The organism is Priestia sp. YIM B13486, from assembly GCF_042787865.1.
GTDB classification, from domain to species: domain Bacteria; phylum Bacillota; class Bacilli; order Bacillales; family Bacillaceae_H; genus Priestia; species Priestia megaterium.
Genome location: NZ_JBHZOZ010000014.1, coordinates 57,224 through 109,561 on the forward strand (window position 1 = coordinate 57,224; position 52,338 = coordinate 109,561).

Genomic DNA, 52,338 nt, shown 5'->3' on the forward strand with positions numbered 1-52,338 from the left:
ACGAATATGATTTAAACGAATGGTTCTTCTTTTCATATGGTCCTTAAGGCGTCCTGGGGTTGCTGAAATAATATGCGGTCTGTTTTTAAGGGCTTTGATCTGACGATTAATATCCTGACCTCCATAAATGGGCAGCGTTTTAACTCCTTTTACCTGCCCAATTCGGTTTAACTCCTCTGCTACTTGAATAGCTAGTTCGCGTGTCGGTGCTAAGACTATTCCCTGAATCCCTTCTTCACTAAGCTCAACCCGCTCTATGAGGGGAATGCCAAAAGCTGTTGTCTTTCCAGTACCGGTTTGAGCTTGTCCAATTAGATCTTTACCCGTCATAGCTATCGGAATGGATTCAGCCTGAATCGGCGTAGCCTCTTCAAAACCCAAGTTATGAACTGCCTTTTCAATGGCCTTGCTTAAATTAAAATCAGAAAATTTTTTCATTTTTTTCGTGCTCCTTCTCTTACTTAAATTCAGAAATGAGAAAAGTACTCTTTAACGAGAGATATTATTTATTCATTTCTGCGTATTGGAAATCAGAGTTATTATTCACGAACATCTTATTTTAGCGTATCTATACAAGGCGAATTTATGCCTTATTTTATCCGCGCTTCCGTGTATTTATAAATTTTTATAGGATCTATAAAGTGTGGTTTAATTTAGAAAGATATGGTTCTCACTATTTCTTTTTTAAAAGGTATACTATTTAGGAGGAGGGATGATATAGTTATGTATTATAACCATAGGAAGAAAAATCAAGAGCCCTTACCTAAAGAACAAATAGAGATTTGGGAATGTGAATCAGAAGAATGTAATGGTTGGATGAGAAAAAATTTCTCTTATCAAAAACACCAAAAGTGTCCTTTATGTGGCCATAAAATGAGAACAGGAGAACGGCTTTTAGATGCGTCTCCTAATCCCCATCAAAAATAATTCATGTCCGTCTGTTGTATAAATCTATAAAAAACTTACGGCACTTCTTTAACTGAAAGTAAACTTCTTACCAAACAAACATGCCATATTTGCTTTATATTTCTAGTGTATGGTTAACTAGTTCATACCTTGTACCCTTCGTATGACCCAGAAACCAGACTTAAAACGCTGGTTTTTCTATTATAACGGGATTTTAAAATCAGATATAATATGTCTTTTGCTAGCTAGTGAAACCAAAAGTAAAAAAAAGACTCCTAGGTGGAGTCTTTTTTACTCATTTTAATTATGCTACTTTATGAACGTTAGCAGCTTGTGCTCCACGTTGACCTTGTTCGATGTCAAACGTTACTTTTTGACCTTCTTCTAATGATTTAAAGCCTTCACCTTGAATAGAGCTGAAATGTACGAATACATCGTCTCCGCCTTCAATTTCGATAAAACCGAAGCCTTTGTCTGCATTAAACCATTTTACTGTACCTTGTTCCATAATAGTGCCTCCTGGTGTGGAATACTCCACACTTGTATTACTACCCTTGTCCAACCATACTATCTTAAGATGAAAATTTCTATGGAAGAGATTTCTCTTCTCTCAATCCTACACCGAACAAAAATAATTAACCTAAGCGTAACACACAGAACCGAAGATAGCAAATACACAAAAATAGATAAAATTTTAAAATGGAAATATAGGTATCATAATAAGAACTAATTTAAGGTTTACTAGCAGTACATAAATTTAATGGACTTTCACCATTTTTGCACCTCTATAGATTACTTACAAAATAATAAGCGCATTAAGAAACCTGCTGTTTTTGTGTATATGAAATTTTTCATAAAATTGATATCTTGGGCATAATACAGGATAGACACTTGGTAGAGGGGGGATTGTGTGAGACTGAAGGATGGAAACTTTTATACAGATAGTAGAACCAATAAGGTATATAGATTAAATGAAGATAACAAAGGAAGTTGGTACCTGAGTACTCATGATGATGAAGATAATAATCAAATGTCAAGAACTTCAGGACGTAACATGATGAAAATGTTAAAGAGTTTTTATAACAAAGTGAACGACAGTTGAAAATTTACGGCTCTGGAAAACAGCATAAAAAATATAAAGCTAGCTTAACACAGCTAGCTTTATTTCTAATTTATAGAGCTAGTTATCACAATGTTTTTTAGGGATTAAGCAACGATACTAACAAAAAATTTTTAGCCTTGCCATTGGAAATCACCCATTATTTAATTTCGATTGCAGAAGCCTTGTTGTCCCCATCCGACGCCATGATACCATTTCTATATTGTTTTTTGAAAAATCATCTATAATTGATATTGTTTTAATCTCATATTGAGATATATAATAAAAGCAAGAAAAAGAAAACGCTTTCTGTATTTAAATACATGGTTACTTCTCAAACTATAAGGAGGATTTAAAATGAGCCAAGTGGAAAGAAATTCTAAAGTGCAGAAATTAGTTGAGTATCAAAAATTCAATGAAGAAGAAGTTTCGAAGATGACAGATCCGCAGGTTGAATATTATCACTGGCTCTATTTTGATGATTCCGCTTATGATTATATGTAACTCAATTATAAAATAAGAAAAAAGCACAAAAACGTTTGGTTCCAACGGGTTTGTGCTTTTTTCGTTTCTTTAATTATAGGATTACTCATTTTTAACACCATTTCCTGTGACAACAAAGTGAGGGGTGTCTTCCTTCCAGTTGAAAAGTCTCCAGAACTCACTGTATTCATCGTCTTCTGACGTATCTGGAAATACCTCCAATAAATAACCTTGAGATAAAAAGATCTTTAGCCCTCCTACTTCGTCCGAGTCAACTCTTTCTACAATCGTGTGTTCGTTTATATCTTTTATAAAAGATTCAATTCGTTCATCAAATCGATTATTTCCTTGGATATTCCATTCAAAATGCTCATTTTCATTCTCCAACCCTGTTCTTGGAGAATAGAAATCCTGCGATCCTACTATAATTTTATAACCTTTGGCAATACGCCAAGAACATTGAATATGTAAAGCATATTCAGCTACTTCTTCTTTTTTCCCCCTTCTGGTTACTAAAATTTTTTCTCCAAATCCTAGCCAAAACAAATTTGAGGCTCTCCCCGCGTATCTTAAATTCAAGCCCACCAATTTGTCTAATTTTGATTTAGTTGCTTCTCTCATGCTTTTCTCCTTTTATTTGCAGTTAAAGCTTTCTTGGTAAGTAGCTAAGTAAATAAATAGAATGTATTAATTGTTTATGGCATTAAGGTTATAGTGACCTATTTCTTTTTTATTTTTAATAACTACTAAAACACCTTTCAAAGCATTTTCTTTAAGTATTTTTATTTTTTCTTTATTTGGAGCCACTGGCAGCCCTCCGGATTTAGTAGTGAATCCTAAGTCATAACTTACATTTATTTTACCAGTTCTATTTCTGTTAAAACCCCCATATCCTGATCCCCTTCCTAATCCATCAAGACCTTTCTCGTCATCAAAAATATTAACTCCTACAGCATTCTTAGAGGCTTTTATTAGCTCTTTATCGGGTAAAATTTTAAAATCTAAATCGTCTTTATCAAAATTAATAAGGTTTTTATCACTATAGTGGTTAATTTTCATATCGTAGTAAAGAGCAAGAGGGACAATTTCTTTCTCTTTTCCGTTCTCTTCTATTATTGTAGATCCTACCAAACCTTTGTCATTAACTACTTTTACTTTGACATTAGTAATTTTAAAAGGTTTTTTCTGATTATCTTGTTGATATTCTTTTGACACTTTTTTATTTGTTTCTACATCTGAGCTTCCTTGGTTTGAACAGGCTCCGCCTATTAACAACGAAACAGCCATAATAGTTAAACCAATTAATTTTTTCATTATTCTCCCCTGTCTTAAACGACCCAAGCCTTGTGGTTGTGATAAATTTGTGAAGCTTAAACCTTTGTATAACGCAATTGTATCGCTCTCAATTGTTATTATGTTTTATTTATATTGGATACTTTTTTTAGTATGTAATTGTACAGGCTTTAAGTCGTATTAATACTCTTCAAGCAAATGAGTTAAGTTTATCAAAATGGAAATAGAAAAAAGTATGAGCATGGAGGTTTAGACTAACCTTCTGCTAAAGGATCCTTGTTATCAAATATTTTCTTAGTCAGTTTATAAAAACGAAACTAGGAAACATATTGTATCAATAAGTGTTTTTAGTTTATTTTGTAATTCCGATGAGACCATCATCAATACCTATTATTTTTTCTTTACTAAATGTATTAAGTAATGCATTTGTGCAATTAAAAACGAAAGAAATACAATGATGGTGAATCCAAAGACATTAATGGCCTCCTCTGCTGCATTATCGCCAGTCATTAAAAGAGAAGCTAATACGAAATATAGTATAATCCCTATAAAAAGGTTCAAAAAGAAAATACCTATATATTTAGACAATAAGAAATCTCCTTTCTTTAAATAATTTCGTATACAAAACTATTTCCGATAGGTTTTTCTATTTATTTCCTATTAGTCTACCAAATACGTGTGTAAAAGTGTAGGGTTTTTAGAAGACAAATGTTATAAGAGTTATACAAAGCATTTCTAGTTTACAAATAAATAGCTAATTAAAGTATGTTATTATGGATAAATCAGTAAGTAATGTTGAGTACTACTTTGAAGGAGTTATTAATGAGACAGTTAAAAGGAAATTATTTTTGGGTTCTAACTATACTAATATTATCCAGTACAGTCTTCAATCTGATTTGGAGAGATAAAAGTTGGCCAGGGTATTACACTTTATCCATATTTTTAGTTTTGATTGTACTAAATATTATTTTGAACAGATATGGAAAGAATGAAAGTACAAAAAAGTAATGCACCACATCATAGGTTTGCTGCATTACTTTTTTAATAACCGTTCGCTAATACCTTGCTGTTAAATTTCAGGTAGTGAAACCTGTAGAAATAAAAGGCTACTATGATCTTATTGATTAGAAAGGAGAATTCAAAATTAAATCAATGATTCAAGGGAAAATTAAAGAAATACTTATTATTCTTCTAACCTTATTACTCATAATCTCTGTTTTAGTAAATTGCTCTGCTTATTTTAATACCAAAGAAATACAAAGCTTTAGTTCACAATGTTACGACCAAGGCGGAGAAGTCATACTTAAAATACATAATCCAATTACCAATTCTTATTCTTTTACATGTAAATAATGTCTACTCTACTGTTTTCTAGACGAACGCTAGGAAACGATTTCAGCAATAGTAAATAAGTGCAGCTTGATGCTTCAACTGTGCTTGTTTAACGTTTAATGTATGGTCACTATTTTCAACTGTTTCATCATTTATCCGTGACTGTTTCCTGAGGATAGTTCCGATAGATGTTTTTTCTTTTATAGTATATATAAGTTATAAGACTACTCATTATTGTACTCCTCTAGATCTTTCCATTTTGCAAACTTGTTTCTAAAATACCTAGATATTTCTTCGTCCTTGCTCAGAAGTAAAATTAAAGATGAGTCCCAAAAAACTAATTCTATAGTTGCTTTAGGGTGCTGAATTATTGGTTCTTCAATCCAAAAATCCGGATTACCATCAGCATAAGGCTCTTCTTTAAGCACATCTAAATTTATAATTTCTTTCTTATCAAAGGCAGAGAAAACTCCCCATATAAAATAGATATCCTCTTTATTAGCAAGCTCCGTGAGCTTTTCACCTGTAATCCAGTACGTATTGCCGTTTATTCCATTGTTGTAAATTCTGTAGTCAGTAAAGTAATTAAGGTACTTTTCTGAAAAAGATCCATCTAAATCACTTAACAACCAATTGTACTTCTCATGGAGATTATTAAAAGAACTTACTATTTCCTTTAAATCATAAAAGCTCTCTAAGATAGTATTCATGCATGTTTCCTCCATATGTTTTACCATTTTCCTAAGTGATTTTTTTGTACACTATATACAAGAATAGTTAACATAACGCTCATTCAAATTCACTAGGACACCAAATAGCTATGTCACCGCCCGGAGTTGCAACTAAAAGCCAATCAACTCCTCCAAAAGGGTCTCCTAATTGCCAGCATTCGTAGTTAGGATCGTAGCCATTTACAAATAAAACTCTCCCCGATTCTAGAGAAATGATAAGATGAGGCGATACAGTGTCTAGCTGAATGTTTACTACTTTTTGTCTCCTAATATCCCAAATATGCTTAAAATGTTGCTCTTCTGTATTAAAGGGCACTTCATCCTCTGATGATGGGTATGTATCACAGGCTTCAGGATATACAGTCCAATTTGTTTCGATGTTTAAAACAAAATCACCATCATCTTTTCTATTATAATTAGTAAAATACAATAGAGTTGTAGAACTATTAATCCCAAATTTCAGGCCGTCTATTTGACTGCCAATAAGTAGGTGTTTCAGTACTCGTTCTGCAAATTTTTGGTCCTCTATTTTCACTGTGCTGGCTCCTTTAAAAGCATTTTTGATTTATGCCATATAAAAAGTGAGCTAAAAAACTCACTTTTACCTTTCTAGTTAACACTTGGTGCATTCATATTAAACATAGGGTAAATAAAAAAGCTCTGTATGAAAAAACCGTCTGTTTATTTCTGTTTTTTCCCTTCTCTTACTTCGCTGATTGTCTTTATAAATTCACCCTCAGTTACTCCTAGATAGGAGTCGGAGCGACGAACGTACACAATCCTGAGGTTTCTGTAAGGTTCAGGTATTGAAAAGAGTTGTACTAACCCTTCCCGCTCATATCTTTCCGCTAATGACCGGGCTATAAGTGTCACACCAAGACCAGAAACTACTGTCCCCATAATCGTCTCAAGTGTAGCAAATTCCATGATTTTTGGTGATACTATTTGTTCGTCTTTTAACCACTGCTGTAGTCTTTCTCTATATTGGCAGCCTTCATTAAATAAAATGAATGGTAAGTGCAGTAACTCTTTGGCAGACTGAATCTGCTTCTTCCTTTTTTCATTTGCACTGCATACAAGTACAATTTCTTCATCAAAAGCTGGAATTTGATCAAGCGTTGACACATTTACTGGTTCTGCTACAAATGCCCCGTCTAACTGAAACTTAAGAACTTTCTCTATTAATTGTGTACTTACTCCTGATACTAGAGAAATATCCACATTTTTGTGCTTATTATGATAGGAAGAAATGATTTCAGGAAACCCTACTACCGTTTCAACTAATCCAATACATAATGATCCAACAAGGTTACGCTCATCTTGAAATGCTTTCTGTATTTCATCCATCAGCCGCATCATTTGTTCTCCATATGTTAAAAGTTTTCGACCTTCTACATTTAATGTCATTCCTCGTCTGTGACGATGAAACAATGGGTGTCCAATTTTTCGTTCAAGAGACCGAATACGTGCTGTTACATTGGGTTGGACATAGCCTAGCTTATCAGCGGCAAGGCTTACACTGCCGTATTCTGCTACAGCCATAAATATGCGTATATCTTCTACTTCCATAAACATCCTCCTTTCCACTTACATTCATTTAGGTATTAATAATAGTGATATCTATAATCATTTATCATTATTTTACAAGATATCAAGCTCTAGATAAAATAATGACATCCGAGTGCTACTGCAACTATTTAGTAGCAATTACGTAAAGTTCTTAAAATGAGGCGACTGAAAGGAGGAGATCTAATTGTTTTATTTACTATTGTTTCTTGCCATCATCTTGGAGGTAATCGCAGTATTTTTTCTTAATCTTACAAATGGATTCACAAACTTTGTTCCTACTGTTCTCGCCATACTATTTTATTGTTCTTCAATTGCTGCTTATATGCTACTTAACGCCAAAGGTGAAGTAGGAGTAGCAAGTGCTTTGTATGCAGGAGGAGCAACCGTACTTGTTGTTGTCACAGGTATTATCTTTTTTGATGAAACTATTTCTTTATCTAAAATTTTAGGAGTTTCTCTTATTATAATCGGTGCAGTTTCTCTTAACATTAAAGAGAGCTCTAAAGAAAGAAGGACAGCGTAATGGGATACGTATTTTTAACGATGGGCTTAGTTTTAGGCATTGCAGGCCAAATGTGTGTAAAACTATCTAAAGGCTTTAGACAAACTGTTCCCACGATAGGCGCATTTCTACTCTTCATTGCTTGTATTTATTTTATTTCTCTAACGACGCACTATTTTGAAATGGGAATTGTTTTTGCTATATGGGCAGGGCTGACGATTGTTAGTACAACGCTGTTAGGTATTTATATATTTAAGGAATCAAAAAACAAAAGAAAGATTATCTCGGTTACTCTTATTATTACAGGTGTTATTATACTGAAAGCTTTCTAATAAAAATAAGATAAGATAAATAAGGCCCTTACTTAACTTACAAGTAAGGGCACCATAGAAGGAGTTAAAAACAAGGAGGTATTGGTCATCGACCGTCCATTGCTATAGTTGGTTATTGGTAAATAGTAACAGTGTAATGGGTCATTGGATTATTGGTTTTATCACTTGCCATCACAATAGTACTTTGAGTACACTAAACATTCTCCTTCTATGCCTTGAAGGGAGTCTCACCTCTTCAAGGGTTAAAAATATTTATCTCCATCAAACTCTAACTCTATTTGATAGTTTTTAGCGTTAATTAAATTTGATAATCTATTTGCTTTCTTTTCAACCTCTAGCCCTCTTAGACGATATTCTTCAGGATCAAATGTAGCCACTTTAATAATGGATATCCCTTCTCCATAGTAAGGATATTCTTCTTTAGTTGATGAACCAAACTCCTTATATTTTCTTGCTTTAGCACGTAATTGAGTGGCATATTCAATCGCTTCTACAATTGTTAGTTTGTGTTCATTATAAGTAATATTATTTTGAATATTGGCTTGATACATTAATTTATCAAGTAGACGCAAATCCTTTCGAATGTCCTCTAAATCCTGTTCAACATCAGATAGTGATCGAGCCTGAGGAGGAATCTTCTCCCCTTTTTCGATCTCTACAAATGCAACTCGGTCCATCTCTTCTTCTAATTCATGTATTCGTTTTGATAATACACTTTTCAATTTCACAGCCTCTGCTAGAGAAATCTTAGACATAGATCAAAGCTCCTTTATTCATAAACTTAATTTTTACTATTTTATTGTTCTAATACCTTTTCATAATAAGGAGGTGTTGTGCCACTTCCGCCATCCCCTGAGACACAGCTGCGATCTACTTTATAAGACATTACATAGCGTCCTTTTTGTTTACCTTTAGTCCAGTTTTCTTCAAACGTCACTAGATAAAACTCTTTATTTGATTTTTTAGCACGAGTTTTTCTTTCGATTTGATACCCTCCAAAAGTTCCTTTCCATGTTCCAACTTTAGCAGGAAATAAATCAATATCTGTTCCTTCACCACTTGTCGCAAACTCTATGGCATCTTCTTTCGTAAATGGCGGAAGGCTAGGTGATAGCGCTTCTAATATACTCCAACTGAGAAGTAAAAGAATAAGAGGTATAATTAGCAATACTTTTGTACTTTTTTCCCTGTCAATTCTTCTTTTTACCCACCAATCTATACATGCATATAACATAGCAGCTGCCATCCCGTAATAAGCCAAATATGTATCTTGAAAAAACAAACCGTTAATTAAGCCTAATATGCCGTGGAAGAAGACAAATAGCCACCTCATGTTGGAAAGCCATTTCTTTCGAATAGCGTCCAGTATAACTGAGACAAAAATTCCGTATACAGCAATAACGGCCCCTACATAAAAAAGATATACAAGGAACCACCCTGCCATGTCATTTCCAGTATGATACGATAGTTCTTCTCCGTCAGTTAGCTGTTGAATCAGACCTGTTATTGTCAAAAGGTAAGCTAAAATAAAGCTTGTAGAAAGAGTTGTTATCGTCTTTCTCAAAATCACATAATCTTTTTCACTTTCCATAAAGGGTACCTTTTTCTACTTATTTCTATATATTTTATATTAAACCATATTTCTTCATATAAAGGTGACTTACAAACAAAAAATTGTGATTGATACTAATTGTTTTAGTGGCTTTGTTATAGTAAGTCGTTAATCACAGAAGTACATATATTAAACTGATTTGTGTTAGACTGTTACAAGCTTAATACTTTGAAAAAGAAAGGCTGAAAAAAACATGACACAAACGAATACAGCATTTCGTGATGCGCTTATCAAATCACTGCGAGGTGAAAGAGGCCATCTTCCGACGATTAACGCAATAACTGATATTAATATGGAGCTTGCTTCACATAAACAAGAGGAATTACCTTATTCTATTTATCAATTAGTGAAGCATATGAGCTATTGGCAAGACTTTTTACTTGCCCTTGCTAAAGGAGAAAACCCTGAAAGACCGAAAAGTGTAAGTGAAAGCTGGCCTGAACACCCTGCTCCGGTTGATGAGGAAGAATGGAGAAAGACAATCCAGCATTTTTGTAATGGAATTGACGAAGCATGTCACTTAGCTGATACATTAGCAATTAAAGAACCTCTGGATGCTTGGCCAAGTGAAACCCCAGGGGGATTACTGCGTAATATTGCTTCTCACAACAGCTATCATCTAGGTGAAATTGTCATTATGAGAAGGTTAAACGGCGCATGGCCACCGCCAACAGGAGGCTTTCCTACTTAATAAAAACCGATTGAGCCCCAATGATTGGCAGAAACAAAGCCCTAACAATCGTCAATTAGACACTTTTAGGGCTTTATTTTAGTTATGTGCTATTACCTTTTGTTTTATCTATAAATCAATTGATTACTAAATTCGATTTTCAGTACTCCAAAAATATTTGTCTTCGTGCAATTAGTTACCTATAAGAATAATGTGTCGGACGAAACAAGTCTTCTTCTGCATTTCTGACAATTGAAAAGTGTCCAACATTGCAATGACCATGTAGACTTTCACCACAATGATGCTTTATAATTTGTTCCGTACTTAAACCTGTTGCGGTTCGCTGTTGAATGCCCACCCCATTGACCATAGCTGCTTTGACTGCACTATTTATAGAATGTTGTGTCTAAATTTACGATAAGCTCAGTGAGCAACTTAACGAATGTTCTTTACCCCTTGGTCTTTTAACTAGTTCTCCTCCACAGTTAGGACAAATATACATCTCGCTTTCACTACATTTATCACAAAATGTACATTCATGTGTACAGATATAAGCAACAGAGCTATTATGGAGTTTCTTATTGCACTTTTCGCATGTATTTCTCATTTCTAAAGCCATTAAATCCCTCCTTTTGATATAATCAAATTGTATTCTATAAATTTCTATTTTTACATATGTTTCTTATTGTATTACTAAGTAATAACTTTAATATTGACGGAAAACCTATTATTTTAATTTATAATTTAAAGCGGGGTATGTTTTATGGATGAAATTGATAAAAATATATTACTACATCTACAAGAGAATGCTCGTTTGTCCGTTACACAGTTGGGAAAGTTGGTTGGTTTATCTACCCCTGCTGTTAATGAAAGAATAAAAAAACTTGAAGAAAAAAATATAATAGATGGATATAGAGCAATAATTAATCCTGAAAATTTTAACAAACCTGTAACTGCTTTTATTTTATACAGCAATACAAACTGCAGACAATTTGTAGAATATTGCAAAGAACACCCTGAAGTTATCGAATGTCATCGTCTGGCAGGTCAATACAACTACTTAGTAAAAGTTTTAACTAATTCCGTTCAATCTCTTGAAACATTCATTGATGAATCTATGGCTTTTGGGCAGCCATCTACATTGATTAAACTTTCCTCACCAGTTGTTTATAAAGCAATAAAGTAGGTTAATAATCTACTCTTTTTTATTACTGAATCTATTCAAGGTAATTCTATTATAAGAAGAACATGTTCTGCTAGCTGGTCACCTTTTTAACTGACCAGCTAGCAGAATTAGAAGTGCATAGCATTTACAATTGCAGTTACCATACTGTCTGTTCTCGGCAGGTATTTTTCTATACGTTCATATGTTACAATAGAGAAAGAACATAAATTAAAATTATATGGTCTCTTTGTACCCTAGGTTTCCTTATAATGGAAAGAGGTACTTTTATGAATATACTTGAAATAAAAAAAACGCTTTATACTCTTATTCAATATGAGGATAGTGCTATTACTCATACCATTCCTCAAGTACTGGAACTGTCGTATTGTAAAACATCTAAGATTTTTCAAATCACTACACTTACGGATCAAAAAACCTTAAATTATAACGATTATGATATAGATAACGCTTCTGAAGCTTTATACAAGATCTTAAACTGAAGAAAGCGATTCAATGATTCTTCTATCTTTTATTTAACAAACGTGCGATTGCACAATATGTTATTTTAAACAAAAGAAACTCCTGATATATGTTCAGGAGTTTCTTTTGTTTTTCTAATGTATACAAGATACAAATCTAATTTTAAAAAACCATCTAAAAATATTTAAAACAGCACGAAATCGTAAAGACGATGCCACTATTTCTTTAATTAGAAACTTTCTCTGAAAGTAGTACCATCTAAAGATTCATATCATATGTATCTTTAAAAACGTAGAAATTGCTTTAGTTATTTTCATTTTACAGATTATTTACTAAAAGTAATTCCTAAAAAATGAAGTGCATTTTTTACAGTAGCCATTGTCGGGGTAGAATCTAAATTAATGCCTAGCTGTACGGCAGAGCGAGATAATTCGGGTCTTAACCCTGTTAAGATACATTGCACTCCAAGTAGTGACATAACGCTATTAATTTTAAAAAGATGCTCCGTTACAATTGAATTCAATGTATAAATACCGGAAAAATCTATAATTAAACAATTTATATTTTGTGTCTGCACTTTTACTGGAACAGCCATTAAAAGTTGGTTTGCTCTTTCCTCATCTATGGATCCTACTAAGGGAAGTACAGCGATTCCCTCTAAAAGAGGAACGAGGGTTGTAGACAGTTCATTTATTTGCTTTATTATTTCTTTTTGTCTTGTTTCACTCTCTTTTTTTACCGTAATATCTCTCACATAGGTTTGGATTACTTTTTTATCTCCCAGCAGCAAGGGATGACAATATAATTCAACATTAACAGTTGTCCCGTCCAATCTAAATATGGTTTCCTCAATAAGCTCTGCTGGACGTTCATAAGCAGATTGGATTCTTTTCCTTATTGCTGCTTTAGATGTTTCTTGAAATATATCTAAAGGACTGGCACCTATGATATCTTCCCTTTTTCCTCTAAAAAAATGTTCAGCTGCGTGGTTAACATATATAATCTTATGATTTGAATGAATAATGAGTGGATCTAACGCATATTCAATGACTTCCTGATAATCAATACCCGAAATGTTTTCATTCATAATTTTCACTCCTTAATATGAAGGTTAGACTACTATTTCAAATTTATCAAGGGTTCAATTGCTTGTTTAAGATCTTAAAAAATGATAATAAAGTTTTTTTTGAAGTTATAAATAAGAAATAATAAGAAAATAGAAGATTAAAAGGTCGTCTGTCCTTTACAGAACAAAAATAAAAACAGCCCTTAGAAATGAATTCAAGGGCCCTCTCTGCATTTATTTAAACCATACTTTCTCAGGAGTTAAATCATGGAGTAAGGCTGTATCAGGAACTGTAGGATTAGGATGATTTTTTTTCATTTCAAACGAGAATTCTTTTTGATGACGAAATATATTAATTCTTCTTTTAGATCATTTACAGAGTTTTATCTTTTCCTCTTTTGCCCTTTACCCTATTCTCATTTGAATGAATCGTTTGATCTCTATTTCTTTTTCTTCTACTAAGAAAATAGATAATAAAACCTACTAAAACTAATAAAGTAATTAGAAGGATACTTGTAGGAAAGTATAACGTCCCTATGTGGATACCAAAAAATTGAATCATTACCCTTTCACCTCCATATGAGAGTAGTAAACGACTCAAGTAATATACTTTTCGTTCAGTATCTTTCCGATTTATAAAACATTCGTACAGAAAAATAAATATTATATATAAAGCAACATGCTAGTATGATTTACTAATACTTCTCGATCACTTAGTTTCTTCGAAAGCTATTGCAAAGGAGAACCATTACACATCTTTTTTTGCAATAATGATTATACGTTCTTGTTTCATTTCACCGACACACTGTTTAGCTTCTTCTTGGGTTAAACCTAACGAGGCCATTTTAGAATGAAGTTCATCTTCACGAGAAAATAACTTATTAACTGCAGATTCAAAAACTCCTTGTTCAGAAGCTCGATATTCTTTTGTATTTGTTGTATTTGTTAAATATTCCGAGCGCTCTTTATTATAGGTCAATAAATAAATTTCGTTTTTACGAAACCCGTTAGCAAAAAACTCTTCAATAAACTTATTTGCCTGACCACTATTTTCTGCTACTTTAATTTCCTTCACTATTTTCTCCTCCTCTATCCCTATAGAATATGTCGTTCTACTAATAGGTGTATCCTTCAGCAGCCAATTAAAACCAATTTATTCGGATATGGGATAAAAGACTATAAAATATCATCTAAATATTGTATAAAATGGGGTAAACTATCTACTTCTAAGAGAATAAAATATAGACTTCTTTTCCTTTGTAGAAATATCAAAAGAGAACTTTTTATGTAACCTTAAAAAAATTCCCCCTCTATTGTCAGAGGGAGAATTTTAGTTAACCTTTCGCTAAATCTAACGCTTTATCTGCCTTTTTTAAATCGTGATTTACTTGTTCTTCTACATCATAGGCGTGATACATTTCATTATCAATCATATATTGAGCAATCTTTTCATGAAGCTCGATGGCTTTATCTAATTGCTTTTTTAATACCTTTCGAACTTCGGGCGTCGCCGTTTCTGTAAGCGCTACCGCATATGTTCGTACACCATTCTTAGCTGATAATAATAAATCAGTCGCAATAGCAAGATCATCTAACGTTTTAGTAAGAGTACTTTTAGTGGCCATTTTTCTACCCCTCCTATTTATTGAGCTTTCTTTAAGATTTTTTTCAATTCTTTAATCGCTTCAGTAGATGTTTGAACATCTTCTTCAAGAATCTTTTTTAATTCCTCATCCTCTACCAATTCCAACATCGCTGTTCCTTTTGTTACACATGATGTTTTAAGCGTTAAGATTTCATGAACTTCTAGCGTTTCGTGCATAGCTAGTCCCTTTGCCATGTTTGCATCCTCCTTGTCATTTTTTTGACTTGTGAATTATATTCCCAAATCATTTCCATTTAAACAAGTATTCGTTATTTTTTAAAAATTCCAGAAAAAGAAACAGGAATACTAAAACTAACAAAAATAATCACCTGTTTTTGCAATTGACCTTCTATTGTATTGCAGAATAAATCCCTTTAGGTGCAATATGTAACCCTTAAATGAACCTTAAATTGTAAGTCTTTCTTTCTAGAACTTTTTAATCGTTTAAAATCGGGTACTATATTTTGTGAAAAGGTGTGATTTTATTAATTTTTTACATATTACCATCAAGGCTGTTGTTCTCTCTTTCGTTGGTGTTATATTCAGGGTAATTTACGGTCAAATAATTGGAGAAAAAGATGTTCAAATAGAAAGTCTTATCGGTCTTTTTATTGGTTTTTTTATTGGGATTTTCTTAATTTCCTGCTTTACTGATTATCAAAAGGCACAAAAATCATAAATAAAATAACCAAGTTCATTTGCGCAGCCATTTCAATTAAAAAGTGCGTTAACCCAGCTTGGATTAACGCACTTGATGGTTACACTTGAATCAACATAACTCACTTTTCTATAAAATCTAAACATGCTTTTAAATATTAAAGCGAGGATCCGTTTGGAAGGAAAGAGTACGGTTAATTGATGAATTCAGGGTGATTATCACACTCGATTACCTTCTAGGCCGATGATTTTTCTGATGACTTATTGCCCGGTGCAAACCAACCTAATAGAGCAATACCAACTAATACTCCATAGAAAATTAGAGTCCAGATGGTGCTATGAGGAAAATGGGGATCTAAGACACCAATATCTTTATGTGCAAAAGTAATAACAGCAAGTTTCACCCCTACCCAGGCAACAATGGCGTATGCTGTCGTTTCTAGGGCAGGTCGCTTTTCAAGGAGTTTTACAAACCAGGTCGCTGCAAACTTGATTAAAATAAGACCTGCAATTCCTCCAAGAACTACAACTGCAAACTGCCCTCCGTCCATACCACCGATTTCTCCAAACTGTGAATCCGGAAGTCCAAGTGCTATAGCAACCGCAGCTAAAATAGAATCAATGGCAAAAGCTAGGTCGGCTAACGCAATTTTGCCCACCGTCGGCCAGAACCCCTTTCCAGCAGATTCCTTCTCATCATCATTATGAATATTCTCATTATGCTTCCCAAACCGTGCCTGAATAATATGCTTCAATCCCAAATAAAGAAGATAAACTGCTCCTACCGCTTGTATCCACCAGACGTTGGCGATAAATGAAATAGCAAAAAGAGCTGCAAATCGAAAAATGAATGCCATAAGAATTCCGTAATTAATCGCTCTTTTTTTCTGATCCTCGGGTAAATGCTTGGCTATAACTGCCAGTACAAGAGCGTTGTCAGCTGATAATAATCCTTCTAATCCAATTAGAATCAATAATGCCCATACATATTCGAGCCAAATAGATTCCATCCGCTTCTCCCCTTTCCAAAATGTAAGCTGCTATGCTAAAGGTTTTGTTTACAATAGAATAACCATATATGCTAAAGGCAACCCTAAAAGATAGGATTTTCATTATTTTAACACTAACCTTCTATCAAATACTTCTTTAAATACAAATAAAAACCAAATTATTAAAATTTTACGTTTTTTTATCATATAACTTCGCTTTTTCACATGATTAATGAAAAGAACGGCTAAAAAATATTCATCAATATTTTTTAGCCGTTCTTTATTTCTTCTTTGTACCGTGCAATAAAAAAGGTCAATTAGGACTAATCCCTACCCAAAAAAGATCTACTAGAGCCTGAGCCGTTTTTTCAGGGCCTCCTAATTCAGTTATTAATTCTTTTTTATTCCGAATCATTGTGACCATAGAAAATGTATGCGCAAGCAAGCGAGGGCTTGTTACGACGATTTCTCCGCTGTTTGCAGCTTGCTTGAATACGTTCTCTAATGCCTCATGTATCGCTTTCTCTGCTTCACGAATTTCATGAATATGACCTTCTGTAAGCGAAGAAGTCGCTTCTTGCAATAATGTTTCAAAATCAATATGCGGTCTTTTTAAATGATCCAAGGTTACCTCATACAACCTGTGTTTCAGTCCTTTGGAGTTTTGTAATAATTTCTCTGTCTGTTTTGTGATACGTTGGAACATACTTGATACCGAAACGGTAAACAAAGTTGCCTTATTTTTAAAATAGTAGTAAACGCTGGCCTTGGTCACATCGCTTGCTTCAGCCACTTGCTCCATTGAAACTTTTTCGTATCCATATGCCATAAAGAGATGGGCAGCTGTTTTTAAAATTTGCTCTCTTGTTATATTATTTTCAGTTGTTATTTTAGGTCTGCCAGGCTTTTTTTTCGGTGTCTGGTTCGTATTCATAAGGGCCCTCCTTCTAGTTCAAGAAATTGGCACATTTAAACTAGTTGATTAATTAACCTTCTGGTATATATAATTATTGAAGGTTCTATATATATTGTAATAGAAACAAACAGATTTGGAAATGAGGGAGAATTAATGAAAGAATCACCTTTAGCAACATTCAGTCGATTGATGACTGGAAAAGTGAGTCGTTGGGTTGTTATTGCCGTATGGATTCTGGTAACTGCAGTTCTAACAATTGCTTGGCCTGCCGTTAATAAAACGGAAGTGAACAATGCACCAAACTTAAGTGAGAATTCACCTTCCGTAGAAGCTGAAAATCTCATAAAGAAAGAATTCCCTAACTCATCAGGGGTTCCTGCCTTACTTACATGGCACAAAGAATCAGGTTTGAACAACGATGATCTAAAGTCTATTCAGCAAATGGCGGCAGCTTTAGAAAAAAAACCATTAGAAGAACAAACGTCTACACCGCCTTTGCATAAATTACCGTTAGCAGCTTTACAAAAAATGATATCAAAAGATGGTACCACGCTTGTACAGCCTATTTTCTTTAAAGAAAATGCTGAGACGAATGTACTAGAAAAAAATCTAGATACGATAAAAAAACAAGTAAAAGAAAACGTTTCATACGATTCTTTTGCGACGGATATAGATGAAAAAGATAAATTAAGCACGCGCGTTACCGGTCCTGTAGGAATTCAAGTAGATGCAACGAGCTTATTTGAAGGAGCAGACGTTTCGTTACTAATCGCGACAGTTTTATTAGTCTTAATTTTACTTCTTGTCATTTATCGTTCCCCAATTTTAGCGATTATTCCTTTAATCGGTGTGGGTTTTGCCTATGGGGTTCTGAGTCCGATTCTCGGTATTTTGGCAGATAAAGAATGGATTACGGTTGACTCGCAGTCCATATCCATTATGACGGTCTTGTTATTTGGAGCAGGAACAGACTATTGTTTATTTTTAATTTCTCATTATCGTGATGAGCTTCGTAAAGTAAAAGATAAGAGACAAGCCCTTATCAATGCCTTTAAAGGTGCTTCAGGTGCTATAGCTATGAGTGGATTTACAGTTGTCATCTCTCTTCTGGCCTTGATTGTAGCAAAATACGGTGCTTACCACCGTTTTGCAATCCCTTTTAGCTTATCTATTCTAATTATGGGATTAGCAAGTTTAACACTTATTCCCGCCCTGCTTTCGGTTATGGGAAGAGGTTCTTTTTATCCTTTCGTCCCTCGTACTCCTGAAATGGAAGAAGAATTGGCGAAAAAGAAAGGAAAACCGGTGCGTGACCGAAAAGCGAAAAACCGTTTCGGGAATTGGATTGGTAATGTGGTTACGACGAAACCATGGACAATCATTGTAGCTTGTCTAGTCTTTTTTGGAGCTTTATCCATTTACTCTAGTCAAATCAAGTACACATATGATTTATTGTCTTCTTTCCCTGAAGATATGCCTTCTCGTGAAGGATTTACGATTATTTCTGATGCTTACTCTCCTGGTGAACTAGCACCAGCACAAGTAGTCATTGATACGGAAGGAAAATCGGTTGACCTTGAAAAAGCATTAAAGAAAAATGACCTTATTAGTACTGTTTCTGCACCTCAAAGTGGTACAAATAATGAGGATCTAAAAGTATATGACGTTACGTTTAATGTGAATCCATATAGTATAGAAGCAATGAAAGCTATTCCAGACTTGAGAGATGCAGCTGAAAAGGCGCTGTCACAGTCCGGAGTTTCTGCAGTCAAATCCAAAGTATGGATCGGCGGTCAAACAGCAACACAGTATGACACAATGACCACGAGTGATAAAGACGACAGTATCATTGTCCCATTAATTATTATTTTTATATCGCTCCTGCTATTAGCTTACTTGCGTTCCATTGTAGCCATGCTTTACTTGGTTGGAACGGTTATCTTATCCTACAGTGCAGCCTTAGGATTAGGCTGGCTCATTATTCACAACATCATGGGGGCAGATGCTATCCAAGGAGCGATCCCTTTATACGCATTTGTATTTTTAGTGGCGCTTGGTGAGGATTATAATATCTTTATGATCTCAAGCATCTGGCAGAAAAAGAAGCATATGCCATTAAAGCAAGCAATTAAAGAAGGCGTAAGCGAAACAAGCGGTGTTATTACATCAGCTGGAATCATCTTAGCTGCTACCTTCGCGGTTCTAGCAACACTGCCTATTCAAGTTCTGGTTCAGTTTGGAATTATCACGGCTTTAGGTGTTCTGTTAGATACATTTATTGTGCGACCGTTCCTTGTACCTGCGATTACTACGGTTTTAGGAAGATTTGCTTTTTGGCCAGGTAAAGTTGAAATGGTACCAGAAAAAGAGCAGTAAATATTAAAACCAAGAAAAAAGCAAAGAGAATATTCTCTTTGCTTTTTCAGCAAATCCAGGTCATAACATAGGGTGATACTTCTTACTATTATTAGTGAGAAATACAAAGGTAAGAAGAACAATTCCTAAGCAGAAACATGTGGCTTTCTACACTTCTTTTAATACCAAGTTCATTTAAATTGTTAACCTTTACTTGCAATTCATAAAAGCAGCTATTCAGGATAAAGTATTACTTCAGACACGTATACTACTGGAGGTCGTAATTCGTTAATCAGTGAGATTGTTCAAAAACTAAATAATGGTGCTACTTATGAAGATATTGCTTCTTCCATTAAAATTAGTGAAGATATATTGAGAAATGATTTAAAAAACTTCGGATTTCACTATGATAATAAAGAAAAAAAGGTGTTATTTACAGGCTATGAATCTGAATATGAGAATACCCTTCGTATTTGTTACACTGATATCAAGAAGCTTTCCACTTAACATTTTTGCGTTAAAATAATGAAGCTTTTGTTATGTAGGATCTCCCCCATCTTAAAAGCGTGGACTGCATTCAGTCCACGCTTTAACTATCTTCATTTCAGTTCTCTTTTTAATACTTTACCGAGCTGATTTTTAGGAAGTTGATCAATAAAATAAACTTCGGGAATTTTGTAGCTTGCTAGACGATCTCTACAATATTTTAAGATATCTTCTTTTGTTAAAGAAGAATGAGGATCTTTTACCACATACGCTCTAGGTTTTTCTCCATAAACTGGGTCTTCTACTCCTACTACAGCAGCTTCTATAACCGTATCTATTTGCTCAATTATTTCTTCTACCTGATCAGGATAGATATTATCACCGCCATATACGATAACATCTTTAAAGCGTCCCATAATATATAAAAAGCCGTCTTGATCTACCTTTCCAGCGTCCCCCATATAGAACCAGCCATCTCTAAGGACTTTGTCAGTCGCCTCTTGATTATGCCAATAGCCTTTAAAACAATAGGGGCTTTTTATGATAATTTCTCCAACTTCTCCTGTTTTCACTTCTTGTCCTGACTCGGGATCAATAATTTTTACTTCTACACCAGAAAGAGGCTTACCTGCTGATTCAATTTTTTCATTTCCCATATTTGGTGTCCATACACTGACTGTCCATGCTTCTGTACTTCCATAACCTTGTATCATGCTGATGTCTAATTTTTCATATTCCTTAATAAGATAAGCAGGAACTTTTGCCCCTCCAGCAATAGCAACCTTTAGTGAAGATTTCTTTGCCCCTTCATTTTTCACCGCTTCGAGCATTTGCATGTACATAGAGGGAAACGCTAACATCATAGTGATCTTATGAGTTTCAATCGTTTCCCAAATGATTTCCGGTGTAGGATCTGACAACAAAAATAACCCCATCCCGTTGGAAACAGATTTCAAAATATTATTAATAGAACTCATATGATAAAAAGGATGCGAGGCAAGAAAACGACCATCCTTTTCATAATCGATTCGTTGACTAGATGGTTGTATATAAGAATACACATGACCATGCTCAATCATACAGCCTTTTGCATTGCCAGTTGTTCCGGAAGTAAAAAGAAGCATAGCTATGTCATCTTGAGAGACCTGTATATTGGGATTTAGTATAGAATACGCAGAAAAAATTTCATTATATTCTTCAACTGTCTCCACACTATTTTTTCTTCCTACTTGTAAAGTAATCACGTCATTTAATATTTCAGAATCAAAAGGAATAACCTCATGAAATTTTTGGTCGTAGAAAATAATTTTAGGTTGTGCACTATCTAAAATATCGATAATTTCATACTTCGTAAGCTGCCAGCTAATAGGAACCGCTACGGCTCCGATTCTTAATGCGGCTAGCAGAATCGTAGGAAACGGATGATTGTTTTGACAGAGAATTGCAATTCGATCCCCTTTTTTAATGTTATGGCTTAACAGGTAATGAGCGAGTTGATTGACACGTTCATTATATTCTTTAAATGTATGGTAAGATGTACTCCAAATTAAAGCCTCCTTTTCAGCAGATTGTGTAGCCCTTTGCTCTAATAGTTCTCCAAGTGTATACATAATAGCTCTCTCCTTTAATGATAATGACCAGTTTGAATCATATTTAAATGGTGCTTCATTCTAATTATTTTTAAATCTATAAACTACATTACCCATAATTAACGTTAACGCAAACGTTAATTATGGGCGTTTGAAAAATCCATATCTTTTTAGCACGTAAAAGATACATATTGGTTATTCAGAGCAGACTATCTAATATACTTTGAAGCTTATCTTGAGGAGTTCATAGCGCCTTATCTTGTACGATTCTTTTCTTTTTTAACTTTACACCAGCTATTATTAAGTATGTTCTCTTTCTATGCGTCGAGTTGATTGCTAGTTGCACTCTCCATGTGAATAACAAAAGTCTTAAGAGTTATATTAATAAAAACGCTAAGATAATATAGAGCTTCTCTTCTTGCTATAGGATCTATAAATGACCATGGAGGAAAATATGAATAAAGTCTTTTTCATTTTTATGATTATTGGTGTACCTCTTTCAATTATTGGCAGTATTTTTAATTGGAATTATATTTTAATGTTTTTTATTTATTGTGTGACATTAATTAGTTTGGCTAATTACATCAGACGTTCTACTGAAAGCCTTAGCGTTGTAGTAGGTCCAACAGCAGGGGGATTACTTAATGCTACGTTTGGCAACGCTGCAGAAATTATTATTTCGTTTTTTGCATTAAGTAAAGGACTAAATACAATCGTCATTTCCTCTATTACTGGAGCGGTTCTCGTTAATCTACTTTTTGCGAGCGGAATATCAATGATTGTTGGAGGAATTCGATTTAAAAAGCAAAAATTTAGTGTGTTTAAAACACGACATAATACCTCTCTCTTAATGTTTGCTATTATCGTAACTTTTGTATTGCCATTTATCTTTGCAAAACGCTTGGATGATAAAGATATGCAGGTTCTATCAACTTCTTTTGCTATTGTGATGCTGACCATTTACCTGCTTGCTCTTCTTTTTAAACTTGTCACGCATAAGGGGATTTTTACTGGAAACGCAGAAGAAAATGGAGAGGAACCAGAATGGGGAAAAAAGAAAGCAATCGTTGTGCTTGGACTGGCCACAATTGTACTAGCTTATATTAGTGAAAAACTTGTTGGCACCATTGAGCCAGTAGGTGCTGCCTTAGGCTGGAGTCACGTTTTTATTGGAATTATTGTTGTGGCCATAGTCGGAAGTGCTGCAGAGTACGTGTCAGCAATTGCAATGGCCTATAATAACAGAATGGACGTAATGGTGGAGATTTCCATTGGTTCAACCGTCCAAACGGCCATGTTTGTTGCTCCTATACTCGTTCTGTTTTCATACTTGTATGATTTCTTGCCTCTTGTATTTAATACAGCGGAAATGATTGCGATGATCCTTGCCGCTCTCATGACGGTGACCGTTGTGAATGACGGTGATTCCAACTGGTTCGAAGGTGTTTTACTTGTTGGTACCTACATTGCGATAGGCTTTAGTTTTTACCTTTTATAGAATCACTCTCGCAACAAAGCAGAAATTTTTAAACATAATCAAAGTCTTTCTACACCAATGATGCATAAACGAGTCCTTCATAAACAAGAGCTCGTTTTTCAAGTATGTTTTATCTATATATAAGTATTTAAAATATACTAAACTCTTCCATTTATTAAATTGTTTTTAACTTTTTCGTCCAAGATCCTTCCGTATTAATATTCTTTTACCTAGAAAATTCTCTATCTTTTCCTCTTCCCTTCCGTTTGCGGCTTTATTTTTATTTATAAAGTCTCCGCTACTTTTCGTTTTACACTTCTCTTGACCTGCTAATCACGAGCAAACAAAAGACACAACTAAACCTAAACAGCACCTACATATCTTGAAGCAAATGACATATTAATAGCTCAAGAGACAGTGTTTAATAATAAAAGTTAGAGGAGATGAGAGTGGGAATGAATAATTTTAATTCACAATCATTCACTAGTCATTCAAACCCGCAAGTATGGAATTTTGTTTCAGCTCCTAATTTACATCCCATGAAGGTTACCGTTAATGTTGATAAGCCTGGAACAGCTCCCGGCCTATTATTTGTTGCGCCCTATACGGTATATGAAGCAGCGATGATTGGGCAAACTGGGGCACCAATTATGGATCAGACGGGTAATCCAGTGTGGTTTAGACCGCTTTCTAGTAGGTATATCCAAAACACAGACTTTCGAGTACAAATGTACCATGAAAACCCTGTTCTTACGATGTGGCAAGGAACAATTTCAGGAACTCAAACTGCAAACCCTAACCTTCCAGTAGGTGAACCTGAGCCTGGTGCTCATTTTCAAATTATCAATCAGCATTATGAGGTCATTAAAAAGTTATTTGCTAAAAAAGGGTTTACCTCTGATTTGCACGAGTTTACAATCACCAAATGGAATACGGCTTTGTTTACAGGGGTAAAACAAGTACCTGCAGATTTATCTAAGTATGGAGGGCCATTACACGGGTATTTTAGTAATTACTCTATTCAAGAAATAGACATTGAGACGGGAGAGCTTCTCTTCTTTTGGGATGTACTTAAACATATTAATCCAGCTGATTCGATGGTACCTGCTTCATCCGCCACAAGCTCTAATAATATATGGGATTGTTACCACGTAAATTCAGTCGAAGAAGGTCCAAACAACACACTTTTAGTGAGCATGCGTAGTATGTGGGCTATTTATAACATTGACAAAGATACGGGAAAGGTAATTTGGCAACTTGGTGGAAAGCAAAGTGATTTTAAGCTTGGGCCGAACGCTACATTTTCTTGGCAGCATGATGCACGATACAGGTCCGAAAACAGGATAAGCTTGTTTGACAATGCCTGCTGTGCTTCTCCTGATTCTCCACCTCAAGAGCAAGCACGTGGTTTAATTCTTCACTTAGATTATAAACACAAGATCGCCAATGTAGATCGAACGTATTATCATGACCCAGCTTTATATGTTCCAAGTCAAGGAAATGCGCAAAAGCTTTCTAATGGAAATCAACTCATTGGGTGGGGGCAAGAACCGTACCTTTCGGAATTTAGGAACGCTGGCAATACAAGGAGAAACCCTTCATTTAACTTGTTATATGATATGCAGTATCCAAATCAGAATCTTTCGTATCGAGCGTTTAAAAATAAGTGGGTAGGTCTACCACTTTATCCGCCTAGCATAACTGTAGACTTATTGCATGACGGTGAAGCTACAGTTTACGCATCATGGAATGGTTCAACAGAAACGGTCGCTTGGCAGGTACTGGCAGGCCCAACACCTTTTAAATTAGCAGTAGTGGTATTTAGTACCCCTTGTACTGGATTTGAAACAGATATTCATGCTCAGGCAGTTGGCCCCTATTTTCAAGTAAAAGCATTAGACTCCTGCGGGAACGTCATTGGTACATCATCGACTACTTACGTAAAAATAAGACGAAATAGACGAAAGTGAGCATTAATAATCCTCTATTAGATTTTTAAAAATATTCTTATACTGGATTCTCCCTACTTAGCAAGCCTAAGGTGGGGAAATTTTTAATTCTTGAAGAATATATTTAAAACATATTATAAATTGTATTCATAATTAGTACCAGAATCCCCTTTTTCAAATAATAAGCTTATGATGAAAAAGGCAATAAAATTTAAAATTCAGCGTTCTTAAGCATTTTTTTAAGGTTAGATAAGATAATTCACTAGGTAACTTTTGATTTATAGTTTCATAATAATTAAATGGACTTCCTCATAAAATCAATTCAAACTTTCCCTTTAAATATGTATCAATATCATTAATTTACATAAAAAAATTCACTATCTGCATCCCTTTAAAACTATACATCTAGAGGCGTATATTGCAAAACTATCCTCATCTAATTGAATATAGCAAAAAATGTTAAGAACAACGATTTGTTTGCTGTTATAGTGAACGTAAGGTAGGTGAATGTAAATGAATTATGTAACTTGTATACAAAGAACGCTAGATTACATTGAGGAGAATTTGGAGACACAAATTACTTTAGAAAAGTTAGCAGAAATTGCTTGCTTTTCTCCTTTTCATTATCACCGTGTCTTCCAAGCCATGGTTGGAGAATCGGTGATGGATTATGTGAGGAAACGAAGACTCACACGCGCAGCAGAACGCTTATTTTTCACAGATGAAAAAGTCATTGATATCGCACTTGATGTTGGTTTCCAATATCAAGAATCATTTAACAGAGCGTTCAAAAACTTTTATGATGTTTCACCGAAGCAATACCGTAACGCAAGGAGAATATCTGGACCGCTGCGGGGAAAAGCCTACCTAACTACCACACTTTTGTCAGGAGGAAATAAGATGGAACCAAAACTAGTCACTAAATCTGCTTTTTATGTCATTGGATATGAGCTAAAAACGAAGAACGAGGGTGGCCAGAATAACAAAGACATTCCTGAATTTTGGCAACAGTACATGCAAAATGGATTAGGCTCTAAAATCCCCAATCCCTTAAAAGAAAACACGGAGCTTGGTATTTGTACGGATTTTAATCCTGAAACGGGTGAGTTTGTTTATGTAATTGGCATGGAAGTAAAGGAAGGCACTTCAGCGCCTGAAGGAACAGTTTACAGAAGTTTCCCTGAACTAGACTATGCCGTATTTACTACACCAAAATCAAATGAAGAATCTTTTACTTCTTCCATTCAGTCCACATGGAATTATGTTTTTACAGAATGGTTCCCTGAATCGGGTTATGAGCACTACGGATCAATGGAATTTGAACTGTATGATAAAAGATGTTATGGTTCAGAAAATAAAGAGATTGATATCTACATTCCTGTAAAAAAACAGACTGTTAAAGCATAAAAGAGAACTCCCATTTGTTTAAGAGAAAAGTAGCGTAGAAATTCATTTATAATACTGAAGATATTCCTATACAAAAGCCCAATCTCTAAGCAATTAAACTTAAGAGAGGGCTTTTTATTCTTTTGCATTGGGAATTTTGGAATCAATCAATGTGAATATTCACTTCATTTTTAATTATCATAATGTACGATATCGGCCATAAAAACATCAGATATCCAGAGAAGTGTGAGGTGCTTTTCTCTCCAATTACTTAACTCTTAAAACAATACCTTCTGATCTGTCACTGGATATAAAGTAATACTAGCTAACCCGCTTTGATTTTCATCTAAAAACTCTAAAGAATCCTCAGTTTTACTTTGACGTTCAACTAATGCGACAAAATAGAAAACAAAGTTAGATACATTTCCTATCATTTTATTTTATGTATTTTCCTCACATACATATTTTTTACATTTTATAGGAATGATAACGTTACTCGTTGTATAACAAATATTCACTCATATAAAAGGTGGTAAAACGTGCGACAAAGATATCTTTTGAAAATCTCTAATAAGGAAAAGACAACAGATTGTTCAGCAACTCCCTTATATGATGATGTAAATAAAAATATAGAGAGACTGTTAAACGAATTAGGAAATAGTTCTGATGTATCGTTTCGAATGGTTGAGTCTCCATATCAAAAAACGTTAAAAGCAGCCGTTATTCACCTTGACGGATTAGCAGATGAAAACATTATAAATGAGAATATCATGACGCCTCTTATTCAGTGGCTTAAAGAAAGTAATCAAGTAGTAACCGTCAAAGAGATAGAAGAACAAATACCCCAGATATTAACTGTATCTCAATTGACTATAAAAGAGAATTGGCATGAATTTATGTCAGCCGTTTTAACCGGTGATACGGTCATCCTACTGAATGGGAGTTCTAAAATTTTCATTGGCAATACAAAAAAACTTCAGTCTCGCGCAGTAACAGAACCAACCAGTCAAACTGTTGTTAGAGGACCTAAAGATAGTTTCACAGAGAATTTAAGGACTAATACTTCTTTAATACGAGCTAGAATTCAGGATTCTAATTTACGTTTAGACAGCATGAAAATTGGAAGCGTAACTCATACAGATATAGGGATCATGTATATTCAAGGAAATGCAGATGAACGTATTGTAGAGGAAATCAAAGAACGTTTAAAAGAGATTAAGGTAGATGGGGTCCTTGAGTCGAACTATATTGAGGAATTTATCCGGGATGATAGGACCACTATTTTTCCACTTCTATTAAATACGGAACGACCTGATGCCGTTGTAGGAAATTTATTAGAAGGTCGAATTGCTATTATTGTACAAGGAACACCTTTTGTATTAATTGCGCCTGCTATTTTTTCTCAATTTTTCCAGTCTTCCGAAGATTATTATCAAAATGACTATATTTCTTCCTTTTTAAGGATCTTGAGATTTGGTTCTTTTTTTCTTTCTATGTATGCGTCTGCTATCTATTTGGCATTAATTACGCATCATCAGGGACTCATTCCCAATACATTAATGGTCAGCTTAATGGCTCAAAGAGAAAGAGTTCCTTTTCCAGCAATTGTAGAAATGTTAGTGATGGAACTAGCTTTTGAGATGTTGCGAGAGGCCGGAATCCGAATGCCTAGAGCAATCGGACCAGCAGTCTCCATTGTAGGAGCACTGATTTTAGGACAAGCAGCTGTAGAAGCAGGTTTTGTATCAGCGGCTGTTGTAATTATTGTTGCTATTTCTGCCATCAGCAATTTTACACTGCCATCTACTAGCATTGTCAATGCGGCCCGTGGTTTTCGATTTATCTTGATTATAGTTTCAGCATTTATTGGCTTATATGGAATTTTGCTTATGACCTTATGTATATGTCTTCATATAAGTAGTCTAAGATCTTTCGGTATCCCCTATTTTTCTCCTTTTGCTCCCTTTGATTTTAAAGAGCAAAAGGATACGTTAGCTCGATTCTCTTTACCATCTCTGTTGAAAAAACATCAAAATAAATAGACGTCGTATAAAGATGAATGAGGATAGAAAATGAAAACTTATCTTTCGCTTTTATGGATCGCTGCCATTTGTTTATGCGCTTCAGGATGTTCGAATTACCGAGAATTAAACCAAATAGGAGTTATTATAGGATTGGGAATTGATGAGAACGAAAACTTGGAACAACCTTATAAAGTAACCTATCAGATCATTAATCCAAGTGGTTTATCACAGGGCAGTTCGTCAGGAGGACAGGGTCTTCCTGTCATTAACTACACAGTAACTGCCAAAACACTAGTAGAGGCATTAAAAAAAGCCTCCATCGTCATTCCAAGAGAACATATTACTTCACATCTTTCGCTTATCGTTGTAGGTGAAAAGTTAGCAAGAAGTGACCTTAGCTCATTATTTGATGCTTTGGATCGAGGCAAACAAGCCCGTACCAGTATTCCAGTTTTTATTGCACGTGATGGGACTGCGGAAAAATTGCTTGGTGTGATTGAACCTTTTGAGGTTACTCCAGTTAAAAGCATCATAAGCACAAGTCAAAATGCTCAAAAAGTGTACGGAATAGTTAGCAACGTACAAGCATATGAAGTTATTTCTATGCTTGTGAGTGAGGGAAAAGATTTATCTCTTCCTGGAATCAGCATTAACAAGCCCTCTCAGAAGGCAGAAGAAGCAGGCAATTTAGAGAATACCAGCCCAAGTGCTATGCAGGTAAAAGGATTAGCCATGTTTAGAAAAGGAAAATTAGTTCGATGGCTAGATGGCGATGAAGCTCGATCTGTCCAGCTTGTTACTTCTGAAGTAAAGAGTACAGCCCTCGTTTTCCCTTGCAGTATAAATGAGAATATCACAGTTACAGCGACCGGAATAAAAAGCCAAATGAAAACAGCAATCCGCCATAGGCAACCTTTCATTCATACAGATTTGAACGTCATGGGAGAAATTACGGAAACAACATGCCAAAAAGATTTAAGCAACCCTAAGGTATTAAAAGAATTGGAAAAAGAAGTACAAAAGGAATTGCAAAAGGAAATCACAAAAACTATTCGCATCGCACAAAAAGAAAAGACAGATATATTTGGCTTTGGTGATAGCTTGTCTCGAACCAACCCTAGTTATTGGCGTCAGCATAAACAGAATTGGGAGAATCTATTTTCAAGCGCTAAAATATCGATGAATGTGAACGTCAGTATTGTAAATACCGGAATGCGGACAAATCCTTATGAGGTAAATTAGATGAGGAGCTGAAAAAGCATTGACTAAAATAAAAATCGATGGGTTTCAATTATTTTGTATGATGTTTATCTTTATATTAGGCAGTACGTTACTTTTAGATATCGGAAAGGCTGCTAGGCAAGATGCATGGATAGTCCCCCTGCTGGCTACTTTTTTTGGATGTGTACTGTATTTAGTCTATATCTCCTTATATAAGAGATACCCTAATATGCCTTTGACTGGCTACCTCATTAAAATCTGGGGTAAATACGTAGGCGGTGCTATCAGCTTTTGTTATATTATCTATTTTGTTTATATTGCTTCCAGAGTACTACGAGATTTTGAAGAATTACTAATTAGCTCTTCTTACTATGTTACATCGATTATTACGCTGGGCATATGCATGACCTTTGTGTTAATTTATAGTATTCACTTAGGAATAGAAGCATTCGCACGAGTTACATGCTTATGTTTTGTTGTTATTTTACTGACTCTTTTTATATTAAATGTTTTGTATATAGTAGGAGGCTACATCAAGGTGGAGAACCTTCAACCCGTATTAGCGAATGGATGGGGAAACATAGGGAAAGAGTTAGTCCCTCTTGGCATTACTGTACCTTTCGGGGAATTGATTACCTTTACTATGATTCTTCCTTATTTAAATAAAAAAAGTCAGGCCGCAACAATTGGTTTGTCCGCCATTATAATAGGAGGAATTGTCTTAACCATCAATTCAATTATTCTTTTGTGTGTACTCGGACCAGAGACTGTTTTAAGATCCTCTTTTCCGGCTCTTACAGCTGTGAGTTACATTAACATAGCTAGTTTTATTCAAAGACTGGATACCTTTATTCTCATTCTCATGGTCATTTTAGGTTTTGTTAAAATAACCATCTATTTCTTTTGTGCAGTGATTGGCGCGGCTGATTTGTTTCGAATGAAACCTTCTGTTACAAACATTTATTTAATTGGCGGTGTTATTTTTTTCTCCTCACTGATGATTGCTCCTAGTTACCAAGCTCATATAAATGAAGGACTCAAAATTGTTCCTTATTTATTGCACCTCCCTTTTCATATAGCAATTCCCATCCTATTGCTGATTACAGCATATATAAAACAAAAAATAAAGCCTACCCTTTCATGAGAAGGGAGGCTATTGTTTTTTTAAAGCAGGAAAAATGCTAACAGCAAGGAATATTAAAGCAAATAAAATAACCAAAAAATAATCTTCCCCACGGGCAATTACAAAATATTGTTTTAGGTTATAAAACGATTGAAACATATAGTTTCCCTGAAAAACGTCGATGAATACAATAAGAACATAAGCCCCGAGCAAAATGCATAAGGATGGAATTATTTTAGCCATTATATCAGCCTCACCTTTTTCTTTTAAATTGCGGTAAATAATATAAAAATATACAAGACGTCCATGAGATTTAATAATATTTATTAAATGATGAAAAATAATTGATTTTCTGCAAAGCAATCTGTTATAAAAATTTAACGCAACAAGAATTGTGGACATTGATCTCCAAGGAACTTTGTTCATTCTAATGCACGATTCTATTTTTATAGACTCTTAAGAAATAGTACAAGCCAACTAAAATAGCAACAAAAAAATAAATGTAATTTAACGAATTTCCCATCTCAAACCTCAAAATTTTTATAATTTAATACTATGATATTTAAGTTTCTAATAAAATCTTTTATGTATTGGGTGAAAAACACTGCACCTTATGCTACCTTGCCTTTTTTATGTGTATAATACTCAAAGATAGCAATCCCAAAGGAAACTCCAAAAGCGGTTGAAAATGCTGTTAAAAGATCAAAATTAGAGGTAAACAGAATATTAATCATTAAGTTTCCTCCAAAGAAGATTAAAAAATATACAAAGAATTTCAAAATAACTTTTTTCAAGAACTACCATACTTTCATAGATTTCGTTTAGATTGACTGCTGATTCAGCACAGATTTTAAAAATCACGAAATTGAAAATATAACCAATATATGATTATATTACCATATATTTTGCTGGACATAAAAAAGAACCTCTTTAAAATAGAGGTTCTTTTTTTATAACAGACAAGATATTTAGTTACGGTAATAACAAGAATTAAAATTTCATTCGCAAGCTTTAATAAAGATAATCTTCTTACTACCTATAGCTTTTCTACCAATTCATCAACTTCATCAACACGGACACAAGTGAATCCTTTTGTTTTCACTGTTTTTAATACATCTCTTAACGCATTAATTGTGTTTCTTGGAGCGTCGGATTCCGCCCCGAGCGTATCTCCGCAGTCGTGCAGCAAAATGACGTCCCCGCCTTTTATGTTTGCCAGGCGTTTTTTGATCTTTTCACTTCCGCCAGCGGTGCGCCAATCTTCCGCCATGATTGACCATAGAATAATCTTATATTTACCTCTTCTCATAAAATCGAAAAGGTTGAGCATTCCCCAAGGCGGGCGATAATAAATAGGTGTGACTCCAGCGATAGATTTAATCACCTTGGCTGTATTCTTAAGTCCATTTCTAACTTTCCAAGGCGACATAAACCAGTTGGAGTGATGTACATAGTTATGAATTCCGATTAAGTGGCCTTCATTATGCATACGCTGAATGAGTTCAGGGTACTTTTCTGCTTTAGTACCGACCACAAAAAAGGTTGCCTTCACCTCATTTTTCTTCAATAAATCAAGAAGTATCGGCGTATAAACAGGGTTCGGACCATCATCAAACGTAAAAGCAATTTTAGATAAATCCCTTCCTCTTTTAACTACGTTCACTCCTAGACCACGTGATAAGAAATACGGAATAACGGTGTATAATAAAATAAAAAAAATAATAGCAGAAATCATGAACTCCATATTATATGCTCACCTCTATCTCCTTTTGCTTTTGTATCGTTCTATTATCTGTTACGTTACGTAATGGACCGCGTCTTGCTGCTTCAATAATGACATGGAGAGCGTCTATGGATGATGTTTTGGTTTGATATTTTTTCATTCTTTGTTTCATCCATCTTAAAGGTGCTGAATCGTGGACAAGATTTTCAATTTGCGCAATTAACTCTTTTTCTGACTGTGCAGACAGTGCGAATCCCGAACGGCATAAATACTCTGCATTGTCTTCTTCTTGTCCTGGTAACGAATGATAAAGCAGTATTGGTAGATCCATCGCCAGTGCCTCAGAGGTTGTTACTCCCCCCGGCTTGCTGATCATTAAATCTGCAATAGACATTAATTCTTCAACCTTTTCACAGTATCCAAAAATTCTCACGTCATGCTTCGAGTCTTTTAATTCCCACTCTAATTGTGTTTTTAATTTCTTATTTTTACCACATACTATAAAAAGTTGAATCGGTGTGGAAATGGTTTCTAATGCCTTAAAGGTTGAAATCCCTTTTCCAAAAAATCCGTCTCCCCCTCCCATGATGAGCAGGGTGAACATATTTGGATTAATCATATATTTATCTAGGAGAAGGTCTTTTGGAAGAACATCCATAAATCTTTTCCGTACAGGTATTCCAGTGTTTTTAATTTTGTCTGCCTCTACCCCTAACGCAATTAATTGATCACGCAATCGAGCAGACCCTACCACATATTGGTCTGTAGAGGGATGAATCCAATAAGAATGATCCGTATAATCTGTGATGATGGTTACCGCTGGAATATCAATTAACCCTTGCTCTTTTAATCTTGATATAATCCCGGCGGCAAATGGATAGGTACTAACCACTACTTTCGGTTTTATTTCCTGTATGATTTTAAGCACGGTTTGCATGCCCGACAAAAAGATCGAATTTAGCTTAATGGAAAATGAATTTTTTACACGAGTTTTTTTATACAAAAAGCTATACACTTGAGGAAACTTCTTAATGCTTTTTTTATAAATATAGTGGCTGATTGGATAGAGGGTGGGATGAATCCACTCCATGATATCCATGGTAATGGGCTCAGCATCAGCAGCGATCTCATTTACTGCCTCGCTTATCGCATTAGCCACTTGTTTATGTCCCTCTCCAAATGTAGCGGAAAGAATGAGGTATTTATCCTTCTCACGATTATTCATGACTTTCCCTCCTTATAGTTTTTATTCTTTCGTCATATGATGGAACCTGAAATATTCACCACATCTTTTTGTTCTTTTGTTTATGCAAGTAAAGATTTACTCTACTGATAAAAGAGTAAACATGATAAAAAAATTAATACCGGGTATTTAGCCTTTTTAATCAATTTGTGAGGTGTATCTTTTCTTCTTTTTCGTTACATAGATTGTTTGGGAATTTCTTACACTATTTATTAGAAACACATACAGTCTTAAGTTGAGCTTTCAAATAGCACATTTTCAGTCTACGGTTTGTAGTTAAAAATAGGCTAAAAATAACATTAAAAATCAATGAAAAAGAAAGTTTTTTTTATAAATAGTGCTACATTAAAAGAAAAGCAAAGGTGAAATTAACCTTTTCCCTTAGCTTATTTTCAATCAAATTCAAGCATATTTGAGTTATTCACTGTGCTTTAGGCAAATACATATTATGAAAGAAGGACAAACCATGGATTTTATCACATCTTATATAAATCAATACGGATATATCGTGCTGTTTCTAGCATTGATGCTGGAACTGCTCGCTCTTCCTCTTCCAGGGGAGCTGCTCATGGGCTACGCTGGGGTTCTTGCCTTTCAAGGACATTTGAGCTGGATGGGAAGTATCTTGGTCGCTGGTATGGGGAGTATGGTTGGAATGACCATAGCCTACGGAGTTGGTTATAAGTTAGGGACTCCTTTTTTTGATAAATACGGAAAAACCCTTCATATGGGGCCAGAGCGAATTGAAAGAATGTCAAAATGGTTTAGTGTGCATGGAAACAAACTGTTGATTATTGCTTATTTCCTCCCTGTTATTAGACATATTACAGGATATTTTTCAGGAATTACTCGGCTTCCTTTTCGTACGTATGCACTGTACGCCTATAGCGGATCATTTCTTTGGGTCACCACATTTATTACTCTAGGAAAGTTATTAGGACCTCAGTGGGAACAGTTTCATAATTCTATCAAGAAGTACTTTATCATTGGGATGATTGTAGCTGTAAGTTTGTTCGTTGCTATTTACATTTATAAAAAGTTCAAAGTAAGGATTAAAAAGATAGCAATTAATTGTCTCAAGTGGATAGTAAATGTGTTTCATACGCGGAAACGGGCAGGGCTTGTTTTTATATTTACAGCATTAGTAACATTAGGGTTTATTCTGCTTATGATTGGAATGACGCAAGACTTTATCGCAAACGAGTTTGGAGATTTTAACAAAATAACGAGTCTATTAATAACAGCCCTTTTTAATAAAGATTGGAATGTACCAATGCGGATATTTTTCATGCTGGGATCCAGGCAAGTTCTGGTGGCATTAATTTCCTTTACACTTGTGTGGATTTTATGGAAAGGCAGAGATAAAAAAATCGAATTATTATCTTTGGTAGCTGTTGCAGGCGGCGGAGAGCTATACGAAGAAAGCCTAAGACGAATTTTCCACCATTTCTCTCCTATTAGAAAATCGTTGATAGAACAGCTTTCATACACCTTTCCAAGCGAGCAGTCTTTGATGGCTTTTGTTATTTATGGGTTTGCTGTATTTATGCTGGTTCGAAACTCTAAAAGATTATGGACTCCTACATTAGCACCAATAGCAGCCATTCTTATTTTATTGCTTATTGCGATTAGTCGTTTGTACCTGAGCATACAATATCCCAGCGATATTGCAGCAGGATATGTATTTGGAGGAGTATGGCTAGGGTTAAACGTTTTACTTCTTGAAACCTTCCGCCTTATGAAAGGTATTAGTCTATAGCGGTTCACTAAAAAGAAAGTCAAACTAAACAGGAACTTATCTTGTCCAAATGGCATTTATTATATTTTGAACGACGGGAAAGGAGAAGCTGCATGCAAAACCGTATTTTAATCGTTGAAGATGAAGAAATGATTGCACGAGCTCTTCAAATTGAGCTTGAACATGAAGGATACAAAGTATTCGTAGAGCATGAAGGAAAAAGCGGCCTTGAAGCTGCTTTACATAATAGCATTGATCTAGTTTTATTAGACGTTATGCTTCCAGAACTTAGCGGTATCGAAGTCCTTCGAAGAATTAGAAAAAAGAACGCCTGCCTCCCTGTTATTCTTTTGACAGCCCGTGACACTACGCTAGATAAAGTGATGGGACTAGATCATGGAGCAAATGATTACATCACCAAGCCCTTCGAAATAGAAGAAGTATTAGCTAGGGTACGCAATAGTCTTCGCCATGGAGCTATCATTCAAGAAGTTACTGAAGAAAAAGATGTTCATTTATCAATAGAAGATTTATCTGTGAATTTAGAGACCAGAGAAGTGATAAGAAAAAACAAAACGATTATACTAACCCCGAAAGAATATGATTTGCTTGTTTATTTACTAAAAAATCAAAATATCGTACTGAGCAGAGAAAATATCCTCTTGACCGTTTGGGGCTACGATTATGAAGGAGAAACAAACGTAGTAGATGTGTATATTGGACATTTGAGAAAGAAAATAGAAGAAGAGATTAACTCTCCCTTGATTCGCACCGTCAGAGGAGTAGGATATGTGATAAGAAAGGAACCATATGAAAATTACTACCAAGGTTAACTTGTTTATTACAGTTTCTCTGTTAGTCAGCTTGCTCATTGTAAATACGATTGTATTTTTCTTATTTATGAAAACGACCGTTAATATGGAAGCACACTTAGTCTTTAAAAATGCGAGTGAAATGTTGAAAAAATACCACATTTCCAAATCCTTAACACTAGACAAAAACCTTTTAAACTCTTACATGCCTAGTCACTCTTTTATTCGAATCGTTGGGCCGAACTCTACAACTATTAATCAAGTCACTAACGACAAAGTCCTTGTTCAAAAAATCCCCCCTACTTTTTCAACAGAAAAGAACTTTGAACTTAGACCTTTTCAAGAACATCAAAATTTAGTAGTTCACGTACCGATTCATCAGAATCACAAAGTAATCGGCACGTTAGAAATAAGTGAGCGGTTATCAGGACTAGAAAGCCGCAAAGATATTATTTTATCCATAATGGGGACTGTTACCATGGTTTCTGTTCTTCTCTCTTTTCTAGCTGGCAGATGGCTATCAGCTATCATTATGAAGCCTATTGTATCAATGATCTCTACAATGGAAGATATTGAACAAAGTGGAACGCTGAAAAAGATTGGTATACAAACTGAAACAAAAGATGAAGTGTACAAAATGGCAGCTACATTTAACCGTATGATTAGTAAACTGAAGGAAAACTCAGATAAACAAAGGCAATTTATTTCCGATGCCTCTCATGAGTTAAAAACACCTGTGACTGTTATTAGCAGTTTTATTACGATTCTTAGAAGGCATGGAACACAAGACGAAACAATAGCAAAAGAAGCAATTGAGGCTATTTATTCAGAAACAAATAGAATGAAAAATTTGACTAAAACACTATTAAGTTTAGCTGAATTAGAGGACTCCGAACCTGTTGATATAAAATCAGTTGACCTTGTCTCTCTCAGCACAGCCCTTGTAACTCAGTTCATGCAAGTTTATGATCGACCTATTATTCTGCATAAAAATTCCTCCTCCATTTTCATCAAGGGAGATGAATTGAAGCTGAAACAAGTGATCATTATCTTTTTAGATAATGCTATAAAGTATAGTACCGATGTAATTGAGGTCTTTTTGGAAAGTAATCAGCATAAAGCGATTCTCCGAATAAAAGATTATGGCATTGGCATACCAGAAGACGAACAATCTCATGTTTTTGAAAGGTTTTATCGAGTAGACAAAGCCCGCAAACGGGATTCAGGAGGAAGTGGACTCGGATTAGCTATTGCTAAAAATATTGTGAACCTCCATAAAGGAGAAATTGATATACAAAGCAAAGAACATGCTGGAACAGAGATTAAAGTTACTTTTCCCCTTACAAACTGAGTAAGTCGCTTTTATATAAATTAGCTCATGTACCACTAGTGAGGAAGCAACTATCAATATTTAATTTCTAAAAATGCTACCTAATGGATACATTCAAAACAGAATCACCATTTTTTCATCAGAAAAAACACCTCCAAGTGATTGCTCGGTACTCCATACCCTGTTATCAGCTTGAAGGTGTTTTTTATTTATATAAAATCAGAGCCTGTCCAAATTATTAGCAACTACGTTTTCTTAATCTGCGAACGCTGATGCTTTCTAAACTAGTCGTATTTCTATTACCTGAATTATCTTCCCATACTAAAAATCCGCCTTCTGCTCGAATAAACGTACCATTTCCATCAAGCTGTCTTCCAGCAGAAAAAACTTGAATTTTATCTCCTCTTCGAAAATTATCTACTATAGAACGAGATTGAGATTGAGATGTACGGCGATCTCCACTACGACGTCCTGGCATAACTTCACCTCCTTATACATTTATAGTACATACTATAAAAAAAACAAAAATTGGCATAAGCAAAACGCGTAAAAGCAAAAAAATATTTTACAAATTGAAAATTTGGCCATCCCTGTCCATAGTATTTCTGTAATACTTCTTACATTCACCCCTAGTCAACATGATGCTCTTTCGAGGGCACATATAAAAAGCTAGCTCTTAGTGCATAACGATTGTTTTTGTTGCTGCAACTTACAAACACCCTGAATCTCTTTCATCTTATATTGCTGTTGTTGCATTGATTTATTGAGTATAAAATACATATATGTTAAAGAGTTTGATATATATAATTAAAAAAGTTATATCTCTTAGACGCAAAAAAAAAGAACCCTCCATAAAAAGAGGATTCAAACAGGGTAAGTAAGAAAAAGAAATATACATGCATGTTCCTGGGGGGCACTACGCTTGTATAATCAATTTATACCCGCTATTCACTGATTGAAACAGTAAAAAACATTTCAAATAAAAATTAATAGTTAATCTATTAAATACAATCTCTGAATATATTCAATAGCTTTATCTTTGTACTATACCTGTTCTCTAATATTAATAATTCGCATAACAAGTGCTCCTCTACCAGGAATAACAGCCATCATTTACATAAAGGATGTTATAGACATGCTTTTTAATAAAAGTGTGTTGCTTCTTCAATTAAAACTTATCCTTAAACCCATTCTTTCCTATGTTCACGAATAAATTTAATATCATTTTGATAATGTTCAAGATGCCCTTGGTGTATCATTTTCTGGAACGCACTGTCGCCTTCGCTGGCTTTTCTTGTAATTGTTTTACATAAACCCTCTAATCTCAGCAATACCAATTCCAAATAACCTTCTTGTACTTCTTCGCCGTAAGATTCAAAAAATAATTTCACTCTTTGGTTTATATGTTGAGCGTGCTGCAATGAATTATAATAAATCCTCTCACCTGTGTCAGAAAGATAAAATCTACTTAAGGGGACGCACGTATAAAGAGTATAAGCAATGTCCCAAATTCTTGGACCAGGCCCAGCAACATCAAAATCAATGACGCCTACTGGTCTTTTGTGCTTAAAAATGATGTTGTATATGGCAAAATCATTATGACATAGTACCTCAAATGGTTTAGGAGTGTTATCTATTGATTTCCAGCTGTCATCAAATGAAAAATCGCTCACTGAATCATGATAAAGACGGAGCATTTTCCCTATTTCTATTAAAACATCATCAGACCACATATATTTCTTCAAGGGATAATTACCAGCTTCACCTTCAATAAATGATAAGACCTCTCTTCCTTTTTCATCAATGCCTAAAAATTTTGGCGCATAACTAAAACCTTTGTTCTCTAAATGCTTTAATAGTTTATGAAATTTATGACTATCTGATTTTAATTCTCGTCGTACAGTATCTCCCAAGCGATAAACGTTAGAGACATTCCCTCCTGTTAGCACTTCTTCGTCCTCAAAGCTTGACATATAAACATTCCCCCTGAATATATCCTATTTGTCGTCAATAAGTGAAAATGATAAAGCATTCGTCATAAATGAAATATCTCATTTTACTACTGATTTAGAAAAGCCTGTACTTTTTCTTTTGTAGCCCATCAACAATCCTTTGGGACTGACTAATAAAGTGGAGAAAATCGGTTATCGTCATATTACGTTACATTATAAAAAAGAATCTTCATTCGAAGATCCTTTTAACTGCTTGTTTCATACAAAAATCCGCTAAAAAGTGGAAGACCGCTACTATGTTAAATCACCAAAAGCCTCCATCTGAGTGAATAATTTGTCCAGTAATCCATTCTGATTCTTCACTTGCTAAAAAGATAACTAATTTTGCGGCATCGCGGGGCTCACCAAGTCGACCCATTGGGAACTTTGGCAGTAGCTCTTCCTTTAACTGACTGCTCATCCAGCCAGTGTTAGTTGGTCCAGGATCTACAGCATTAACAGTAATTTTAAGAGGTGCTAATTCAATAGCAACTGATTTAGTAAACGTAGAAACAGCCCCTTTTGTTGCAACATAAGCCAAATTCCCAGGCTCAGGTGACTTATCTTGACCTGAAACCATATTAATAATTCGACCGCCATGCTTACCTTCGATTAGACGTGCAAACTCAACAGTCAAAAGACACGTCCCTCTAACATTCACGTTATAATGAGCATCAAGCATATCAGCATCTATAGAACGAAAATCTACGTCCACGGAATGTGTTGCATTATTTACAAGGATTGATGGAGAACCTAGTTTGTTTTGAACTTCATCAAGCAGCTTTCTTGGTGCATCGGGTTGCGATAAATCCAATTCCATTGATTCACATCGCACTCCCAGACTGCGAATCTCTTCCATAAGATGTTTCGACCATTTAAAATCATCCTCATTGCAATAATCCATTAAACGATCATACTTTGACCAATGAGTGAAAAAAACATCTGCGCCTTCTCTAGCTAATTCCCTGCATATTTCAGTACCAATACCTTTTGCCCGACTAGCACCAGTAACAATCGCAATTTTATTTATTAACCGCTTCATAAAACATCTCCTCATCAGAACGTTGAATTCATATGCTCACCAATAGCACACGAACTCAGCAATCCTGTATATGTATATTAATCTATCAAGTTGTAATAAATGAAAAAATGTAATTAAAGTTTAAAAGGTATTTTCTCCATAGTAATCATTCATTTTTATTTCACCTCACATAAGTATTTTTCCATATATGCATTCAACTTTCCTGCCTTATCAACATGTTTCAGACAGCAAAAGCTGAATCCCCCTAGTCTCCAACAAGTTTAGGCTCTTTCCTTAGTTACATTTTCAAGAACGTTATATTTTACTTTTTAGTAAAAAGGTAAAGAGATAGGTAGAATAATGGATTTCCTAAATAAAATTCTAAAAGGAAATATCCCTATGTTAGAGAACTGAATAAAGGACTGCTTTTCATTTCTCTAACACTTAAAAGGAGGTACACGAATGAATGAAGAGATAATAAAAATTGATAACATTGAGATTTGTACAGAAAGTTTTGGAAACCCCAAGAATCCTGCTGTACTTTTAATAATGGGAGCAATGTCTTCATTAGATTGGTGGGATGAAGACTTCTGTCTTCGCCTCGCTGAACATGAGAGATTTGTTATTCGTTACGACCATCGTGATTTAGGGCGATCTACCACTTATCCACCCGGTACGTCTAACTATACAATAACGGATATGGCTGACGATGCAATTGGTGTTTTAGATGCTTACTCTATAGACAAAGCTCATATTGTGGGAATGTCTTTGGGCGGGATGATAGGACAAATCCTTGCTCTTAGATATCCGGATCGCATAGACTCCCTTACTTTAATTGCATCAAGCGTATTTGGAACGGAGGCGGAAAAATTGCCCCCAATGGATCAGCGGATACTTGATTACCACACGAAGAGCGCTTCCATAGACTGGTCAAATCAAGAGGAGACTGTTCCCTACCTTGCAGGTGGATGGAAAATTTTAAGTGGAACAAAACCTTATGAAGAGAAAAGAATGTATAAGCTAGCAGAAAGAGAAGCTGCCCGCGCCAAACAGCTGCCGAGTAGATTTAACCATGCTTTGCTTCAAGGAGGAGGCCAATATTATGACAGATTGAGTGAAATTACTATACCTACACTGATTATTCATGGAACAGAAGATCCGGCACTCCCATACGAACATGGACTTGCTCTTGCAAAAGCTATTGCTTATGCTAATTTAATAGCTCTTGATCGTACAGGACATGAAGTCCATAGTGAAGACTGGGAACAAATCATTAAATCAATCGTAAGGATTAGCTCCTAAAATCAAAACATGAGATATGCAGACTTCAAAGCGCTTTTTTAAGAAAGCTTTGGGGTCTTTTCATGTTTCAAAGTTCCTTCCTTCTACTTACAGTAGACAAAACGTTTCCTATAGCAAAGGGTGTTTTGTACAAAAGTACCTACATCTTTTCAAAACATCATATTTACGATACACTGATAATTCGCAAAATATCCACATAAGGGTATTAAAGTAAGAAAATGGAGGTTTTTATGAACTATTTTAAGGTACTTTTTTGTTTAATCTTATTAATCCTTGTAGGTATAACCGGCTGTGCTTCAAAAGAAGAAGTCACAAGCATTAACACTGTTGATGTAAAAGATCTTAAAGACCACAGTGGAACTTATGTTGGAGATAATTCTAACGTAGTAGCTATCGTAAGAGCATTGCCTGGAGGGGAAACATTTAAAGAAATTGATTTACATAATAAAACACCAAAAATAATGTATGGTACTAAAGAGGGCTCTTTATCAAAAGATGAAATGTTAAAATATTGGTTTGACGGTAAGAATACATTAGAGAAAAATTTTCTTTACAATGCTATTTATTTAACAATATTAGTACCTAATGCTGAAGGTTATAGCTTTAGAGTAGACAATCAAAAACTTTCAGCGTCTAGAGAAGAAATGAAACAATTCATTTCCAAAAACATTCAAACTTTACCAAGTAGCAATGAGTTATTTGATAAAGAAAACGCACAGCAATTTATAGATAATAATAAAGAGAAGATTAATAAAGCAGTTAAATCGGCAACTATTCGAGAACAATTTTTTAAGAATGTTCCTATCGTAAAAGAATAAGAACAAATAAAGAGCCTTAAATAAGGCTCTTTATTTGTTTTCTATTTGCCTTTGTGCTTGGCTTTTGCCTTTTGTTTCTTTATGGAATACTTTTGTTCCTTTAGCTCTTCACGATATCGTTTAGCTTTCTTTTTTCTACTTTTTTTCTTTTCTTCGTAAGCTTGCTTCATGGCTTCTTGAGCTTTAGTCGAAATACCAACTTTATTTCTTTCTTTTGCTACTTGGCGTTGTAAACGTTTTGGATTTACCTTTTTATTAGATTTTATTTTCACATCAATACCTGCATGAGCTGATTGATTAATCACCTCTAGCAATCTATCATAAATAAAGTCTAATACTTCTGTATCTTTTGGTTCTGGTCCAAATACATAACGAAATGCTTTTAACTTACCGCCTTCTACAACTTCAATAATTCCTACCCAAAACTGACCATCATGGTAAATCGTTAGTGACATAACGATTCCCTCCTCTAAACATACTATGAAATGATGGACATCCCGAGGAGGGGAAGGTTACTGACATTAATACATATCAATGCATCCGGACTACCAACCGAATTGTGTTTTTACATCTCACATACAAATTTTAACATAAAAATATTTATTATAACTACCTTCTTTTATTTTTCACCAAAATTCATTGCAAAAAATAAGAAGCTCGCCATAATAAATATTGGGATTACTGCAAAAGAGATTAACTAAAATATTTCATCAGCCCTTTTTCTTGTTTTACAAAAGCTATTATTCCACATGAGAATCCTATCAAGTAAACAGTGACACATACATACAAAATGTTAGGGCTATGTATGGATGTAAAATATTGTCCAACGCCAACAACCATCCCAAGCAACGATAACCACAGTGAATATTGACTAAAACGTTTTTCAATTTGGTCCTCCGCAAAATAGATATATGCTTATATGACACCATTTAACTAGCAGCTACCATAATGTACTTAATCACCAGTAGAAAAAAGCTTGGGTGAATCACTCCAAACTCTTTTTTCTATAAAGAAAGAATCCAATTCCTGCTCCCAGTACAGCTATAACTACACTAAAACGAATTAGATGAATAATAAAATCAATAAGGTTTAAATAGGTTGTTTCTGTTACACCATCACCGACTGATTCAACTTCTTTATATGGAATCACAAAGAAACCTAATGATCCTCCTAAAATAAGGCCATAGAAAAAACCCTTTTCTATAAATTTCAACAAGAAACTCTCCCCCTTTCAAACATGCTCATTTAATGAGCTATAGCATTCCCTATTACTATTAAAAGGCGTTTATTTATCTTCCATAAAAGTTATTCGATTATGAATTTTATTACATATAATCTATATATTAACATATCCGCAGATTAAAAGGGAGACTAACGTATAGTCTCCCTTTCTATAAAAATTTAATAACTTTTACCATATTATTTACTTAACCAAACTTTAGAATTAAATAAACGCTCCAGAAAGTCACGAATCAAGGAAGCTTTTCACAGCAGTTAAAAAAGCGGATAAGTTTCCTGCATGCACCTCATGTCCAGTCCCTTCTATCATTACTAATTTACAATTTGGAATGCGCTTAGAAACTTCTTGCAATTTATCTTGAGGAATATGGCTGGATCCTCCTCCTATGATGAGAGTAGGTGCAATTATCTCTGTAAGACTTTCCCACCATTTAGGATTGGGGTTGTTTAACTGTTGAAGAATTGAAGGTACAACCTCCCAGTCAAACGGTAAAGGACCAGGCGGTTTGGCAGGAATTTCGAACTTTTCTCCTGTAAAAGGTGGAGGAGTGTCTTCAACAATCAATTGATCTACCCTTTCTGGAAATGTTTCAGAAAAAAGATAGGACACCGTCCCCCCCATAGAATGCCCAATCAACGTAAATCGCTCCAAATTCATCACACATAAGTTCAAACGTATAGGTACCGGTTCTTTCACTTCCACCGTGTCCTCGCTGATCTAAAGCTAAAAATCGATATTCCTCTCCTAATACAGCTGCTACTTCATCCCAAGACTCTGCACTCATTCCCAAAGCGTGAAGTGCAATAATAGCGGGTGCCGAAGCTTCGCCTGCCTCTCGATATTGAAATGTTAAACCATTTAGTTCAATTTGATTTACTCGCATTTTCAAATTAGATCAACTCCTAACTCAGATTTCACCAATTAAAATCTAGTTTATTAAGGTTCATCTATATATTAGCGAAGGAATGAAGATTTCCTTCACCTCTTATCTTATTAGGAAAGATATTAGATTATTTTATGTATCCAGTGTAATTCTTTAGTCAGCATAATGCACCTAGAGTTTTTCACTTTCGATACCTATATAATTTAAACCAAAAGTACTGTAAGCCAATTGAATAAAAGATTGTAAAGGAAGAGACATAAATTTATCTTTATGCCAAAACATTTGTGTATAAAGAGGCGTATCAATTTTAGTACAAGCCAATTCTTTTAACACGCCTTTCTCAAGCTCTCCTTTTACTACTACTTCGGGCAATATCGCAATACCTAAATCTAGCATGACGCATTGCTTAATAGCTTCCACGCTTGCAAATTCAAATTTAGTTGATGTACAAATACCCGCCTCGCGAAACAAATTTTCCGATACTACCCGGTATGAACACCCCGACTCAGTATACAAAAGAGTCTCATTTTCAAGCTCTTCTAAGTAGATATCCGTTTTATCAGCTAAAGGATGCTGAGGAGCAGCAATAATTTTCAAGTCTTCTGCAACAAGACATTGTGTATGTAGATTTGCATCATGATGCTGGATAGGCTCCATCGTAAAGGCGATATCAAGAGTGCCGTCTAGTAGCTGCGCTCTTGTTTGTGCTTGAGAGTAAGTGGGCTTAAAGATCATTTTGACCTTTGGAAATTGATCCTTGAACTCTTTTAATATTGGAGGCAATCTATACGTGCACTGGCTTTCAGAAGATCCAATAATAAGTGTACCCGCAGGCTCTTCCACTCCACTTACAGCGTTTTTTGCTTCCTTAGTCAATTGAATCATTTTATCGGCGTACCTTTTAAATTCTCGACCTGCCTCTGTTAAAACCAAGCGCTTTCCGAGACGTTCAAATAAAGGAGTTTCAAGTTCATTTTCAAGAGCTTTTATTTGAGCGGTAACGCTTGATTGAGCAAAGTTCAAAATTTTAGCTGTATATGTAAAATTTAAATTTTCTGCAGCTGTTTTAAATGTAATCAGTTGTTTTATTTCGATTTTCCTCACCTCTTTATAATCGGATATTTCGATTGATTCAATCGTAATGTTCATCTGTAACGATTACTAATTTCATTATAAAATATGGTAAATCAAACCACAACATACTAAATATAAAGAGATAAGGGGAAATCATAATGTCTATAAAAAAAGAGAATACAAAGGAACAAACCGTTCTAATGCAAAAAAATACAAGTGACAAAACCTTCAAATGCTATTGGAATGAAATTATTCGAGCGCTTATCGTAACCAAATAAGGAAGGCTAATCAATTTTATTTTTTGGAAAAGTAGATCCACATACAAGCGTATAAATATAAAAATAATAGCTCGCTAACGCTGACAATATACAGAATTAGCGAGCTATTAATCTATTATTTAAACTTGTAATCATGTTTATTGGCTTGAATCTAACCTAAACTTTGCAATATCCTTGTCATCTTGGGAGATAATGAGTGTACCCTTTAACGCATTAGCATGTAGCTTTTTTAGTTTTTCTTCAGTTGGCAAAAGAGGTAATTCATTATTTTTTTCCTTTGCTCCTAAGGTATAACTAAGAGTAAATTTACTTGTTCCTTTAGATGGAATTTCTCCTATACTCATACCAATACCTAACTTGTTGTTATCCATATTATAAATATTTGAACCAATTGCTTCTTTTACAGCTGATACTAACTCCTTATCTGGTTCTATGCGAATGTTTGTTTTAGCAAAATCAGAGAGAGCCATAATATTGTTAGACGTATTTTCCATCGTAAATGTATAGCGTAACTCCGTTGGAACGATACGTTTACTTTTACTCTTTTTATCAGGTACTATCATTTCCCCAACGATTTTTTTATCATCTGTTAACGTTACCTCTGCTTTTTGTAATTTTAAGTACTCAACATTGTTTACATATTCCGTTTTCGAACAAGCGGAAATGATAAACACTAAACAAATAACAAACAAACCAAGATAGAACTTTTTCATATTTCTCCTCCAAACATTTTTTATCCCACAACAATAAACATATGTTATCATATTTTCTATATTTTGTATTTTGTAATTGTCATATGAGATATTATTAAACGTAAAAACACCAAGGTGCTTTATGTTTCCTTGGTGTTTTTTATTAGTTTTTAAGCGTTTAGTTAAAAAATTAGATTTGGAGATGAATGTGGAAGATGAACGTAATGAAGCTTATTATACATTTTTTGTAGGAGGAAAAGATGATACAAAATTTATTTGTTTTTGTATCTAGTAATTTTCTTCTACAAAACGTATCGCTTTGTTTAATTCTGAAGTTCTTAAAACGACTTCTTTATCATTAAAAATAATAAAGAAAGGGCTGCCCTCTACCTTTAAGTCTGGATATTGATTCTTTACTTCTTCCAACGAGGAAAAATATCGAACTTGTTTTAAACCCATTATTTCCTCTGGATGATCGATGTCTTCACCTACTGCCAAAATAGAATATTCTTCTCCATCTGACAACAACTCCTTAGGTGGAGAATCCGCGTATTGTTTTTTCCAAGTTAAACTTGAACATGCTGCACATAGAATAACCAAAGATAGAATAAAAGGTAAGTATAACCACTTTTTCATAACGCAGCCCCTTCTTTGTTCGAAATATATTTCAAAAGAAAAATAATACAACATCTTTATTTAACATAATTGGTTTTACAGACACTTTAGCACCTTTATTGACGAGAATACAAAAACCACGCAGGCATCTCCGTGTTTTCAATTAGCAGCACTTGTTTATGCTTAGGATCACCTTTAATAGCATAAACAAAACCCCCATTTTGTGTTTTGCCAAAGGCTCTAAAATATTTCTTAGAGTCATACTTTGTTTGATCAGCCATCTCCACGCACTCATAATTTCCATATGTATCACTTAAAAGCTTTGTGTTAAACATATTATCGTCTTTCGTTACATAAAACTTATCATAAGAAAAGAACAAAAAATATATACTTAACGCCCCTAGAATTGGTATACAACTAGCTAAGCCACATCGAATTTTTTTATTCACTTTCGACCTCTTAAATTTTTTTGTTTTACTATAATTAGGTTTTGATATATGTAATACGCTCACATAGAACGTATTTTCTCAAAGAAAAAGTAGTCAACTTAAATAATACTCACCTTTTGGGGGCTACCTTTTTCATTAACTGACTTTTATGATCTTTATCTTTAACTATAATATAATCTTCTGTTCCTTTTACTGAATAGATTTCTGAACCAACTGTAAAATAGTTTGATTGATTATTACCTTCGGGCATCGTAGTTGCTTTAGTTTTCTTTTTTAGGGTTCCTATTTGGTCTCCTATTTCTTGTGTTTGATCTAATTTATCTTCTGTTCTGTTATATTCCTTGTTTTCAACTACCACAATGATAGCAGAACTCTCTATATTTTCCCCTGTACTTTCTTGATTACATGCAGTTAGAACGGTTAAATAAACTACTGACAGAAAACTAAGTGTTCTCTTCATAATAGCCTCCGGAAATCATTTTCCTTGCCCTTTGATTAAAATTGATATTAGGCGATATACCAAGTTCAGTGCCGTATCATAATGTATTCGAAAACGAATAATCCTAAAAGTTCTATTAAACAAACTTTTTAGGCTCCTCCACATAAAAATCCACATAACCGCAGCTTGAACAAACATAAGGTATTAACTCACTGTAATTGTGATTGTTATTTAATACGCTGCTCGGTGTTTTATTTACACCTACTGTACCAGGTGATGATTGAATACGAGCTTTGATTAGAGTTGAATCACATTTAGAGCACTTTTTGCTTTGCATACACATCATCCCTCTCTATTCCATAACATCATTTCTAGTTTCTATAGTACATGCTTGCTAGTTTTAAAATTAATAATTAGCCATATAACTTGAATAATCAAAGGGAAAATAAATGCAATTAGCAACACTATAAATGCGAACAATTTTAGCTCCGGTGTTTGGGTAACACCCGCTCCATCCACTTCTCTTGTCCAGACAACAGCTGTACCTACGACGAAAAGTATGATCCAAATTATATTAGCTATCCACCAGGAAATCCATCGTCTTTTCACACCATCACTCCTTTCAATTTAAGCTGCATTTTTCTTTTTTAATTCCCAGATAAGAGCAATGGTAGAAATAGCTCCACCTACCGCAAAGAGGTAAGAAGAAAACGGTATTGTTTCATGTATGAATAAACCTCTTACTCCATAAAAACACAGGATAATAGTGCTGATTAAACCAATCATAAGCCGAATATTTTTATTGATTGTTTTCTCCCCCTTAGACTTTTCCCTGCACCTGATCCTTTATCATAAGTCCAAATATAGCGAAGAAGTTTAATACAACCAACAATCCATAATAAAAGCCACTCCCTTCAAAAAACAAAGAGAGAATGGGGAATATTATAGATTCAAAGCCAAATAACATAATAATAAGGCCAATTCCTTTAGCGAGCTGTTTTTCATCCTTAGGTGTAAATATCTTTCCATACCCAGCAATGAAACTAGTATTACCTTTTTTCCATACACGTTTCCCAATATAAATAATGAAGCAGCTTACTAAACATATAAATAATACGTTCAACATCAGATATTACCCCTTCTTCACACACTCTAATTTAACATATATAGTATATTTTACCATAAAAATTTACAAATATTATGTATTAAAGGTGGACTCATAAAATATAACACTATAAAATATATACATACTAATTATGGATATCTTAATTAAACAAGAACTCACTGAAGAATATAATAAAACTGAAGAAGTTGTGAAAAGCGCTTTTTTAAATGAAGAATACAGCGATAAGAAAGAACATTTTAACTTTCCTGAAGAGTTCTTTATGACCTTAGAGTTAACAGAGGGATTATTAACAAATATGCAAGGTGTTGTGTAGTGCTCAAAAGCTTTTTCAGAGTAAGTACTAACTGATTAATTAGGTTTTACTTAAAGGCTGCCTAGAAAAAAATTTTATAGTATTTTCTATGGACAGCCTCTTTTTTATTTACCTGATATTATTAAAGCGGTGGGTTTTCCACACCTAAATGAACCCAATCTTCTTTTGGAGGCCCATAAACTCCAGGGGGTTTTAGTCCTGCTTGACGCATAAGAACTGTGATTTGCCCCCGGTGATGAACAATATGCTTGATTAGTCCCATTAAGATTGTGGCATTTGATTGGGTTCTTCCGAATGCTTCTTGCGTATGTTCTAAAGATTCATCTGTCCATTGCTGTTCAATGATTTTAGCAGCGTGAGAACTTACATTTTTAAAGGTTATAGCGATTTCCTGGGCAGAAGATGGAACGCTTGCTGTACTTTCTATTCTGTCTATGCTCAGTCCAAATTCAGTTAGATAATCTGGAATATTGGTTGTAAAATGCCAAGCAATTCTTCCTAACGTACGTCCTTCAGGGTAAACTTGTTGTTTTAATGAATCATCTGTTAAGCTATCCAAAACTTTTTGAGTTAGCATAGCTTCGTTGTTCCATTCTTTGATAAAATCTGAAATGGTATTATACATGTAAAAGACCTCCCAATATAAATCTAATCTAAATTAACACTTAAATAATATCATAGAAAAAACCAGTTGGCTTATTTACTAAAGAAAGGAGATTCTATGTTATTTAAAGCTACTGCTCAAAAAACTATTATTTTCACTCTATTACCTTTAAATGCTTTATTATGCATTCAAGCAGTTCAATATAAAGCATTTGATTTTTCACTTCTTTTTGCTATCCTTTGTTCGTTTCTTTCCCTGTGCCTCAGATATGAATTTCAAATAGAAAAAGATACTTTAACCTATAGAACATATATATTATGGTTTAAAGTATATGCAAAAACCGTTAAACCAATGGACATTAAAAGAATTGTATTTAAACGGTTAAGTTGGAAAACAAAATTGGCAGTAGTAAAAGTAGAAAACGGGTGGAATATGCGAATAGCATTATTTAATCCACCAAATGTTTTTAAGGAATTAGAAACATTTGCACATGAATATGATGTAGATATTCAAAAAACATCAGATTATAAAATTCTAGAAAAAATGTCTTGAATGTCACCGCGTTTGGAATACATTAACTTTACGTATGGGGGTGCATAATCAGCCGTTATTCATTTCTAATTAAGCAGCTTTTGGACCTCTTTACCGCTACAAAACATTAGTAAAGAGGTCTTTTCCTAAGCACCTTCAAGTTTAAACACTTTGTCCTCCTTCCTCGTATCAACCTCAAGCCCTAATTAAAAATAGGCTTCAAGACCATTCTGTTTAACATTATTTGGATATATAATTCGTATATAACACTTTTTAAGAGGTGATGATTCTGTATATATCGAAAAAGCTTGGCATTTTAAGCTGGTTTGCTACTTGCTTGTATTTTTTAGTTGAACCTTTTTTTATTTTGACTTCAACTGCTCCCTACAGTTTTTTACATCACGCAATGAGTGATCTTGGCGTAACTTCTTGTGGAAACTACACCTATTTAATTGCACCTCATGAAATTTGCTCTCCTCACCATTTCTGGATGAACGTATTGTTTATTATAAACGGATTAACACTTTCAATTGGTGTTCTGTACATTTCACAAAACCTAAAGAAAACAAAAATAACCCAACTCGCAACAGCTTTTATTCTTATATTAGCTTTAGGTAATATTGTTTCAGGCTTTATACCGGCTGATATACATTTATTTTGGCATTCCATATTCGCTCAGCTTGGCATGGTTACTGTTTTAGCTGGTCTTTGGATGTATGCATCCTCTTTAACCAGCGGCAAGTATTGGACTTATGGCTGCTTAATCTCCCTACTAATCATTCTCATACTCATTATGCTTGTATTTTTCGTTCCTATGCCTACCGGTCTGCTGCAAAGGTTATTCTATTTAGTAATCTTTATATGGGGCACCGTGCTTTCCTTTATATTAAACAAGTAATCCACTATCACTCCGTTTCATATGAGCTTACAAGATTATGTTAAACTAGTCGGAATTTCAAATAGCAAAAAGTCCATAGAGGCATCGGGACTGACCCCATAGAGTGAGACAAATAAAAAAACACCTTTAAGTAAAAAACGGGTATGTAGTACCTAACAATA

Annotated in this window: 57 protein-coding genes and 2 pseudogenes (1 of these 59 running past the window's edge); 22 read left to right on the forward strand and 37 right to left on the reverse strand. The window is 34.5% G+C overall.

What is annotated here, in order from left to right; translation table 11 throughout:
- Nucleotides 1-438 carry the beginning of a degradosome RNA helicase CshA gene (cshA, locus tag ACFX4G_RS24485; protein ID WP_377577551.1) on the reverse strand. 963 nt of this gene lie to the left of the window's left edge, so 438 of the gene's 1,401 nt are visible here — the first part of the coding sequence; its start codon is at nt 436-438; its stop codon lies off the left edge, out of view.
- 285 nt (nt 439-723) lie between these two features.
- Between cshA and ACFX4G_RS24490 the strand changes: the two genes are divergently transcribed.
- Nucleotides 724-927: a cold-shock protein gene (locus ACFX4G_RS24490; protein WP_043981801.1), complete on the forward strand. Its 204-nt coding sequence runs from the start codon at nt 724-726 to the stop codon at nt 925-927.
- Between the two features lie 283 nt (nt 928-1,210).
- Here ACFX4G_RS24490 and ACFX4G_RS24495 read toward each other — a convergent pair whose 3' ends face one another.
- Nucleotides 1,211-1,414 carry a cold-shock protein gene (locus tag ACFX4G_RS24495; RefSeq protein WP_013056405.1) on the reverse strand — a complete coding sequence of 68 codons (204 nt, stop codon included), beginning with the start codon at nt 1,412-1,414 and terminating at the stop codon, nt 1,211-1,213.
- Between the two features lie 948 nt (nt 1,415-2,362).
- Here ACFX4G_RS24495 and ACFX4G_RS24500 point away from each other — a divergent pair.
- Complete coding sequence (locus ACFX4G_RS24500; protein ID WP_013056404.1) at nt 2,363-2,509, forward strand: BH0509 family protein; 147 nt, start codon at nt 2,363-2,365, stop codon at nt 2,507-2,509.
- An 81-nt stretch (nt 2,510-2,590) separates the two neighbouring features.
- Here the strand turns inward: ACFX4G_RS24500 and ACFX4G_RS24505 are convergent, their stop codons facing one another.
- From ACFX4G_RS24505 to ACFX4G_RS24530, 6 genes are all read right to left on the reverse strand, one after another.
- Nucleotides 2,591-3,109, reverse strand: coding sequence for a hypothetical protein (locus ACFX4G_RS24505; RefSeq protein ID WP_377577555.1), 519 nt, complete (start codon nt 3,107-3,109; stop codon nt 2,591-2,593).
- A gap of 66 nt (nt 3,110-3,175) precedes the next feature.
- The gene (locus ACFX4G_RS24510; protein ID WP_377577558.1) at nt 3,176-3,802 is read right to left on the reverse strand and encodes a hypothetical protein; all 627 of its coding nucleotides are present in this window, start codon (nt 3,800-3,802) and stop codon (nt 3,176-3,178) included.
- 369 nt (nt 3,803-4,171) lie between these two features.
- Nucleotides 4,172-4,369 (reverse strand): hypothetical protein, encoded by a 198-nt coding sequence (locus ACFX4G_RS24515; protein ID WP_377577561.1) that lies wholly within the window; start codon nt 4,367-4,369, stop codon nt 4,172-4,174.
- Nucleotides 4,370-5,337: 968 nt separating this feature from the next.
- Entirely contained in the window at nt 5,338-5,823 is a 486-nt protein-coding gene (locus tag ACFX4G_RS24520) for a hypothetical protein (protein WP_377577564.1), read from the reverse strand.
- Nucleotides 5,824-5,902: 79 nt separating this feature from the next.
- Nucleotides 5,903-6,379 (reverse strand): hypothetical protein, encoded by a 477-nt coding sequence (locus ACFX4G_RS24525; RefSeq protein WP_165575310.1) that lies wholly within the window; start codon nt 6,377-6,379, stop codon nt 5,903-5,905.
- Nucleotides 6,380-6,525: 146 nt separating this feature from the next.
- Nucleotides 6,526-7,413 (reverse strand): LysR family transcriptional regulator, encoded by an 888-nt coding sequence (locus ACFX4G_RS24530; protein WP_377577569.1) that lies wholly within the window; start codon nt 7,411-7,413, stop codon nt 6,526-6,528.
- 184 nt (nt 7,414-7,597) lie between these two features.
- On the opposite strand from ACFX4G_RS24530, the gene ACFX4G_RS24535 reads away from it, so the two are divergent.
- Nucleotides 7,598-7,936: a DMT family transporter gene (locus tag ACFX4G_RS24535; RefSeq protein WP_377577572.1), complete on the forward strand. Its 339-nt coding sequence runs from the start codon at nt 7,598-7,600 to the stop codon at nt 7,934-7,936.
- Entirely contained in the window at nt 7,936-8,247 is a 312-nt protein-coding gene (locus ACFX4G_RS24540; RefSeq protein ID WP_047932960.1) for a DMT family transporter, read from the forward strand. The genes ACFX4G_RS24535 and ACFX4G_RS24540 overlap by 1 nt, the downstream gene beginning before the upstream one ends.
- Nucleotides 8,248-8,489: 242 nt before the next feature.
- Here the strand turns inward: ACFX4G_RS24540 and ACFX4G_RS24545 are convergent, their stop codons facing one another.
- The gene (locus ACFX4G_RS24545; RefSeq protein ID WP_377577575.1) at nt 8,490-9,002 is read right to left on the reverse strand and encodes a DIP1984 family protein; all 513 of its coding nucleotides are present in this window, start codon (nt 9,000-9,002) and stop codon (nt 8,490-8,492) included.
- Nucleotides 9,003-9,043: 41 nt separating this feature from the next.
- Nucleotides 9,044-9,838, reverse strand: a complete 795-nt coding sequence (locus ACFX4G_RS24550) for a hypothetical protein (RefSeq protein ID WP_377577578.1) — start codon at nt 9,836-9,838, stop codon at nt 9,044-9,046.
- A 214-nt stretch (nt 9,839-10,052) separates the two neighbouring features.
- Here ACFX4G_RS24550 and ACFX4G_RS24555 point away from each other — a divergent pair, with 214 nt between their 5' ends.
- Nucleotides 10,053-10,550 carry a DinB family protein gene (locus ACFX4G_RS24555; protein ID WP_377577581.1) on the forward strand — a complete coding sequence of 166 codons (498 nt, stop codon included), beginning with the start codon at nt 10,053-10,055 and terminating at the stop codon, nt 10,548-10,550.
- Between the two features lie 391 nt (nt 10,551-10,941).
- Here the strand turns inward: ACFX4G_RS24555 and ACFX4G_RS24560 are convergent, their stop codons facing one another.
- Nucleotides 10,942-11,148, reverse strand: coding sequence for a DUF1272 domain-containing protein (locus ACFX4G_RS24560; RefSeq protein ID WP_080781682.1), 207 nt, complete (start codon nt 11,146-11,148; stop codon nt 10,942-10,944).
- A 144-nt stretch (nt 11,149-11,292) separates the two neighbouring features.
- On the opposite strand from ACFX4G_RS24560, the gene ACFX4G_RS24565 reads away from it, so the two are divergent.
- Together ACFX4G_RS24565 and ACFX4G_RS24570 are read left to right on the forward strand one after the other, a co-directional pair.
- Nucleotides 11,293-11,715 carry an Lrp/AsnC family transcriptional regulator gene (locus ACFX4G_RS24565; protein ID WP_377577584.1) on the forward strand — a complete coding sequence of 141 codons (423 nt, stop codon included), beginning with the start codon at nt 11,293-11,295 and terminating at the stop codon, nt 11,713-11,715.
- Nucleotides 11,716-11,981: 266 nt separating this feature from the next.
- Nucleotides 11,982-12,194, forward strand: coding sequence for a hypothetical protein (locus ACFX4G_RS24570; protein WP_016766369.1), 213 nt, complete (start codon nt 11,982-11,984; stop codon nt 12,192-12,194).
- A gap of 305 nt (nt 12,195-12,499) precedes the next feature.
- Here ACFX4G_RS24570 and ACFX4G_RS24575 read toward each other — a convergent pair whose 3' ends face one another.
- The 6 genes from ACFX4G_RS24575 to ACFX4G_RS24600 all read right to left on the reverse strand — a co-directional run bounded on the left by ACFX4G_RS24575 (nt 12,500) and on the right by ACFX4G_RS24600 (nt 17,465).
- Complete coding sequence (locus ACFX4G_RS24575; RefSeq protein ID WP_377577587.1) at nt 12,500-13,261, reverse strand: PAS domain S-box protein; 762 nt, start codon at nt 13,259-13,261, stop codon at nt 12,500-12,502.
- 727 nt (nt 13,262-13,988) lie between these two features.
- Nucleotides 13,989-14,315: a YflT domain-containing protein gene (locus ACFX4G_RS24580; RefSeq protein ID WP_043980779.1), complete on the reverse strand. Its 327-nt coding sequence runs from the start codon at nt 14,313-14,315 to the stop codon at nt 13,989-13,991.
- Nucleotides 14,316-14,574: 259 nt separating this feature from the next.
- The gene (locus ACFX4G_RS24585; protein WP_013056394.1) at nt 14,575-14,865 is read right to left on the reverse strand and encodes a spore coat protein; all 291 of its coding nucleotides are present in this window, start codon (nt 14,863-14,865) and stop codon (nt 14,575-14,577) included.
- Between the two features lie 17 nt (nt 14,866-14,882).
- Nucleotides 14,883-15,080: a hypothetical protein gene (locus ACFX4G_RS24590; RefSeq protein ID WP_016766364.1), complete on the reverse strand. Its 198-nt coding sequence runs from the start codon at nt 15,078-15,080 to the stop codon at nt 14,883-14,885.
- A 698-nt stretch (nt 15,081-15,778) separates the two neighbouring features.
- Nucleotides 15,779-16,552 carry a TerC family protein gene (locus tag ACFX4G_RS24595; RefSeq protein ID WP_377577590.1) on the reverse strand — a complete coding sequence of 258 codons (774 nt, stop codon included), beginning with the start codon at nt 16,550-16,552 and terminating at the stop codon, nt 15,779-15,781.
- 292 nt (nt 16,553-16,844) lie between these two features.
- Nucleotides 16,845-17,465, reverse strand: coding sequence for a TetR/AcrR family transcriptional regulator (locus ACFX4G_RS24600; protein ID WP_377577593.1), 621 nt, complete (start codon nt 17,463-17,465; stop codon nt 16,845-16,847).
- Between the two features lie 135 nt (nt 17,466-17,600).
- Between ACFX4G_RS24600 and ACFX4G_RS24605 the strand changes: the two genes are divergently transcribed.
- A complete protein-coding gene (locus ACFX4G_RS24605) occupies nt 17,601-19,823 on the forward strand; it encodes an MMPL family transporter (RefSeq protein WP_377577596.1) in 2,223 nt (740 codons plus the stop codon).
- A gap of 578 nt (nt 19,824-20,401) precedes the next feature.
- On the opposite strand, the gene ACFX4G_RS24610 is transcribed toward ACFX4G_RS24605, so the two are convergent.
- The gene (locus tag ACFX4G_RS24610; RefSeq protein WP_377577599.1) at nt 20,402-21,898 is read right to left on the reverse strand and encodes a class I adenylate-forming enzyme family protein; all 1,497 of its coding nucleotides are present in this window, start codon (nt 21,896-21,898) and stop codon (nt 20,402-20,404) included.
- Between the two features lie 433 nt (nt 21,899-22,331).
- Between ACFX4G_RS24610 and cax the strand changes: the two genes are divergently transcribed.
- The 6 genes from cax to ACFX4G_RS24640 all read left to right on the forward strand — a co-directional run bounded on the left by cax (nt 22,332) and on the right by ACFX4G_RS24640 (nt 31,078).
- Nucleotides 22,332-23,375 carry a calcium/proton exchanger gene (gene cax / locus ACFX4G_RS24615; protein ID WP_043980765.1) on the forward strand — a complete coding sequence of 348 codons (1,044 nt, stop codon included), beginning with the start codon at nt 22,332-22,334 and terminating at the stop codon, nt 23,373-23,375.
- 434 nt (nt 23,376-23,809) lie between these two features.
- Entirely contained in the window at nt 23,810-25,324 is a 1,515-nt protein-coding gene (locus ACFX4G_RS24620) for an arylsulfotransferase family protein (protein ID WP_377577602.1), read from the forward strand.
- Between the two features lie 492 nt (nt 25,325-25,816).
- Entirely contained in the window at nt 25,817-26,710 is an 894-nt protein-coding gene (locus ACFX4G_RS24625) for an AraC family transcriptional regulator (RefSeq protein WP_274157165.1), read from the forward strand.
- Nucleotides 26,711-27,228: 518 nt separating this feature from the next.
- Nucleotides 27,229-28,731 (forward strand): spore germination protein, encoded by a 1,503-nt coding sequence (locus ACFX4G_RS24630; RefSeq protein ID WP_377577606.1) that lies wholly within the window; start codon nt 27,229-27,231, stop codon nt 28,729-28,731.
- Nucleotides 28,732-28,761: 30 nt separating this feature from the next.
- Nucleotides 28,762-29,955 carry a Ger(x)C family spore germination protein gene (locus ACFX4G_RS24635; protein ID WP_377577609.1) on the forward strand — a complete coding sequence of 398 codons (1,194 nt, stop codon included), beginning with the start codon at nt 28,762-28,764 and terminating at the stop codon, nt 29,953-29,955.
- A gap of 19 nt (nt 29,956-29,974) precedes the next feature.
- Nucleotides 29,975-31,078, forward strand: a complete 1,104-nt coding sequence (locus ACFX4G_RS24640; protein ID WP_377577612.1) for a GerAB/ArcD/ProY family transporter — start codon at nt 29,975-29,977, stop codon at nt 31,076-31,078.
- Between the two features lie 9 nt (nt 31,079-31,087).
- Here the strand turns inward: ACFX4G_RS24640 and ACFX4G_RS28205 are convergent, their stop codons facing one another.
- The 4 genes from ACFX4G_RS28205 to ACFX4G_RS24655 form a co-directional block, all read right to left on the reverse strand.
- Complete coding sequence (locus ACFX4G_RS28205) at nt 31,088-31,483, reverse strand: YczF family membrane protein (protein WP_240530844.1); 396 nt, start codon at nt 31,481-31,483, stop codon at nt 31,088-31,090.
- Nucleotides 31,484-31,668: 185 nt separating this feature from the next.
- Nucleotides 31,669-31,791 (reverse strand): hypothetical protein, encoded by a 123-nt coding sequence (locus ACFX4G_RS24645; RefSeq protein ID WP_255255999.1) that lies wholly within the window; start codon nt 31,789-31,791, stop codon nt 31,669-31,671.
- A 302-nt stretch (nt 31,792-32,093) separates the two neighbouring features.
- Nucleotides 32,094-32,801, reverse strand: a complete 708-nt coding sequence (locus ACFX4G_RS24650; protein WP_377577615.1) for a polysaccharide deacetylase family protein — start codon at nt 32,799-32,801, stop codon at nt 32,094-32,096.
- A 1-nt stretch (nt 32,802) separates the two neighbouring features.
- On the reverse strand, nt 32,803-34,005 hold the full coding sequence (locus ACFX4G_RS24655) for an MGDG synthase family glycosyltransferase (RefSeq protein ID WP_230184346.1): 1,203 nt from the start codon (nt 34,003-34,005) through the stop codon (nt 32,803-32,805).
- Nucleotides 34,006-34,489: 484 nt separating this feature from the next.
- Here ACFX4G_RS24655 and ACFX4G_RS24660 point away from each other — a divergent pair, with 484 nt between their 5' ends.
- From ACFX4G_RS24660 to ACFX4G_RS24670, 3 genes are all read left to right on the forward strand, one after another.
- Complete coding sequence (locus ACFX4G_RS24660; protein ID WP_377577619.1) at nt 34,490-35,782, forward strand: VTT domain-containing protein; 1,293 nt, start codon at nt 34,490-34,492, stop codon at nt 35,780-35,782.
- 92 nt (nt 35,783-35,874) lie between these two features.
- Nucleotides 35,875-36,594, forward strand: a complete 720-nt coding sequence (locus ACFX4G_RS24665; RefSeq protein WP_377577622.1) for a response regulator transcription factor — start codon at nt 35,875-35,877, stop codon at nt 36,592-36,594.
- A complete protein-coding gene (locus ACFX4G_RS24670) occupies nt 36,572-37,924 on the forward strand; it encodes a sensor histidine kinase (protein WP_377577625.1) in 1,353 nt (450 codons plus the stop codon). The genes ACFX4G_RS24665 and ACFX4G_RS24670 overlap by 23 nt, the downstream gene beginning before the upstream one ends.
- A gap of 217 nt (nt 37,925-38,141) precedes the next feature.
- On the opposite strand, the gene ACFX4G_RS24675 is transcribed toward ACFX4G_RS24670, so the two are convergent.
- From ACFX4G_RS24675 to ACFX4G_RS24685, 3 genes are all read right to left on the reverse strand, one after another.
- Complete coding sequence (locus ACFX4G_RS24675; RefSeq protein ID WP_025749171.1) at nt 38,142-38,381, reverse strand: hypothetical protein; 240 nt, start codon at nt 38,379-38,381, stop codon at nt 38,142-38,144.
- A 703-nt stretch (nt 38,382-39,084) separates the two neighbouring features.
- Nucleotides 39,085-39,876, reverse strand: a complete 792-nt coding sequence (locus ACFX4G_RS24680) for an aminoglycoside phosphotransferase family protein (protein WP_097823801.1) — start codon at nt 39,874-39,876, stop codon at nt 39,085-39,087.
- Between the two features lie 283 nt (nt 39,877-40,159).
- A complete protein-coding gene (locus tag ACFX4G_RS24685) occupies nt 40,160-40,936 on the reverse strand; it encodes an SDR family oxidoreductase (protein WP_377577630.1) in 777 nt (258 codons plus the stop codon).
- A 441-nt stretch (nt 40,937-41,377) separates the two neighbouring features.
- Here ACFX4G_RS24685 and mle point away from each other — a divergent pair, with 441 nt between their 5' ends.
- Nucleotides 41,378-42,217 carry an alpha/beta fold macrolide esterase gene (mle, locus tag ACFX4G_RS24690; protein WP_377577633.1) on the forward strand — a complete coding sequence of 280 codons (840 nt, stop codon included), beginning with the start codon at nt 41,378-41,380 and terminating at the stop codon, nt 42,215-42,217.
- Nucleotides 42,218-42,447: 230 nt separating this feature from the next.
- Nucleotides 42,448-43,035 carry a DUF4825 domain-containing protein gene (locus tag ACFX4G_RS24695; RefSeq protein ID WP_377577636.1) on the forward strand — a complete coding sequence of 196 codons (588 nt, stop codon included), beginning with the start codon at nt 42,448-42,450 and terminating at the stop codon, nt 43,033-43,035.
- A gap of 41 nt (nt 43,036-43,076) precedes the next feature.
- Here ACFX4G_RS24695 and ACFX4G_RS24700 read toward each other — a convergent pair whose 3' ends face one another.
- The 11 genes and pseudogenes from ACFX4G_RS24700 to ACFX4G_RS24750 all read right to left on the reverse strand — a co-directional run bounded on the left by ACFX4G_RS24700 (nt 43,077) and on the right by ACFX4G_RS24750 (nt 49,831).
- Complete coding sequence (locus ACFX4G_RS24700) at nt 43,077-43,490, reverse strand: YjdF family protein (protein ID WP_377577639.1); 414 nt, start codon at nt 43,488-43,490, stop codon at nt 43,077-43,079.
- 530 nt (nt 43,491-44,020) lie between these two features.
- Nucleotides 44,021-44,251 (reverse strand): hypothetical protein, encoded by a 231-nt coding sequence (locus ACFX4G_RS24705; RefSeq protein ID WP_116515653.1) that lies wholly within the window; start codon nt 44,249-44,251, stop codon nt 44,021-44,023.
- Between the two features lie 249 nt (nt 44,252-44,500).
- Nucleotides 44,501-45,164, reverse strand: a pseudogene (locus ACFX4G_RS24710) (alpha/beta fold hydrolase).
- Nucleotides 45,165-45,329: 165 nt separating this feature from the next.
- Entirely contained in the window at nt 45,330-46,253 is a 924-nt protein-coding gene (locus ACFX4G_RS24715; RefSeq protein WP_176521284.1) for a LysR family transcriptional regulator, read from the reverse strand.
- A gap of 394 nt (nt 46,254-46,647) precedes the next feature.
- Nucleotides 46,648-47,223 carry a hypothetical protein gene (locus tag ACFX4G_RS24720; RefSeq protein ID WP_377577642.1) on the reverse strand — a complete coding sequence of 192 codons (576 nt, stop codon included), beginning with the start codon at nt 47,221-47,223 and terminating at the stop codon, nt 46,648-46,650.
- Nucleotides 47,224-47,490: 267 nt separating this feature from the next.
- Nucleotides 47,491-47,838, reverse strand: coding sequence for an outer membrane protein assembly factor BamD (locus ACFX4G_RS24725; RefSeq protein ID WP_162213987.1), 348 nt, complete (start codon nt 47,836-47,838; stop codon nt 47,491-47,493).
- A gap of 95 nt (nt 47,839-47,933) precedes the next feature.
- Nucleotides 47,934-48,266 (reverse strand): hypothetical protein, encoded by a 333-nt coding sequence (locus ACFX4G_RS24730; RefSeq protein ID WP_377577645.1) that lies wholly within the window; start codon nt 48,264-48,266, stop codon nt 47,934-47,936.
- A 109-nt stretch (nt 48,267-48,375) separates the two neighbouring features.
- Nucleotides 48,376-48,726: a hypothetical protein gene (locus ACFX4G_RS24735; RefSeq protein ID WP_377577648.1), complete on the reverse strand. Its 351-nt coding sequence runs from the start codon at nt 48,724-48,726 to the stop codon at nt 48,376-48,378.
- 115 nt (nt 48,727-48,841) lie between these two features.
- Nucleotides 48,842-49,042, reverse strand: a complete 201-nt coding sequence (locus ACFX4G_RS24740) for a hypothetical protein (protein WP_377577651.1) — start codon at nt 49,040-49,042, stop codon at nt 48,842-48,844.
- A gap of 41 nt (nt 49,043-49,083) precedes the next feature.
- Complete coding sequence (locus ACFX4G_RS24745; protein ID WP_074897119.1) at nt 49,084-49,314, reverse strand: DUF3923 family protein; 231 nt, start codon at nt 49,312-49,314, stop codon at nt 49,084-49,086.
- Nucleotides 49,315-49,525: 211 nt separating this feature from the next.
- Nucleotides 49,526-49,831 (reverse strand): hypothetical protein, encoded by a 306-nt coding sequence (locus ACFX4G_RS24750; protein WP_377577654.1) that lies wholly within the window; start codon nt 49,829-49,831, stop codon nt 49,526-49,528.
- A gap of 130 nt (nt 49,832-49,961) precedes the next feature.
- Here ACFX4G_RS24750 and ACFX4G_RS24755 point away from each other — a divergent pair.
- Nucleotides 49,962-50,066 (forward strand): annotated as a pseudogene (locus ACFX4G_RS24755) (GNAT family acetyltransferase); the annotation flags it as partial.
- A gap of 199 nt (nt 50,067-50,265) precedes the next feature.
- Here the strand turns inward: ACFX4G_RS24755 and ACFX4G_RS24760 are convergent.
- Nucleotides 50,266-50,769: a DinB family protein gene (locus ACFX4G_RS24760; protein ID WP_377577657.1), complete on the reverse strand. Its 504-nt coding sequence runs from the start codon at nt 50,767-50,769 to the stop codon at nt 50,266-50,268.
- Between the two features lie 96 nt (nt 50,770-50,865).
- On the opposite strand from ACFX4G_RS24760, the gene ACFX4G_RS24765 reads away from it, so the two are divergent.
- Both ACFX4G_RS24765 and ACFX4G_RS24770 read left to right on the forward strand, forming a co-directional pair.
- Nucleotides 50,866-51,300, forward strand: coding sequence for a diguanylate cyclase (locus ACFX4G_RS24765; protein WP_377577660.1), 435 nt, complete (start codon nt 50,866-50,868; stop codon nt 51,298-51,300).
- Between the two features lie 262 nt (nt 51,301-51,562).
- Complete coding sequence (locus tag ACFX4G_RS24770) at nt 51,563-52,177, forward strand: DUF998 domain-containing protein (RefSeq protein ID WP_377577663.1); 615 nt, start codon at nt 51,563-51,565, stop codon at nt 52,175-52,177.
- The last annotated feature ends 161 nt before the right edge of the window (nt 52,178-52,338 follow it).

Bases quoted from the DNA above. Each gene is read 5' to 3' on its own strand.
- ACFX4G_RS24505 (WP_377577555.1), bottom strand. From the start codon at position 3,109: ATGAGAGAAGCAACTAAATCAAAATTAGACAAATTGGTGGGCTTGAAT.
- ACFX4G_RS24595 (WP_377577590.1), bottom strand. From the start codon at position 16,552: ATGGAATCTATTTGGCTCGAATATGTATGGGCATTATTGATTCTAATT.
- ACFX4G_RS24665 (WP_377577622.1), top strand. From the start codon at position 35,875: ATGCAAAACCGTATTTTAATCGTTGAAGATGAAGAAATGATTGCACGA.
- mle (WP_377577633.1), top strand. From the start codon at position 41,378: ATGAATGAAGAGATAATAAAAATTGATAACATTGAGATTTGTACAGAA.
- ACFX4G_RS24490 (WP_043981801.1), top strand. From the start codon at position 724: ATGTATTATAACCATAGGAAGAAAAATCAAGAGCCCTTACCTAAAGAA.
- ACFX4G_RS24770 (WP_377577663.1), top strand. From the start codon at position 51,563: ATGATTCTGTATATATCGAAAAAGCTTGGCATTTTAAGCTGGTTTGCT.
- ACFX4G_RS24555 (WP_377577581.1), top strand. From the start codon at position 10,053: ATGACACAAACGAATACAGCATTTCGTGATGCGCTTATCAAATCACTG.
- ACFX4G_RS24645 (WP_255255999.1), bottom strand. From the start codon at position 31,791: ATGATTAATATTCTGTTTACCTCTAATTTTGATCTTTTAACAGCATTT.
- ACFX4G_RS24540 (WP_047932960.1), top strand. From the start codon at position 7,936: ATGGGATACGTATTTTTAACGATGGGCTTAGTTTTAGGCATTGCAGGC.
- ACFX4G_RS24575 (WP_377577587.1), bottom strand. From the start codon at position 13,261: ATGAATGAAAACATTTCGGGTATTGATTATCAGGAAGTCATTGAATAT.
- ACFX4G_RS24585 (WP_013056394.1), bottom strand. From the start codon at position 14,865: ATGGCCACTAAAAGTACTCTTACTAAAACGTTAGATGATCTTGCTATT.
- ACFX4G_RS24765 (WP_377577660.1), top strand. From the start codon at position 50,866: ATGTTATTTAAAGCTACTGCTCAAAAAACTATTATTTTCACTCTATTA.
- ACFX4G_RS24620 (WP_377577602.1), top strand. From the start codon at position 23,810: ATGAATAATTTTAATTCACAATCATTCACTAGTCATTCAAACCCGCAA.
- ACFX4G_RS24545 (WP_377577575.1), bottom strand. From the start codon at position 9,002: ATGTCTAAGATTTCTCTAGCAGAGGCTGTGAAATTGAAAAGTGTATTA.
- ACFX4G_RS24625 (WP_274157165.1), top strand. From the start codon at position 25,817: ATGAATTATGTAACTTGTATACAAAGAACGCTAGATTACATTGAGGAG.
- cax (WP_043980765.1), top strand. From the start codon at position 22,332: ATGAATAAAGTCTTTTTCATTTTTATGATTATTGGTGTACCTCTTTCA.
- ACFX4G_RS24700 (WP_377577639.1), bottom strand. From the start codon at position 43,490: ATGTCACTAACGATTTACCATGATGGTCAGTTTTGGGTAGGAATTATT.
- ACFX4G_RS24650 (WP_377577615.1), bottom strand. From the start codon at position 32,801: ATGGAGTTCATGATTTCTGCTATTATTTTTTTTATTTTATTATACACC.
- ACFX4G_RS24685 (WP_377577630.1), bottom strand. From the start codon at position 40,936: ATGAAGCGGTTAATAAATAAAATTGCGATTGTTACTGGTGCTAGTCGG.
- ACFX4G_RS24600 (WP_377577593.1), bottom strand. From the start codon at position 17,465: ATGAATACGAACCAGACACCGAAAAAAAAGCCTGGCAGACCTAAAATA.
- ACFX4G_RS24510 (WP_377577558.1), bottom strand. From the start codon at position 3,802: ATGAAAAAATTAATTGGTTTAACTATTATGGCTGTTTCGTTGTTAATA.
- ACFX4G_RS24610 (WP_377577599.1), bottom strand. From the start codon at position 21,898: ATGTATACACTTGGAGAACTATTAGAGCAAAGGGCTACACAATCTGCT.
- ACFX4G_RS24695 (WP_377577636.1), top strand. From the start codon at position 42,448: ATGAACTATTTTAAGGTACTTTTTTGTTTAATCTTATTAATCCTTGTA.
- ACFX4G_RS24750 (WP_377577654.1), bottom strand. From the start codon at position 49,831: ATGTTGAACGTATTATTTATATGTTTAGTAAGCTGCTTCATTATTTAT.
- ACFX4G_RS24725 (WP_162213987.1), bottom strand. From the start codon at position 47,838: ATGAAAAAGTGGTTATACTTACCTTTTATTCTATCTTTGGTTATTCTA.
- ACFX4G_RS24590 (WP_016766364.1), bottom strand. From the start codon at position 15,080: ATGGCAAAGGGACTAGCTATGCACGAAACGCTAGAAGTTCATGAAATC.
- ACFX4G_RS24740 (WP_377577651.1), bottom strand. From the start codon at position 49,042: ATGCAAAGCAAAAAGTGCTCTAAATGTGATTCAACTCTAATCAAAGCT.
- ACFX4G_RS24570 (WP_016766369.1), top strand. From the start codon at position 11,982: ATGAATATACTTGAAATAAAAAAAACGCTTTATACTCTTATTCAATAT.
- ACFX4G_RS24605 (WP_377577596.1), top strand. From the start codon at position 17,601: ATGAAAGAATCACCTTTAGCAACATTCAGTCGATTGATGACTGGAAAA.
- ACFX4G_RS24565 (WP_377577584.1), top strand. From the start codon at position 11,293: ATGGATGAAATTGATAAAAATATATTACTACATCTACAAGAGAATGCT.
- ACFX4G_RS24495 (WP_013056405.1), bottom strand. From the start codon at position 1,414: ATGGAACAAGGTACAGTAAAATGGTTTAATGCAGACAAAGGCTTCGGT.
- ACFX4G_RS24500 (WP_013056404.1), top strand. From the start codon at position 2,363: ATGAGCCAAGTGGAAAGAAATTCTAAAGTGCAGAAATTAGTTGAGTAT.
- ACFX4G_RS24670 (WP_377577625.1), top strand. From the start codon at position 36,572: ATGAAAATTACTACCAAGGTTAACTTGTTTATTACAGTTTCTCTGTTA.
- ACFX4G_RS24760 (WP_377577657.1), bottom strand. From the start codon at position 50,769: ATGTATAATACCATTTCAGATTTTATCAAAGAATGGAACAACGAAGCT.
- ACFX4G_RS24675 (WP_025749171.1), bottom strand. From the start codon at position 38,381: ATGCCAGGACGTCGTAGTGGAGATCGCCGTACATCTCAATCTCAATCT.
- ACFX4G_RS24520 (WP_377577564.1), bottom strand. From the start codon at position 5,823: ATGAATACTATCTTAGAGAGCTTTTATGATTTAAAGGAAATAGTAAGT.
- ACFX4G_RS24560 (WP_080781682.1), bottom strand. From the start codon at position 11,148: ATGGCTTTAGAAATGAGAAATACATGCGAAAAGTGCAATAAGAAACTC.
- ACFX4G_RS24680 (WP_097823801.1), bottom strand. From the start codon at position 39,876: ATGTCAAGCTTTGAGGACGAAGAAGTGCTAACAGGAGGGAATGTCTCT.
- ACFX4G_RS28205 (WP_240530844.1), bottom strand. From the start codon at position 31,483: ATGAACAAAGTTCCTTGGAGATCAATGTCCACAATTCTTGTTGCGTTA.
- ACFX4G_RS24550 (WP_377577578.1), bottom strand. From the start codon at position 9,838: ATGGAAAGTGAAAAAGATTATGTGATTTTGAGAAAGACGATAACAACT.
- ACFX4G_RS24655 (WP_230184346.1), bottom strand. From the start codon at position 34,005: ATGAATAATCGTGAGAAGGATAAATACCTCATTCTTTCCGCTACATTT.
- ACFX4G_RS24530 (WP_377577569.1), bottom strand. From the start codon at position 7,413: ATGGAAGTAGAAGATATACGCATATTTATGGCTGTAGCAGAATACGGC.
- ACFX4G_RS24735 (WP_377577648.1), bottom strand. From the start codon at position 48,726: ATGAAGAGAACACTTAGTTTTCTGTCAGTAGTTTATTTAACCGTTCTA.
- ACFX4G_RS24635 (WP_377577609.1), top strand. From the start codon at position 28,762: ATGAAAACTTATCTTTCGCTTTTATGGATCGCTGCCATTTGTTTATGC.
- ACFX4G_RS24660 (WP_377577619.1), top strand. From the start codon at position 34,490: ATGGATTTTATCACATCTTATATAAATCAATACGGATATATCGTGCTG.
- ACFX4G_RS24720 (WP_377577642.1), bottom strand. From the start codon at position 47,223: ATGAAAAAGTTCTATCTTGGTTTGTTTGTTATTTGTTTAGTGTTTATC.